Here is a 57671-nt window from a genome sequence, read left to right on the forward strand (position 1 = left end):
CGCGATCTTGTTCGATACGCAGCTTCTGTTCCTTCTGTGCGAGCAGCCAGCTTTCGAATTTCATTGTATCCACATAGTTGGCCACCCAATCCAACGGAAAACCGTTGGTGCGCGTGCTTTGACCGATCAGACTAAGCAATTGCTCTGCGTACATTGCGGTTTTTTGCTCGCCGAAGCCAGGGATTTGCTGCAGCTCTTCCTTGGTCTGAGGCAAGAAGACCGAAATCATCCGTAGAACGCGGTTCGTTGCAAGGATATAGGGAGCCTTCTTCTCACGACTGGACTGCTCGCGGCGCCATATACGCAAAGACTCGTACATCGCATCATTCGGATTTTCCTCACAGTAATACGTTAGCATTTGGGTCATTTTCGCTTTGCCAGTAAGCCCATTCGTCAGATCTAATTCTGTGTGAACTAATGGCCGGAAGCCGATCCGAATCTTCTCGCGTAAGCCTTGACGGAACGCAAATAGCATTTCATCCCAACTAATGCCTTGGAACCATTCATCCTGCTCCAGCTTACCATCGAAGTCAGGTTCACTCCAATATACGCTCCAAATCCCCTGCTCCTCCACAATAGAAACCTGTGCGGAAATCACTTGCCCATCCCCCGAATTCTTCTCCAACGTGTTCAAAAATACAATGTTCATTGCCATGCCTCCCGACGATTTTATGAAATGAGTGTGAGAAAAACGAAAAAGCACCTCTACCGCCCGCTAGGGCAGAAAAGGTGCTTCCCATTTCCAATATCCAAATCATACCATGTTTGTCAGTTAGGCGCAAGGCAGTTTTGCCCGCCACCTTTTATCGGTTATAATGGGTGCATACTAGAAAGAGAATGGAGTGTCCTCATGTCTGATTATGACTTTTTATACGATCATCAAGAAGAAACAACAACACGATTTGTGTGTTTTGTTGGTAATGCCTTGCACCGTTTTGACCTCGCTATTATGACAACTACCCGTTATTACGGGAAAAAGTTGGTCATTGATTTACAATCAGGACGCAGTGCTGTCATTGGACCGGACGATTTGGACGAAGAAGGCTACCTCGAGCATGTGTTTAAGATCAACGAAGAACAAGCTCAAGAGCTTACCGAATTTTTATCCCAAATTATTGGATCCATACATTTCACGGATATTTAAAGGATTGGCGGGGGACACTGGAAAAAGCATAACCTGAAAAGGAGGCTTATCCATGTCCAAAAAGTCATCACAGAATAACCACGTAGAAGGATTAGGCTTCCTCTCAGAGGACCGCCTCGCCGCGTACACGGACCTCAAGACCGTAGAATCCCAACGGAACGATATGATTCCAGAGGAATTCCCAGAAGGGGCATACGGCACAAGCATGATGTCTGAGTCACTTGGGAAGAGCACCCCCTGGCGAGAAGATCAACGTCCGACTAACCGATTCGCTTATGAGAATCGCGAATTGCACGAGGGTATCACAAGGGACTATCCAGGAGCAGATGATGCGAACGGCGAGTCTACTGAGGGCTTGTCCTAAATGAGAAACGCCACGAACACCCGTCATAGGGATGTTCGTGGCGTTTTTTTGTTCACTTGATTATTTGCCTAGCAATTCCAAGTGTCTGCCAATATGGTGACGAAGACCTTCTGCGAATGTATCTTCTTGCTGGGCTAACGTTTGGAAAAACTCATCAGCGAACGTGCGGCTTCCATCTTCATTTTTCGCTTGAAGGAGCAGACCATACGTAATGTGCAGCAATTGACGCGCATTGTTCTCTTCCATGTAATCAGGCAGCTGCGCATCTGCTACATCACTAAGCAGAGCAATTGCGCTAATATCTGTCGTTACGTGGTAGTATGCTGTCGCCTCGACGAAGTGATCAAGTGCGTATTGGTGCATCCGACGATAAAGTGTAGGATTCACTTTCGCTACAACACGTACCGCTTCCAGCCAGTTTGTGCCCGCTGTTTTGATGTGGAACAGACCATTCGTGTATTGTCCGATCAACGGGAACACACTGAATTTATCACTGCCGGAATGGATGCTTAACTTGTATTCAAAATGAACAGCAATTGCAGCATGACTAGCTAGCTCACGCTCAAATTGTGCGATATCGCCAATGTAGTCGATCCCTTTTTGAAATTCGCCGCAGAAACGTGGTGCCATGCTAAAGATGGTAACACCGCGATCACGCAACTCATTCGCAACCAAATAATGGGCCTCAGGTGATGTTGGCGTCGCTGTTTCATCAATGGAAATCTCGAAATCAACCGCACGATCAAGTGTAACGATATACTTGCGGTAGATCGCTTCCATGAAATTAATCGCAGCATCATAGATTAGAACATCTTTTTTCAAGGCTTCAGCTGTGTAAGCAAGTGTGGCGCCTGGAACATTAGCGGCTGTTTGCAGGTAGCGCTCTTCATAGCGGTTGCGCAAACTAGCAGGTAATTGTTCGTATTTCGCTGCAATTTCTGCTTCAGACAACGATTCAATGGTATTGTCGATGTTTTCGGAGCAATCCAATGTCAACATCGTAAATCCAAGACGCAACGCGTACTCGATGTCTGCTTCTTTCTTCAAGTGGTCGCCGTCAGCGCCGTACCCATCTGTGTATCCTTCTTGCAGGACGGCATAAGCCGCTGCATCCAGAACATCCTCATAGGTGCGACCAGTTAGAGCAAGCTCACGAATGCTTTGTTGCGCAAGAACCGGACGAATATCTTTACCGCGGATCGTTTGGATATGACCAGGACTTGCGATACCAAGACGGTCACCTAAGCCCATCGTTGCTACTTGTGTACCGAAGGCTTGTGGCGCTGTGTAAGGTAAAAACTGATTGATTACCAGTCGGTTTGCATGTGTTAATGGCGCTACTTTTCCGCCTTCTACGACTTCACCTTGCAATTGGTCGAACAAATCTCCGGAGCCTACGACGATTAGCTGCTTGCCCTCTGTTGTGCGTACCATCAACAATGTTGTATCTCCCACTTGCGTTAAGGAAGACGCATAAACTTTAATTACTTCGGATGAGAACTCGTTTACTTTTCCTGCGCGTACTGCCTCTATAAGTGCGTTCATGTTTAATTTCCTCCTAATTTTGCAAGCGTTTGCTAATCATGCTATAGCTTCATTTTATCGCAAGTAAGGAGCGTTTTCTCTTCATCTATTCCTATTTTTAGCGAAAACTATTCATATTTTTCACTAGTTCTATGCTATACTTCAGTTACCTCATTTCACAATAAGGAGCATACTCATATGTCACGTACCGTCACCTTCGGCAATGAAGATGAAGGCCCCTTTTATATTCAGCATATTCATCGTTCCGGTCCCTTCGAGAGAACTCAGCACATGCATGAAATGTATGAACTGTATTATTTATACGAAGGAGAACGTATGTATTTTATCCGGGATAGGTCGTATCTCATTCTTCCGGGAGATTTGGTTCTCATCAATCGTCGTGAACTCCATGCCACTTCCGATTCAGATCGATTAGGACATGCAAGAGTCGTCATTAACTTTAGTGACAGCCTTTTGGAAAATAGAAAAGAGGAAGCCCCCTTTTTGCTCGATGCCTTCACACATGCTACGCCTGTACTGCGGTTAGATCTGCCTACCCGGCGTCTCGTAGAAGACATTCTCGGGAAATTGCTTTATGAAGCGAAGGAGCCACATATTGGGCAATCCTTTGCCATTACGCACTATCTGATTGAACTCCTTCTATTCACGGCACGTTTCGTTCGCGTACATCCAGTTACTTCACCCGAACATGTTTCGCCCTTACATCGAAAAATATCCACTATCGTCCGCCATATCAATGAGCATTCTGCTGAATCTGTGCGATTGGAGGAGCTAGCTGAACAGTTTGAAATCAGCCCTGCTTATTTAAGCCGGATGTTCAAAGAAATCACCGGATTCTCACTTGTTGAATATGTAAATCTCGTGCGCGTACAGGAAGCTCAGAGACTTCTAGCCACTACGAGGCTAAAAGTTATCGTGATTGCTGAGCAAGTAGGTTTCGGCTCCCTCGTGCAATTTGGGCGTGTATTCCGCCAAATGACAAAAATGACGCCGCTGCGATATCGGCAGTCGGCTATAGTAAGTAGGTAGGCGCTTTTGCGATGCGTAACTCGATTTTTTCGAGTTACGATCATCAGAGGAACACGGTCTCCTGAGCGGAAGTGGAGTTGTGACCTCACCTTCGATCCAATCACAGAAAAAGCCCGCACCATGCGGGCTTCACTTCCAAACTAATCCAAACGTTTCACTCGTATCAGCCTACTTTGATAATCCCCGCGCAAAGTCACAGGAATACCTAAGTTCATCAGTGTTGAGCCGTGACGGATGACAGGTTCTCCTCCATCCAATCTCACCTCATAGGAGGCATGAGACACAAGGTTTTGCAAAGGTAAATGCCGAACTTCCGTGCCAAAATGCTGCGATTGCAAGAAAGTAAATACAACACTTTCACTTCGATCCGCGCTATTGTACTGACAAGCAGCTATATTCGAATCTCGCAGCGAGGACAGGCGGTACAAGTCACCTTTTAAAATAATAGGCCTGATCTCTTTGTACAGTTCAACATAGCTCTTCGCTTCCTCTAATTCTGCGTGCGACCATTTGCTAATGTTCGCCCCAATGCCCAAGCCGCCCATCATGGCACTATGGAATCGGTAGGATAGAGGGAGACTCCTCCCGTTAAAGCCATGCGGCGACTCCGTTACCCAACACATCATGACAGACGGACTGTAGGCGAAAGAGAATCCCTCCTGAATTGCTAAACGATCGCGCGCATCCGTGTTATCACTAATCCATGCTTGGTCCGCATAGCGCAGAATACCTAAATCAATTCTCGCGCCGCCGCCCGCGCATGTCTCAAATTCCACATCGGGGAAGCGCTCCCTCAATTCCGCCCAAATGGCATATAAATGATCAACATGCTTGATCCAAATGCCTGCATGACCATCGTGCCCCGAGGCAATCGTGCCTGGCTCTGTCACAGTTCGGTTCATATCCCACTTGATAAATCGGATATCATAAGTAGTAAGCAAGGTCGTCATGAAGTCGAGAACGAATTGCTTCACTTCAGGCAGCCCCAAATTTAGCAGCAGCTGATTGCGCAGCTGTGTACCTTCGCGTGTCGGAAATTGATATACCCATTCCGGATGCGCTCGGAACAAGTCACTGTCCGGATTGACGGACTCCGGCTCGACCCATAACCCGAATTCCATACCCAGTTCCTTTACGTGGTCGATCAACTCCTCAAGACCATTGGGGAATTTCTGCGCATTGACATACCAGTCACCTAACCCCGCTCGATCGCTTTGGCGCTGGCCGAACCAGCCGTCGTCAACAACGAAACGCTCCACGCCCAAACGAGCAGCCTGGCCAGCAAGTTCCTTTTGCCCTTCCACGGTTACCGCGAATTCCGTTGCTTCCCATGAGTTGTACAGCACTTTGCGCAGCTTGCTAGTCGGCAGCACGCAATCTTTTTGGTACCGGTGTAAATGACGGCTCATCTGACCGAATCCACCAGATGTGAAGCCGCCGACAAAAACAGGAGAAACATATACTTCCCCCGGAGCGAGCATCAAGGGGCTATCAAAATCGTTCACGCCTCCGACAATTCGCACATGCCCGAAAGACGTTTTCTCTGCAACGATTTTCCAATTGCCGCTCCAGCCAAGAGCTCCGAACCACACGTGCCCCGATGTCTCGTCCGCTTTGCCATTATCAATGGCATACCATGGATTGGCGTGTGGACCCGTGAAGCCTCTGCGCGACTCCAGTACTTTTTTACCTTCGGATAAGACTGTTGATCTTAATTGATATTCACCTGCCCAGCGACCTGTCACATGCGTCATGCGGTAATCCGGCAGAGCCTGTACCGTCCAAACAGCTGCCATGATCTGCTCAATGCGAATGGACTCATTCACCCCATTTTTCACCTGTACGTATCGTTCAATGAGATCATACACGGGCAACGCCTTGTAATGAACATCAACTTCTAACGAATAGTAAGCATCCACCATCCGCAATACGATTTCAGTTTCGCTTACTAATCGATGTCCCTCATACTTCAGCTTCAAGTCCCGAACACCGTCTGCGAACGAAACTTTCAACGCCGGTTCCGCATAATGGCATCCACCCCAGCCTCCGTACTCCTCTGTCTCCTTATCGATTTCTGCATCGAAGGAGCTATGTAACCTGCTCACCAGTAAATACCCGCACTCCGAAGCCTCAATGTGTTCTCCCCAATACAAGTGCTGAATAGTACCTTTCTCATTGATCCCAAACACATACGATGATCCATCCGTGCGAATTTCAAAGATGTTTTCTTTGTCCAAATAGGTTATAGGCACCTCAATTGCCTCCTTGTTACTATCCTTTGATCGCGCCAGCGGCAATCCCTTTGATGATGAATCTCTGCATGAACAAGAAAAAGATGATAATCGGAATCATGCCCATAACCGCATAAGCAAAAGCCAGATTTAAGTCGCTGCTATATTGACCGAAGAAAAAGTACTGCTGTAGCGGGATCGTTCGGTAGTTTTTATCCTGCAGATAGAGGAGTGGAAGTAAAAAATCGTTCCAAATGTACAACGCATTAAGTACGAGAACCGTAGCTGTAACCGGCTTGAGCAACGGCATTACAACTCGGATAAATATACCCGGTGTCGAACAGCCATCAATTCTAGCTGCTTCCTCAATCTCACGCGAAATTCCTTTCACGAAACCTGTGTAAAACAGTACGCCCATCTGCACACCGAAACCGCCGTAGATCAGCGCTAGCCCCCAATGTGAATTAACAAGATGAAATGATTTTCCAATTTGATACAACGGCAGCATAATGACTTGAAAAGGGACCATCATACCCGATAGAAATAGGATGAACATGAAGTTATAAAATGGCTTATTTCTGCGCGCAATGGCATATCCCGCAAGTGCAGAAGCGAAGATAATTAACGCCACAGAGATGACGGTTACAATCAGACTATTCATAAATGCTGCGGGATACTTGGATGTGCTCCACGCATGCGTGTAATTCGCAAAATTCAAGCTTGTCGGCAACGCATAAAAGGAATCGAAAGTTTGCTTCGCAGTCTTGAGCGACATCAGTAGTGCAACATACATCGGAAACACAAACAGAATAGCCATAATAGCCACGGCAGCGAATGTGCTATATCGTGTGATTTTCATTACATTTCCACTTCCCGTCTTCTGAAAATGGATAATTGTACAATGGTCACGATGACCAGAATGACGAAGAATATCATGGATAAGGCCATGCCGTACCCTGCTTTAAAGGAGTTAAAAGCTGTTTTGTAGATGAACGTTGTAATCACCTCTGTTGCAAAGCCTGGTCCTCCTTGGGTGGTTACCCAAACGAGATCAAACACTTTGAGTGAACCCGTCAATACCAGCAGCAGATTGATCGTAATCGATGGTGCAAGCAAGGGTAATGTCACATGCCAGAACGCTCGACCCGCTCCTGCTCCATCCATTTTGGCACTCTCCACGAGCTCGCTTGGAATGCCCTGTAAACCGGCGATATAGATAATCATTGGGGCGCCCACGCCTTGCCACAAAGCCACTAGAATTAATCCAAATAAAGCATGATCAGGATTGCCAAGCGGACTTGTCACATCCAAACCGAACACGCTTAACAATTTGGGAAATCCCGTGCTGAAATTGTATTTCCAAATAAATCCAGATAATACAATAGACAGAATGCTCGGCAGGAAGAAAATCGTCCGAAACACATTCTTCAATTTCAAGTAAGAATCCAGCAGTAATGCCAGCAGAAGCGATAATACATTCACAAGCACCATGAGAATAAATGCGTATTTAAACGTATTTCCAAGCGCGGCCCATACGTCCGAGTCATGAAAAGCATGCACGTAGTTTTCCCAGCCAATATACGTCAGCTTGCGTGAAACACCATCCCAACTGGTGAAGGAATATCGCGTTCCAATCACAAATGGAAGAAGGACGGCTAACGTAAATAAAAGAATACCCGGAATAAGGAACAGAACATACCAGAACTCACCACGGATCATTCGTTTCATGTTTCCCATAAGTTATTCCCTTCCTGATGAATAACGGCACAGGCAGTCGCCTATGCCGTTATAACTCTGTCGTTATTTGTGGTTTTTGGCAACCCAGTCATCTAAATCCTTAATGATTTGTTCCGGCGTTGCTTTCTTGAAAAACACCTTCTGAACGTATTGCATGAATTGAGAATTCCAATCAATTGTCGTAGTGATAAAGGATTGTGAATCATACGTAAGTCCTTTATCAAAATACGGCTTAAGATCATTAACCGCTGGAGCAATGTCCGTTGACGCGCCTTTGACAAAGCTGAGTGAATTAATATTTTTCACCCAAGCATCTCCACCTTCTTTGCTAGCCATGAAAGCAAGGAATTTCAAAGCAGCTTCTTTATTCGCTGATTTGCTGTTCACCGCAAGAGAAGCATCCGGATTAAACTCAAGCTTATTCAAGCTCTCGTCATTGCTGAATGGATACGGAAAGTAGCCCATGCCTGTTTTGTACAAATCTGGATTCTTCTTCTGAATATCCGCTAATGGCCAAGTACCCATGTACATCATCCCTACATCGCCTTTGGAGAAGAGGTCAACAACGCCGTTGTAATCGACACCAAGCTGATCCTTGTTACCTAGGTCAAACAAATCTTGCGCATGTGCGATAACCGTTTTGGAGGCGGGGTTGTCTGCAAACTTCGCCGTGCCCTTTTCCACTTTGGTGAAAAAGTCCGCTTGTTTCTCTACCAGCACCGTGTTACTTGGCAGATCTCGGCTTAACCACATGGCTAACGTCCAGTTGTCTTTCCAGCCGAGGGCGAAAGGTGTTTTGCCCGCTTCTTTTATTTTTTTGGCAGCAGCAATCATCGCATCGTACGTTCTAGGAACCTGGAGGCCGAGGTCACTGAATATTTTCTTATTATAAAAAACAGCAATTGGTGTAGCATTAACTGGCATGATATAGTTCTTGCCGTCGGTTGCTTGTACTTTCAATACGCTAGGATCGAAGTTTGACATGAAATCCTTCCCCGTCAAATCTTCAAGATACCCGCCATCATGCAGTAGCTTCGTATTGCTGCCCGCATTTAACGTAAACACGTCCACAATATCGCCGCTAGCAATTTTCGTTTTCAAAAGCGTGTAGTAATCATCATATTTAACAGGCTGTACCTCGACTTTGATGTTGGGGTTTTGCTTTTCGAACTGCTCAACGATTTTGGCTACTCCGTCCGTAACATCACTTTTGAAATGCATGAAGGAAATCGTAACAGGCTTATCTACTTTGGCTGTTGCGGTAGCAGCAGGCTTCGTCTCACTGCTGGCAGCCGGCGCAGTCGTACTTGTTGATGTGCTCTCACTGCCGCATGCTGACAATAATAGCGCCACCATCGTTGCCGAAACACCTGCACTTACTAACTTGTTCATATCTTTTACCCCTCTTCCTCGTTATCGGTATAGAACAATCGTCTCTCGTTCTGAATCCTATCTTACGCGTGGAAAGAAGGAATCGTAATAAAATAAATTGTCGTTCTGATGTTCAAAATTTTGGTGTGAAGGATTTCGCCCCATGCCTCTCTCGGTATTCCGATGGAGTTTGTCCCGTGAATTTTTTGAACACTTGGCTGAAATAACGCTGATTTTCATAGCCCACAAGCTCGGAAATTTCACTGATTTTGGATTCAGACATATTCAGCAGCTCGCACGACTTTTCCATCCGTTTGCGTGTCACATACTCGATGAAATTTTCAGAGGTCACCGATTTAAACTGCTTGCTTAAGTAACTCGGATCCAGATGAAAGCGTGTTGCGATATCAATTAGACTGATGTCTTCAAAGTAATGCGCATCCAAATAGGCAGCGATCTCGTGAATAGAATGAACAGATGGCGTCATTCCCTTGCTCGCATGATATTCCTCGATAGCCTCAGTGAACTGGCTCAGGAAGTCGCTAAACTGACTATGATTTACGATACCTGATATCGAACGCGCATCGAAGAGCTGCGGATACGATAGCACCATTTCTGCCATTTCAGCAGCGGCGACCTCAGTTAGCTTTTTAAGTGCCCGCTGACCCTCACGGATGGTCAATCCGCTTAATTTCTCCGCCTTCAAAAGGACATTCCGCAGCAGCTCGCGACTCTCGCTCCCATTCCCTGCAGCAAACGCTTGCTGTAGACTCTTTAATTCAAACACCGTTAACAACTCCGACACAGATGGCGTCGATGCAACGGGTAATTCTGGCGAGCTCAGAGAGAAACTAGTCGCATGCAGTACATTGCTTCTCAACTGCTCATTAGCTATGTCAAAGGCGTCCGGCAATCGTTCCAAATGATGAAATACACTGCTCAAACCTGCAACCACGTCAAGCTTCAGCATCTGGTTAATCACATTGTGGAAGGTTACAAGTAAATCTCGAATTTGCGACTCCTTGTAAGCAGACTCAGGTACGTACAAACAGAGACTCATCCTGTCATCTGATTTGTAGATGTACGACGGAGCAGCATCCTGACCAGCTGAGGTGAGCACTTCGGACAATATATTTTCAATGCTGTACATTAACAAATCCGCATTGCCATGAAATTTCATCGTGGAAATGTCTTGGAATTGACGAAACATACAGAGCACTAGTCTAAAACTGCCTCTAGCGCAGGTTATCGAAAGTTCCTCCGCTTGGGACTGAATATCCACCACATTCGTGATGCGACGACTGGTCACATGCTGAAAGAACACCTCTCTGCGGAGTTGCCACATGTCTTGCGTGAATTTCTTTTGCTGCTGCAGTGTCAAATGGTTATGACTTGCCTCCATAGCCTTCACCAAAGCGCTCTTCAATTCCGTTAAGGAGATCGGCTTCAGCACGTACTCACAAGCCTGAAACGTTACTGCAGCTTTCATATACTCATACTGGGAGTACCCGCTAATGACGATCACCTTAATCTCCGAATAGTTCGTGTACAAGGCTTCGAGAAACTGTTGGCCGTTCATGACCGGCATGTTCATATCTGTCACAATAATATGTGGCTTGCTGATCCGCATAAGCTCCAATGCTTCTTCTCCATGCCGCGCTTCCGCGATAACTTCCAAGTCCAGAGAGAGTTCACTAATCATTTTACAAACGGACTTCCTGCCTAGCGATTCATCATCCACGACCATTACTTTGTACAAAGCTGTCACCCCCATTAGAATTGTAAGGAATACGTATACGAATCGTCGTTCCGATGCCCAGTTCACTCTCGATGTCCAAGCCAAATGGTGATCCATACACCAGTCTTAATCGTTCATGAACGTTCTTAAGCCCGATGGATACCCCATAGAAGACGTCGGACGATTTGTTGTCAAAAGACGACCGAAGAGCAACGAGTTTATCCGTTTCAATGCCCGGTCCATTATCTTGAACTGCCAGTACTACGGAATCCGCTTCCCGCAGCACACGTACACCAATCCGAAGGGACTGCTCCACCTCCCGCTTACTGAACGCATGCACAATCACATTCTCGAGAATCGGCTGCATGACGAAGCGAATAATAGCACAGTCCATCAGATCAGGGGCGACGTCGAACTCGATCTGCAGCGTTTCCTCGAACCGAAGCTGCTGGATGTACAAGTAATTATTCACATGTGCAAGCTCCTGACCAATGGTCGATGCTGCATTACCTTCGTAGAAGCTGTACCGAAACATGTCACCTAAAGCACGACACATCTCGTGAATTTCATAATCGCCGATAAGTACAGCCTTCCCACCGATCGTCTGCAGCGTATTGTACAAAAAATGCGGATTGATCTGCATCTGTAGGGCAAGAATTTGTGCTTCTTTATTGAGCAGCTGCATTTCGTATTTGGATTCAATCAGCTCGCGGATTTTATCCGTCATGAAATTAAAATTGCTCGTTAGTTCCGAAATATCGTCACGATAATTGGTATTCTGCTGTAGACTGACATGAAAGTTGCCTTTGCGTACAGTCTTCATTGCTTTTCCGAGTAACTTAATAGGTCTAGTAATATAATGTTGAGCAAGAATAGAAAGCAAGGAAATGCTCAGCATCACGATAATAAACGCGCCAATCGTCGTAAGCAGTATGTTCCTGCGGTTCTGTTCCAGTTCAGGGTTCGGATACACAATCGATAGCGCAATATTGCCATAATTGAGACGTGAGGTACCGACGAGCAAATCATTCTTCTTCATGAATGCGATATGCTTAGGATTATTTTGCGTGTTGAATTCCGGCTTTTCGTATTTGGGTATGCTATCTGCATATTGACCATTTGTCTGATAAAAAGGTTCCCCGCTTGCGTTCTGTAAGACGATGACGTTCGGCGTGTGATTGTTTTCTTCAATCATTTTTGCTAATTCTTTACTTTGTATATAAAAAACAAGCGTACCGAACTTCGTTCTATAGAACGGATCATAAATAGGAATCGAGTACACAAAGAAATCCTGTTGCAACGTGATGTCTTTATACGTAAACATAAGTGCTTGCTGAAATGGCAAATCGAGCATCTCCTTGTAATGAGGAATGCTCTGATCTATTTTGACAGACTCATAGCTGGCTGCTCTTGACCATGAGTCTTCCAGTTTATTTTCTTTCCCGAAAATCATGATCTTAATGATGTCTTTATTTTTATTTTGAATGAGCAAATCATAATTTTTGATGGATTCTCTGAGCAAGATGATGTCCGCATCATTATAGTTGGCCCCATGCTCCATGAGATTTAGAATCCGTTCGAAACCATATATTTGTAAGGCCGACGAAGAAATATTATTAAAATATTGATCTAAATACCCCGATAAATAGGCTGCATTCTGGTCCGAGCTTCGAAACATCGCGTTTTCCAAAGAACGGGTACTCGATTTATAGAAAATCATGGAGAGTACAAGCATGGGGATTAAGGAAATCAGAACACTGCTCCATACAATTTTGGTGCGGATGCTCCGATTAATAAATAGCCACCTGATCATGCGATCCCAACTTCCCCTGTTGTTCAACTTAAAATGCACTCGATTATACCACATTGTAACATCAATCCTGCTTCTTACAATTCAACTTATTGTAATCTTCATGTTCAAATTTTTGAAAAAGTTAAACAGGTACCACATGCCTAAACACATCTTGGACGTGTTTAGGTTGGGTACCTGTTATTGTTATTAAAACCTCATGTTACTTTTTATTTTTGTCCAAAATAGCTGTAGCTTCTTTACGGAAAGATGTTGCCCCTTCTTGCACGGTCATTTTCTTGTACATGATTTTCTCCGCAGTATCTTTAAGCAGCTTCTCGATCTCGATGGAACCGACTGGATTCGGAGGATCCATCGGTGCGCTATTTTTCTCAGCCCATGCGACATAGTCGAATACTTTGATCTCATTTGGGCTCAATAACGGTTTTAAAGCTTCTTTCACTTTGGAAGCTACAGGTACACCGCGCTCGCCTTTAATAATTTTATTCGCTTCAATATCATTGATCCAGAAATCGATGAATTTCGCTGCTTCTTCTTGCTGTTTGGAGCTGCTTGCGATGGACCAATACATACTCGGTTTGAGGAATAACCCTTTGTTTGCATCTGGACCTGGCATTGGCTGCAGGACAAGCTCACGTTTGGACGCCGTAGCTAGACCAATAAACTGATTAGACCATCCATTGGAGGAAATGGAATTACCCAATGTCAACTCGTCATCTTCAGGTGTACCTTTCTTCTGCGCAGCTTTATCTAGCGCCAGCACGCTGCCAGCGTCATAATATTTCTGAGAGCGGTTAAAATAATCAACAAACAGCTTATCGTCGGTATAACCAAGGGCTGTACCTTCTGCGTTGTACATTTTTTGTCCAAGTGTACGCAGGTAATACGGGAAGAAAACGTCATCACGGAAGCCCCCCGTAATTTTGCCCGCAGCTTTCGCTTTGGCCGTAATCGCGTCCATATCACTCCATGTCCAGTTCTTTTCAGGAGGCGTAATATTCGCTTTTTTCAACATTTCGAAGTCCATGATGCTGGTTAAAGCATTAACCCCTAAGTTCATAGCGACGAGCTTCCCGCCGACTTGACCACCTGAAACTGCATTCGGGCTTACGTCGTCCACGTTAAGAATTTTATTCTTCGTAAAAGGTGTTAAATCTGCTAATTGGTTTCTTCCACCATATTGTGTCAAATAAGAGATATCCATCTGTATAATATCTGGGAGTTGATTCGCAGCTGCTTGAGGAGCAAGCTTCTTCCAGTAATCATCGAAAGCTGCATATTCAGCTTCGATTTTCACATTCGGATGTGATTTCTCATACATTTCGATTACTTTCAGCGTATAATCGTGGCGCGCTTGACCGCCCCACCAGGCCATACGAAGCTTTACAGGATCTTTACTTGCACTTACTGTTGCACTAGGAGTCGTTGTTGTTGTTGGCGCTGTTGTAGCTCCTCCACTTGGGTTACTAGAAGTACCCGAAGAACAAGCGGTTGCTGTAAAAATCATGGATAATGACATTAATGTAACTACTGCCTTTTTCATGGTTTTTCTCCCCTTTGTACGTACATTTCAAAACCGTAATCGCTTACATTTCTATTATCTGCTAAAAATTAACATCCCGTAATTAAAAAAACCGTCTTCTTTGTTCAATTTTCCGTTTACGCTGTGTGTGAACTCAGAAAACTTACTTCCTCTCTTACTTCCACTTCTATTTTTCCATCTATTGCAAAATAAAAAAGACAATACCCGATTTTACAGGCACTGTCTCTTATCAGAACTCTCATCCGATCTCTTATCCGATCAATCTGACTAATCCTTTATACGCAATTTCATCAAATTTGCTAATGACCTTCTCCCGGTCCATCGCCCACGCGCAATCTTCTAGCGCACAAGCAACAGGCGCATCCAAGCGAATCGTCGCCAAATCCAGCGAAAGATGCAGCATATCCAGCTCCGCTTCGATCTTCGCACGCACACCCTTCGGAAGAGCAGCTAAGTTCTCGAGGATTCCAGCAATATTCACATATTCGTTAAGCAGCTTCGTTGCTGTTTTCTCCCCAATGCCTTTAACCCCTGGATAATTATCCGCGGTATCCCCCGTTAATCCCTTCAAATCAATGATTTGAGCTGGCGTTAGGCTTTTCTCCTCCATCAGCGTTTCTAGCGTGTATACCATGTAGTTGGATTGCCCTTTTTTCATAATAATGACTTCCGTGTTCTCATTGACAAGCTGGAGCATATCATGATCACCCGTTAAGATTTGCACTTTCGTCTCCGGGCTGTATGTACGAGCCAATGTGCCGATACAATCATCCGCTTCAAAGCCAACAACGCCTACATTCGGAATATTAAAGCTGGCTGTCACTTCTTTGACCAGATCAAATTGGGGAATTAATTCTTCAGGAGCAGGGCCGCGATTCGCTTTATAGGCGTCAAATTTCTCCGTCCGGAAGGTCTTGCTTCCCATATCCCAGCAGCACACAACGTGTGTCGGTTTGAATGTGCCGATCGCATCAAGCAAATATTTCAGAAATCCGTAAACACCGTTAATCGGCACACCGTGATCCGTTCTCATGATATAACCACTTGATGATGTTGCATAATAACCGCGAAATAATAAGGCCATGCCGTCTACGAGCAGCACAGATTCAGATGAATTTTGTGACATTGATAATAGCTCCCATTCCTGTGAAAATATGAATTCGTTACGAGTAGTATAGCACGGGACATGTGCTCCCGACACGCAAAAACCCGCCATCAGTAAAAGTTACCAATGACGGGTTAGGTAGGCTATGCGTTTAACGGCTCGTATGCCACTTAATTTCTTGGATGAATTCCGTTAGGGATTCGTTCAAGCGGGAAGAGATTTCATCATCGAGAATCGCTTGTCCTTGTTCACCCCAAGTTACTTGCTTATCAAGCACGTACACACCTTGCAGAATGTTCTGTGCGCCTAGGACAGACAACACGGGTTTAAGTGCATAGTCAATGGCTAGCAAATGTGCATAAGTGCCTCCAACCGCTAATGGCAATACGATTTTACGCTCGAGGCCTTTCTGTGGCAACAGATCCAAGAAAGCTTTCAATACACCTGTATATGAAGCTTTGTAGACGGGGGTAGCTACGAAAACAGCGTCAGCCTCTGCTACTCGCTTACTCGCATTCACAATCGCCTCGCTATCAAACTTGGCATACAACAAATCTTCAGCAGGCAGGTCGCGAACCTTGATCCAGTCGACTTCCAGTCCAGCTAGTTGAAGCTCATTCTTCGCAACTTCGATAACGCCATGTAAGCGTGAGGTTGGGGTTGGACTTCCTGAAATGATGACTACTTTCGCCATGTGATTCACTCTCCATTTGCAATGTGTGGGTAAAAAAAGAGACTCGCCTCCATGTGTTCGATACATAGTGGGAGTCTCCTGCTGTTCGGTCGACTTTTTTAATTCATAGTAATTCACTTGGGATTATATTACCATGGCTTATGAGGGACGTCAATCCGTCGACTCAAAAGAAATTCCAGCCCGGCATCCATCTTAGAAAGAACGAATATTTCGATGGAATAATCATCCCCGATAGAATCGGGTAAAACAGTGCGAATAGCACGAAGACGGCGGCTAAGTAGCCGTAAACCCATCTTCTTTTGTGCAGAGAACCTTGTTCCAAGTAGTCTTTGATGTAATACGTTAAGATCAGGACTAGGAACGGCACCATGGCAAAATAGTGATAAATAAACGTAAGTCGCGGCACTAACATCCACGGTAAATACTGCGAGCAATAGGCTACAAGCAGCACGCGCAGCAACTTATCTTTGCGCTTGATCGCAATGTAGAAGGACATTAACACCGCTATGAAGCCAGGCCACCACACCAGTGGATTGCCGAATGAAACGATACTCGAAAGCATGCCCGGCGGCATAAGCTTCGCTTGGTAATACCAGATTGGACGCAGCATCATCGGCCACTCCCACCAAGGTGAGGAGAACGGATGTGTGGCAACCAAATCCTTATGGTATTTGTACATATGTACCTGATAGGTGACAACATCTTTCAATTGATGCCCAGGACCTGGAACCATCATGAAAGGGATATAGGATAAGGTGTAGACACCCAACGGCACGATAACAAACATGAGTACACACCAAAGTATCGTAAGCAGTGTGTTTCGTACGAAAAGCTTCTGTACCCGTTGGAGCTTCGTCGATTCCTCTCCGGATAGCAGATCTTCGTAAACCGCGGCGCTCTCATCTGCTTCCGATTCATCACGCCTATTTTCCCTTAATACTCGCTTAGCAAATTGGTACTCTCTGTACCGCTCGAAAAGCGAGATAAACAGCAGGACGGCTAAGCCGGCACCGCCATAAATCACGATCCATTTGGAAGCCGCACCGATGCCGAAGAATAGGCCGGATAGTCCCAACGGAATCAGGGTCGTCCAAAGCTTTTCACGGAAGAAGCTCAGTGTCGTATACCAATACATGAAATAGAACATCAGCATGATAAAGAATACACCGTACACATCAATCGTGGAAATTCTGGTTTGCGCAAAGTGCATGAAATCAAAGCTAAGTAAGAAAGCCGCAATAAAGGCATATTCAGAACGACCGAACATCCGCTTAGCGAACACATACATAATAGGAATCATGCCAACACCGAATAGCGTGCCGATAATACGCCATCCAAACGGATTTAAACCGAACACATAAATACCGATAGAAATGAATATTTTGCCTAGCGGCGGGTGCGTACTTTCATACGGTTCGATCTTGTGAAGATGCTCATACGCCGTTCTAGCATGATAGATCTCATCGAAATAGGTACCATTCATATAGGTAGGTGTATACGGTACAACACTCGCCTCATCAAATAAATGAGCTGTGCTACCCGCATCAGAGGCATCGACATCGACTTCCTTCACGCTAGCGATCGGTAACGGCGTCGTTCCTCCATCTCCGAAAATGCCAATTTCATGAAGATGCAGCTTAGCGCTTTCTTGCGTGTCGATCACAATTTTCACATAACGAGCTGCTTTATTGGCTTCAACCGTATGCCAGGTGAACACCTTCGTATGGTCCGATTTAACAGCCATCGCATCTTGCCACTGCTCACCATCATTCGAGAACCAATAGGAGTAGGCGCCTTCCCCAACCCCAGCAAAACTATTAATGCGTGTAATCTGATGCGGGGAGCCGAGATCAGCAATGACCGCTTCACCGCCACGTGTAGGCTGCCAGAACGTAGTGGGATCTTTGTGCCCTCCGAGATGGAACAGCGCAATAATCGTATAGACTACCACAAGTGCGCCTAGATATAAAACATCTTTACGCGAGAAGAAGCGTCCGCGCTTACTTCTTTCTATATGATCCTCTGTCGGATGGAATATCGCCTTCCATAGTGAGGTCTCTCTGATATGCGTTGCTTTCACTTCAGGGTCATCTTCCACTTGAAACATGTCTACCTTGTCGTTGGCCGGAGGTATTGTCTCCTCCACATGGCCATCTTGATCTGATTTCACGAAAAGCCTCCATCCCAATATACATGCATAGACAAACATCATAACATTGATCCACGAAACCGTCAGCATTAATGGGTTATATCGCGGAATGTGATAGTCTTGATGAAAGCTTCGCAAGAGGACATCGCCGATATTAATAAAATGCGTGATACTGAAGCCGATAAAAAGCCACAGAATTCGCCGATCCTTCATATAAATAAAGCTCGTTAAGGCTAGCAGTAAGCCATAGTGCAAATAACGCTCGTGCATTTTGGTCATACACATAAATATTGCCGTGATAAATAAGAAGGATATGTACAATACGGCTCCGCGCCGCTGCTTACCCAACCAGTAAAGCAGACAAACATATAGGATGGACAGCACCATCAAAACGAGCCCAATCCATTTATAAGACAAATGCCAAAAGCCGCTGTTAATGTCGACAAAATTTCCGCCAAGCAGTGCAAACAGATTAAACGCATTGAGCGAAGCATAGGGATAAGAAGCTAGCGTGCCCGAATACAATTCAATCATCCAGCCATAACCTCGGCCTATTGCAAAAGGAAGTGCAAGAACAGCCATTGTGGCTAGTCCTGTCAAAACACTCAATATCCAAACCATCGCGTTGCGTGCACGTATCACATCAATCAACAAAAAGATACCAAACAGCAGCGCTTGAGGTTTAAGCAAAAGAGCAAGTGCGATAAAGAAGGCCGCTTGAGGCAATTTGCCCCTCATTTGCATCAATAAAGTCGCCACAATAAATAACATGAAAAATGAATCTACCTGTCCCCACACCGCAGAATTTGCCCAAATGGCAGGGTTAAAAGCGAACAGAGCAGCAATCCAGAGCGCTTGCTTCCATGTACGTGCCCCTTCGTGTTTGCTGATTGCTAATCGAAACAGCAGATAAACCGTTCCAAGATCCGCAAGGATTGCGGGCAGTTTAAGGATGATTAAGGAGCCGCTACTTTCCCAAGGAATAGACAACATATGATGTAAAAAGCCTACCACATATAGGACATACATGTAGCCTGGAGGATAATCCAAGAAATAATCTTTGGCATTCGTATATAAGTCCTTTAACCCTACCGTATAGGCGCGATCTGCCCATGCCATGAACGTTCGCACGTCCGTATCATAGCCTACCCATGTAGGTGCCAAAGTAAGTCTAAGTATGAGGGCAATTAGAAGCATGAATCCTAATAAAACGAATGTAGAGGGAGCTACTCCCCTTTGCTTGAACCAGCTGACCATGCGACATCTCCTTAGCTATGAACTATTCTCATTATACCTGTCCTCACTCTTGCAGAAAAGGAAAAAAGCACCGACGCTAGGTCAGTGCTTGGGTTCAATCTTTTCGATGCGCTCACAAATGTCATGCAACCACGCATAGTCTCCTGTAATGGAAGCGCAGAGCGATAAATTTTCTAATTTTAATCGATTCCACACATAAGTCGCATTCGCTTCCATGCACAGCATTAATTCTTCTTGCTCGCCTCGAGTTAACTCTCGGGCTCTGCGTAGTGTCCATAATTCCGCCATACGTTGATGAACGGCTAACATCGCTCTTAGCCCCCTGCCCCGTGAAGTCGCTTTCATTAGCTAGTATGGACAAAGTAAGGTGACTCAAAACAGAAATTAATAATCGCACTTGAATGAATTATGAAAAGAGAAAGCAAGAGAGCTCGTCCGCTCTCTTGCTTATTGTGTTGCTTCAATAGGGTACAATCATTAAGGAATATGAACGACAGCAATTTTATCAATTGGGAAATAGAATACAACACCGTTATTATTAGCAATAACAACATTACCATTTTGGATACCAAGAAATCTTCCTTGATGATTCGGTGTAGTACCTGCATGAATTGTAATAACCGTACCAAGTCCAACATGAGCCAAAGTAGCATATACAGAGCAACTCATTGTGTTTTCCTCCCTTCAAACTTTATATGATATCGTATGCTAGTTTCAAACTTTTGATATAGACAGATGCAGAAATAGATGCGTATATTTTAAGAGTTTGGTATAGAAACGCAAAAAAAACCTTTCTATCTCTCAACTTTCATTGAGATAGAAAGGTTTCCGTTGTCTCCAATTATGCGGAGGATACTTCTTCTGAATCTGTTGCCGAATCCGTGCCTTCTAGGAAGAATTGCACGAGTTTTGCATGCTTTTTCAACGATTTCTCGTGAATGAGGTTGATTTTCCCATTATCCAAAGAACCGAATACGTAGATCAACTCTTCATTGTCATGTGACCAATCAAAGCCATCTAACAACTGCAAGGACTGTGTCCACTCTTCGTTATATTCACCATTCGGGAATAAGAAACGATTGGCATACAGGGCAATACTCTCCTGAATGACACGATTCGCTGAAGTATATTGCGCTAATCCTGGCTGCTCTGGCATCATTGGCAAGATGGTGTTGAAGAATTGATGCAAGATTTCCACATAAGTCGATGGATCATGTCGAATCTTACGTTGCAATTCATAGGAAGGCTGCATTCTACCTGAGAATAGCATCGTCGCCGTCGCATACAACCAGCTGAAGCATGTAAAGTTGCGGTTAAAGGAGGTCAAGTTACTGCGTCTCTCTACACCCGCTGCCTTCAAATACACGTTATGGTCTACAACTTGTTGGATAACCAGATTAAGCGGATCGATGGAATCGAAGGAATGTCCTAATTCCTTACTAACTAGCTGCACTTTGGAGTTGATATCGCCGAATAACTGTTGCTCTTCTTCCTCCGTTAAGCCGATATAGATTTGCACAGCAAGCTGTGTTTCCATCAGGTCTAGACGTCTACCCTCAAGTTGATTAATAGTGCCTTCTGTTTCCTCAACCTCTTGCTTAATCTCCGCATCGTCACTAAACTTCCGTTGTTTAATCTTCAGCAGAGCCAGCTTCTTCTCATAACGGCGTACTTCTTTTTGCATCTGATCGTTCACATAACCCAGTGCTAGAATACGATGCTGACCATCTAGAATGGATAGTTTCGAGCCATGACGCAAGAGGAACTCCTTCGCTCCTTTGGAGAGCTGGTTCACCTCGCGAAGCGATAGCGTGACAGGACCGAAGAACACATGGTCTAACTCACGTTCTTGCAAATAAGTAGAGATCTTCCGGCGCTGCATATTACTCAGCTTCCGTTGAACCATCGGATCAATCATCGTATAGTTCAGCAAGTCCTGAACGCGCAAGGCTACAGTCGCAAGACCGAACCTTTCGCAGAAAGGATGGATAGTCATTTTTAGGCGTAATCCTTCCATTAGCTCACGTCCTCCTTATTCCCAAAACTAGCTTTATAAGCGTCAGCGTCACTGATTAGGAATGCATTCTGCTCTTGATAGAAGCTTTTAATATGGTTGTAAGCTTTCATAATCCGCGTGCGTCTTGGTAGACGGTCTTTTTCTTCCCCAGCATAAATGCTGTTCCAATTCACATGCGGCAATATTTTCAAAGCATGTTCAAGCGCATAGCGATTAAAGCTGCCTGTTTTCGTTGCTTCTTCGTGCATGAACAGGGCTAACGCAATTTGGATGTTCTCAGACCAGACGATTTCACCCTTTGTTGGTGACGGCAGGTGAGTCAACAAACCGTTAAAATATCCGCCTGCTAGGGAGATCAGCTCCTGCAAATCTTTATCGGCATATTGATAATTGTTATTGCGGGCAGCTGATTTCATTCTACCTTCAAACAAGCCCACTAGAATCTCAATTAACAAGTGGTAGGAGAACAAATACTCCGGTGATTTCCCACGCTCGGAGAACATATCGACAGTCAACTTCTGCATAGCTGGTGCTTTTGCCGCAAGTTCAGTTGCCGCAACATGATAGAACCGGCGTTGATCGCGAAGTACAGCTAAGTTCCCACCGAGCTTACGAGGAAGCTTGTTAATATCTGAGAACAATTGACGTTCTTGACGCGCATTGATATCCAAGTATGTCATAGTCGAGATTGGGAACGCATATAAACGGCGCAGCTTTTCCGTAATCTCTTCCATTTTATCGTATTCACGACGATCCTTCGCACGCGCCATCTGACTTTGCAGTGTTTCCATAATGCGCTGGAAAGCTGCCAAACGATGTTGGCCGTCAACGACATACAATTTCTCGATTGGCTGTAGTCGAAGAGCCTGATTATCCTCATCATAATGCCCTGCGCCTCTTGCTGAGAAAATAATGCCAGGGAAATAGATAGGCTGGCGATCTTCTAAATATAGATTCACATAGTCAATTAACTTGGAGAGGTTCCGCGGAATAATCGCACGTTGTACTTCTAAATCCACCTCAAAAATAGAAAATAGTTTGCTAATAGGTAGTGTTGCTGCTATTGTCGCTTGACCGAACGTTTGGCCTAAAATCCCGGGAATTTCAACGTACGATGACGGCTTCTGTTCAGCTAACAACTCCGATAGTGAAGAAATGGCATCCATATGCTTACCCCTTTCAACGTATAAATTTTCTCATAACCTTACACCTAAATATGTCTCTCATTCTCCTATTTTTGCCAAAATATCTAACTTTCATTCTAAGGATTGAAGCCAAGCTCCTATACGCCTTGCTGCCTCAAGTAATCGAGCTTCATCTTGCACTAAAGCAATACGGACAAATCCTTCTCCTTCAGCGCCAAATGCATCACCAGGAATAACAACTACACCTGCTTGAAATAACATTTCCCGGGAAATTTGTCGAGACGTCCAACCCTTGGGAATTGGAGCCCAAATAAACATCGTTGCTTTCGGTGGTGGAATAATCCAACCCGCATTATTTAATGCCGAAATAAAACCATTTCGTCTCTTCTCATACACACTTGAGACAGTGTGATCGTTTTCCATATCTTCTTCTAATGCTGCAATACCAGCTGCCTGAATGGCCCCGAATACGCCGTAATCAATATTCGATTTGAGCGTCTTAAGCGCTTTGACCGCATCCCCATGCCCTGTTAGAAATGCAATGCGACAGCCAGCCATATTGAAGCTTTTAGATAAAGAATGGAATTCAATGGCAACCTCCTTAGCACCTTCAATTTCCAAAATACTCATAGGCTTATAGCCATCAAAAGCCATTTCGGAATAGGCAAGATCGTGTACAACAAGCAAATCCTGCTTCTTGGCATAAGCTATCAAATGCTCAAAAAAGGCACGATCTGCAACAGCAGACAACGGATTGCTGGGATAGTTAAGCAAGATGAATTTCGCCTTAGCAGCCACGTCATCTGGAATGTCCTCTAGTTGGGGTAAATAATCATTTGCTGCACGCAGCGGTAGTAAATAAGGTTCAACACCTGCAAGTACAAGACTTGCCGAATATATGGGATAACCTGGATCAGGGACAATGGCAATATCCCCAGGATCACAGAGTGAAAGCGCTAAGTGAGCGAGCCCATCTTGTGAGCCCATCAGGGTGAGGATCTCGGTTTCTGCATCAAGCTCTACCCCGAAGCGAAAGTTATACCATTTAGCAACAGCTTCTCGAAAGGCTAAACTTCCTTCCGATGTAGGATAACCGTAATGAGCAGGGTTGCGCACGGCCTCAGCCATCGCTTCCAAGATGCGATTAGAGGGAGGCAGGTCAGGACTTCCTATACCTAAATCTATGACGTCCACCCCTTGGTTCATAACCTCTCTCTTCCATTCTGCCACTTCCGAAAAAATAGCCGAGCCTAGCTGTTGCAGTCGCTTTGAACCTTTAAATGTCATGGATAGCTTCCTCATTATATGAAATGTGATGTTAGGTAATGATACCGACCTGATGAACGAGTCTTATCATATAGAGTAAAAATAAGATTAAAACTAAATACGAAATCCCAAACTTCCAACGCGTCTTAACAGGTACTTCATAATAACTCTCTTGCATCCCGAGTGGGGAGTATTCCACTTGAACCTGGAGACCTAGGTGCAAGCCATCCTCTTTGTTCATACGTTCTGCTTTAACCAATTGCACTCTCTTCACAATCGCTTGCACAGGCAAATAGGCGTGCCCTTCGAATCCAATCGCTGGCCATGACATATGTAAGGTTTGTCGGCCCGCACCTGGTCCTTGCAGCTCCGAATAGGTGATATAGTCCAAGTCACGCGTATGACTCTCACCTGGAATCATATAGCCTTGCTGCAGCAAATGATTGGCTGGAAATTCGAATCGTGTAGCCACGGTTACACGTTCTTCTTTATGGCGATACCGCACGTATTTCTTGTACAAATCCCAGGCAAACATCGCCCAAATGAGGAAGAAAATGATTTTACTCGAAAAATAACTATCGAGATAGATAATAAGGATGAGCCCGCCAACTAAACCAACCAACCATAACCAGCGTGTTACTGCTGTTGAGATTCGTCCGCCGTCTAAGGGATGTATGGGCAACAAGTTGATCAGATTTAAGTAAAAAGCAGCGTACGCTACGGAAACGATCACCGCTGAATCCAAATACACACCTACACCGAAAGCGGCAACGCCTCCGAGAGTCCCCAAAATTGGACCTCCAATGCCGATGAAGGCTTCTGTTGCTGCATCCCTTGGGTTTTTCTTCATCGTGATCAGTGCACCGAGGAATGGGATGAAGACGGGTGCAGAAACGGGTAACCCCTTCATCTTCGCTGCAAGCACATGACCTAACTCATGAATAAGAATCATAAGGACCAAGCCAATCGCAAATGGCAATGGCGCTAAATAAGCGTATGCCCAGATCGTGATAAACATGGAGATGACAGCGCCGCCAACTTTCCCAAACTTCAAAGCGGTAAGCAGCAGCTTGCCTTGCGATAGGAGGACAGCGATAAATCCGCCAATGGCTAGTGGTGACTTCTTACGTGCTGGTTTCTTGTTGTCTGCCACGTCCACATCACCCTTTCGCCCAAACGTCCTTAAATGCCTCTTCTTTAAAGCCAACTGTTACTTTATGGCCATCGGTTACAATCGGTCGTTTAATTAAGCGACCATTCGATGCAAGTAATTCTAGCATTTGTTCTTGTGACATGCCGGGCAGCTTGTCTTTCAAATTCATCTCTTTGTAGACTTCACCTGATGTATTGAAAAACTTCTTAATTTCTAAACCACTTCGCTTAAGTAATTCTGCAAGTTCTATTGCTGAAGGCGGCGTTTCAAATAAAGGGACCTGCTCTGTTATTTCAATATCATGTGCTTTCAGCCACTTTACAGTACTCCGGCACGTCCCGCATTTATCGTAACCATACACTTTCATTCCCACGTTGTAATAACTCCTTTATGCTGTATGTTGATGAAATAGAACTACTTAAAATTTTGGGCTAATTATCAAGGAAAGTCAAGTAATTGCAAAGAAAAACCATCCAAAAATTGGAATGGTTTCGGTTTTATTACCTTTTTTCTTCTAACCATTGCTCAAGTTCCGACAAATCGACCGGTAAAGGCGCGTTAAACTCCGTCCATTCCCGTTTTCCTGGGTGCACAAAGCCCAGTTTGTACGCATGCAACGCTTGACGATTTAAGCGTTCGTTAGCTTCTAGTTCCGCTGCAACCCCACCATACTGAGGCAATGTGTACATCTTATCCCCTAGCAACGGATGACCTAAGTGCCGCATATGCACACGTATTTGATGCGTACGCCCCGTTTCCAGCCAAATCCGGACAAGGGCCGCCTTCTCGAACTGTTTCACGACCTCATAGTGGGTTACCGCACGATAGCCGTCCGGCCTGACAATACGTACATGCGGCTGATCGTCATCACGATCAATAGGCTCATCTATCGTCCCTGTTGGCGCAGCAACCGTGCCCCAGACGAAGGCGAGATACTCTTTTTTCACGAGATGCTGAATCATTTGCTCGGAAATTTGTTGGTGCACATAAGGAGTTTTCGCTATAGCGAGCACGCCTGAGGTTTCTTGGTCCAGACGATGTACAGGACGGAAACGACACGTAATTCCTGCTTGCTGCCAATGGTAGACAACCCCATTCGCAATCGTATTTACATAATGGCCATGCGTCGGATGTACGATAATCCCCGCATCCTTCGCTAGGATGAGCAGATGCTCGTCTTCATGCAGAATGTGCAGCGGAAGTTCCTGAGGCAGAATATCCTCCGACTGCTCCTCCTCCATCCGAATTTCTACCCGGTCGCCAGCCTTTACTTTAATATTGATGTACTGCCTTTCCCCGTTTACCGTAATCCCACGCTCCGTTAGTTTGATGCGGGATAGCAGTTTACGTGAGACCATCAACCTTTTTTGCAGCACCGTTTTGAGAATGAAGCCTTCTTCCTCTGTCGGAACAATGTATACTAATGGTTCATAATAACTCATGATTTACGTTTAAACACCTCAGCGCTGCGTATATATTCCACATCTGCAATCCCCTCACGGAAGTTCGCTGTGCGGGCAATTGTGAAGAACAGGTCGGACAATCGGTTCAAATAACGGCGCACCTCGGGATTAATCTCCTGTGTGCGTGCCAATGTGACGACAAGACGCTCAGCTCTTCGACATACCGTACGGCAAACATGCAAAGTCGAAGATACAGTCCCGCCTCCTGGCAAAATAAAACGTGTGATGTCAGGCGTCTCCGCATCGTATTTATCAATCCAACCCTCTAACGCTTCCACCATTTCTGCTGTTACCTTGTAGGGACGCAAATCCTGCTTCAACAGCGCAAGATCTGAACCGCAATCAAACAATTCATGCTGAACTTGCAGTAAATCAGGCAACAAGTCTGGGTATTTGTCAGGATCCATGAAGCTCATCGCTTGACCTAGGAAGCTATTCAGCTCATCTGTTGTCCCATATGCTTCAACGCGATCATCATCCTTGTCCACACGACCACCAATCACACTTGTTTGTCCCGCATCTCCAGTACGCGTATATATTTTCATCTCAGAACCCCTCCTGCCTCGTAAAATGTGTTACGCCCATCATCTCATAGATTCGCGTCATATCCAAGTGAGCTCGTACGTGCTCAGCCAATCGATCAAACGCCGCTTCTCGGCGCTCTTTATAACGAAGTCCTTGTGAGACTGGGGCTAAGCCTTTATGTAAACGAATGTGATTTAACCAAGATCTGCGGAAATCATCGTTGTGTAAAATACCATGGATATAGGTTCCCCATACGCGTCCATCTAACGTAACTGCTCCGTCAGGATGTAAAATGGATTCGGTGGTTATGGAGGCAATAGCGTTGGTTTCAGCAATTTGGAATGGAGCTGCAAGATCTTGCAAGTAATGCGTCCGTCCCATATGGATCTCGTAGCCATCGATTGGAAGTTCCGAGCCTTGTTCTGCAAAAATCGTGCTAACGCCTTGTATCCGTACTGTTCGTTTATCCGGTGTGAACACCGTCTGTGTCGGCAACAGCCCTAAACCTTCAAGCTCAGCGTGCTCGGATTCATACTTGCCTGGATCCGAAAGAGTAACCCCTAGCATCTGATACCCCGCACAAATACCAACGATCCACCCCTCTTCCTTTTGAGCAAAAGAAATGAGTCTCTCTGCTAGGCCTGATTCCTTCAGATAGTGCAAGTCTTCCATTGTATTCTTACTCCCAGGAATCAGAACAACATCCGGCTCGCCCCATTCTGCTAACGAATCGATATATCGGAAATGAATGTCGGCTTCTTCTTGCAGCGGATCAAAATCCGTAAAGTTAGAAAGGCGAGGCAGGCGAATGACAGCGACGTCCAATTGATCCTTTTGTTTGCCAAGACGGCTCGGAGACCTCCTGGTTTGTGCACGTTTGGAATCAAGAGATGCCGAGTCCTCGTCTTCAATACCTAGCTGCTGTAAATACGGAATCACACCGAGTACTGGCTTCCCTGTACGCTCTTCCAACCAGTCCAAGCCTGGTTTCAACAAGCTGACATCCCCGCGAAATTTATTAATGATAAAACCTTTCACGCGGTTTCTTTCCTCTGGCGTCAAGATTTCAAGCGTACCTACAATGGAAGCGAAAACCCCGCCACGATCAATATCAGCAACCAACACGACAGGTGAATCTGCCCAACCTGCAAGTCGCATATTGACGATATCCCGATCTTTGAGATTGACCTCAGCTGGACTGCCTGCCCCTTCCAGAACGACAATGTCATGCCCACTGCGCAGGCGTACCAAGGCATCCTTCACAATAGCTTCCGCTCGTGGCAGGTAAGATTCTCTATATGTTCTAGCATCCAAATCTGCATAGGGCTTACCGTGAACAATCACTTGTGCGACCATGTCTTGCTTAGGCTTCAACAGAATTGGGTTCATGTCCGTCGTTGCAACAATCCGGCAAGCATCAGCTTGCACACCTTGCGCTCTGCCGATCTCTTTACCATCAAACGTGATATAGGAGTTGAGGGACATATTTTGCGATTTAAAAGGTGCGGTCAACCAGCCGTCCTGTACAAAAATACGGCATAAAGCTGCCGTAAGAATACTTTTGCCCACATCGGAAGCTGTGCCTTGAATCATGAGAACCGCTGACTGTGATTCACTCATCGCCTACACCCTTTTCCTAGATAAGTCACTTATCATGTTACGTAAGGCTTGGAGTAAGCGCTCGTTATCCTCCCGAAGTCGTATGGCTACGCGACAACAACGTTCATTTAACCCTTCGAATAACGAAGCATCCCGAATCAAAATCCCTTGATGGCCCATATGTTGTTGCGCTTGTTTGACCTGAATTCCCATCGAGTCAGGAAATGAAAATAGGAGGAAATTCACATCGCTCTGGGCGACTTCCAGACCTAATGCGGTTAGCTGCTCGATAAGCCAAGGCTTCTCGACGCACAGCCACTCTCGCGTGGATTGTTCAAAGGTCGTATCTTCAAGAACTTTTGAGCCAATTCGTTGCGCGAGATAATTCACGCTCCATTGTACCTGCTGCCCTCGCAGCTGCTGAATGAGGTCAGGGTGGGCCACCATAAAACCTAAACGAATGCCTGGAATGGAATAAAACTTCGTCATCGAACGGATCACGATTAGATCGTGGCTTGTTGAAGCAAGCTTTAGCTGCGAATGCTCCGACTCCTGAGGAACAAAATCCATAAAAGCCTCATCGAGAATAAGCTTGCGTTGACTCTGGAGCAGATTGGTTAACACGCTCTGAGGAATTAGTTTACCTGTCGGATTGTTGGGATGCCCTAGGAAAAACAAATCAGCTGTTGGCAGCGCTGCTTCGACATCCTGCCATTGTAGTTCGAACTGATGCTGAGGGAGTAAAGGGATGTTAGTTACCTGACCACCCGTTTTGTGAACGGCCTCTTCGTATTCACTGAAGGATGGCCTTGCAAGTCCCGTCCTCTTTGGCTTCACTACACGAATAATCAAATCAATCAGCTCTGCAGCACCATTGCCAACTAAAATACTATCGGGATCAATCCCGTATTTCCGTGATAAGCACAGGCGGAGCTCACGAACAGCCGGATCTGGATATTTGACAATATCTTGCCAGCTCGCTGTCAGAATCTCTTTGACCACGTCAGGAGGCCCAAGTGGATTCATGTTCGAGCTGTAATCTAGAAACTGCTCCTTAGGACGATTGAAAGCTTCCTCCGCTGTCCACAGATCGCCTCCGTGACCGTAACGCTCTAACATCATCGTCATTCCTTTCAAGAAAAGATTAGAGCCCGCCTATCACACCAATATCACACCAATAAGGATGATGACAGCAAGTAAAAGTATGCTCTCCAGCAGCTCATTTAGAGCACCGTACGTATCTCCGGTAAGACCGCCAAGCTTGCTGCTGGTATAAGCTGCCATCCCACTTCCTACGAGCGTAGTCATGACCATAAAGCTCAGGATAATGCTCCAATTGGGTAACGTTGTTAGGCTGCTGCTGAAGCTCAGAAGCGTAGTACTTAATAGAGCTACTAAAAGGGATACCGTGACATGCTTAATAGTAACGCCTCGGAATAGACTGCCTAGTCCCGAATTTGGCCGTGCGTAAGGCCACATGCGAATGGCTGCCACCATGAACCAACGACTCCATATCGGTACGATGGCCAGTAGGATAAGGAGACTTCCTCGTTCCGCTGCACCGTTGGCATCCAGCATGGTATAGAGCAAGGAAAATTTTAGTAATAGGTGCAGGACACACACGATAACGCCCATCGCACCAACGCGGCTATCCTTCATGATCTCGAGCATTTGCTCGCGCGGGCGATGACTGAGGATCCCATCAGCGGTATCCATTAGACCATCTAAATGCAGTCCGCCTGTGAGCACGACCCAGAGTGTAAGGAGCAAGACCGCTGCTGGCATGGTTGGCAACACGTGGGATAGTAGATTGCCGGCGAACAGAAGAATAAGTCCGATTACGAAACCAACAAGGGGATAGAAGATCGAGCTGCGCTGAAACACGCGCTCGTTATAATCAATCTGCACCGGAATCGGCAGACGTGTTAGGAATTGAAAGGCGGCTAGACAAGCTCGCAGCCAGTCTATCCAAGCATGAGTACGACGCATAGGAGTCCTCCCATCACTACAAAACTGACGCCGTATAGCATGCTCACGGCGTGTACAATATCCCGCTGCGTACGCGGGCGCAGCGGCCAGCCCAGGCGGGCGCGCTCACTCGCCGCGCCCCCATAGCTGTTCAGCCCGCCAAGCTCGATCCCGAGTGCCCCGGCTACCGCCGACTCGGGGATCCCGCTATTCGGGCTGGGGTGTAGATGCGCGAAGCGGCGAATCGCCGCCGCCGCGCGCGGTGCTGAGAGGCCCGGCTTCGCCAGGGCCACGAGGACAAGCAAGATCCCGGTGAGCCGCGCCGGGATCCAGTTCATGGCGTCGTCCCAGCGGGCCGACGCGGTACCGAAATGACGGTATCTGTCATTTCGGTAGCCGACCATCGAATCCAGCGTATTCGATGCACGGTACAGCATCGCCAGCGGCGCACCGCCGATGAGCGCATAGAACAAGGGCGCGATGACCGCGTCCACGATGTTCTCCGCGACCGTCTCCACGACGGCTCGCGTGAGCTCCTCCTCGTGGAGCGCATCGGTATCCCGGCCAACGATGTAGCCGGTGTACTTGCGAGCATCCGCGAGATTGCCTTCGCGCAGCGGATGGTAGACGAGATACGCGGCGTCTTTTAGTCCCTTGATCGCCACCGTCGTGGAGATGAGCCAGGTTGACACCGCATAGCCTAGCCAGGGATGAATATCGTTTGCAAAATGCACGAGTACAAGCACAACAAGAAAGCTCAGTGCGATTGTAGAAAGTGTGAGTAGGGCGCCTTTCATTCGCAATAATCTGACTTGCTTCCCTACTAGCGCATTCATTATCTCTTCTTTGGGATGCAGCCTATCCTCAACCCAGCGAATCCAACGTCCAATGAGAATAACGGGATGCGTGGGCCATTTCGGATCGCCAATCATCCAATCCAATGCTATTGCAGCTGCCGTCATCCAGACGATTTCCTGCCATGTATAAATCCACATAAGGGTTTCACCATTCCAACCTTTGCATTTGCATCCAACAACTTATTCAATTACGTAAGCTCTGCTCTTAAGTTCGATCGGGATACCGACTGTAACTAAAAATACCTGCTGACACACTTCAGCCACGCGCTGATTCATCCGTCCGGCCAAATCTCTAAACTGACGGCCTAGCGGGTATTCAGGCACAATACCATCGCCTACTTCATTCGTAACTAGGATGAGTTGTCCACTGTAGGAGGACACGGCTTCCACGAGTTCGTCAATTTGCTTCGTAACAAGTTGCACTGCATCACTCATGCCTTCATAGTGGAGGAGCCAGTTCGTCAGCCATAGTGTCAGACAGTCCACTAAGACCACTGCCCCTTCACTCTCGCTGCTCTCGTGCAGCAGTTCAAGACAAGCCCCCAGCGCATACGGCTCCTCCCGGGTTTCCCAAGGGTATCCCGATTGAAGCCTCATCTGCTGGTGCAACTCCACCCGCTCCCTCATTTCCTCATCGTAGATGTGGGAAGTCGCGATGTACACCCCCTGCTTGCTGCGTTGCATCGCCAGCTTCTCTGCAAAAGAGCTTTTGCCGCTGCGCGCGCCACCCGTTACCAGAACCGCCATCGTGCCCGCCTCCTTCTCTCTGCTATGACCATTACCCTCTCGAAACGCCTGCGCTCTCAAAGGTCGCCATTTCCTGCATGATCTTGCCTGCGGCATCGATCAAGTGGAATGCGAGTACAGCGCCCGTGCCTTCGCCCAGCCGCATATCCATCTGCAGCATCGCTGCGAGGCCAACCGACTCGAGCACCTTCGTATGCCCTTGCTCCTGTGATAAGTGCGAGGCGAGCATGTAGGACGCGCTTAGCGGGGCTAATCGGCTCGCCACGAGCGCCGCTGTCGACGAGATGAAGCCGTCGACGACAACCGGGCAGCGATGCTTCGCTGCACCGAGGATCACCCCAACAAGTCCGGCGATCTCTAATCCGCCGACCTTGCTCAACACCTCAAGTGCATAATCTCCACTTGAACCTGCACTCGCACTTGCACCCGCACTCACACCTGCACCCGCACTCACACCTGCACCCGCACTCACACCTGCACCCGCACTCACACCTCGCCCAGTCAACCCATTCACATGCAACGCCCTATTCACAACCGACTGCTTGTGCAGCCATGTTGCATCATCGATGCCCGTTCCACGGCCAACAGCAAGACCGGCATCGACACCCGTCAACGCACACAAGATCGCGGCACTCGCCGTCGTATTACCAATCCCCATTTCTCCTGTAGCGAAAAGACGATACCCTTTTGCCACTAATTCATCCACAATTTCACTGCCTGCTACGATCGCTTCAATCGTCTCTTCCAGCGTAAGAGCTGCTTCTAACGCCATATTGCGCGTGCCTTTACGAACCTTGCGCGACACGAGATTCGGATGCTCCAAATCCGCATTGACTCCCATATCCACACAAATCACTTCGGCTCCAGCATGTCTTGCTAATACATTAACTGCAGCTCCGCCATATAAGAAATTAAGTACCATTTGCGGTGTCACTGCCGCTGGAAATGCACTAATGCCTTCCTCACAAACACCATGATCACCGGCCATGACGATAACCGCTTTTTTTTCAAAAGTCGGCATTACTTCACCCGTTATCCCTGCAACTTGGCGTGCAATATCCTCAAGCTTTCCTAAGCTTCCTTGGGGCTTCGTCAATTGGTTCAAATGCTCATTGGCTTGATAAGCACACTCTTGATCAACGGGTTTGATCGCATGAATTAATTGTTGTATTCGGTTCATCATCTTTCTCCTTCGGTCCTTCATTATTTACCAGGCTGTAATAAAATCTGTGGCACTTCACTCACTGGGTGTTTGAGAACAATAGGTTCTGTTCCATACACGTCAGCAATTTGTTCACTCGTAATGATATCTGCTGGCGTTCCAATGGCGGTTACCCGCCCCTCGTGCACGATCATTAATCGTGTACAATACTGCGCTGCCAAGTTCAAATCATGCAACACGGCTACAACCGTAAGCGCCGATTCTTCCTGCCAGCTTCGAATATAATCCATCATTTGGATCTGATAACCGATATCAAGAAAGGTGGTAGGTTCATCCAACATGAGTAAGCTTGGTTGCTGTGCCATGACTTTGGCGAGTGCAACACGCTGTCTTTCTCCTCCACTCAACCGCTCAATCGTTCGATCAACGAGCGGTTCTAACTCCAGCTTTTTAATAATTGCATCAATAAGTCCATTCGATTCTGTTCGATCTTCGCCAAGCCAATTTTGAAAAGGATAACGCCCCATCTCAACAACTTCACGCACCGTAAAGCCAACGGGCGGCAATGCATCCTGCTGAAGCACAGCAAGCCACTTGGCCAGGTCTTTTCGTGAATAGGAGGATACCTTCTTTCCTTGTAAAAGCACACTCCCATTAATGACAGGATCCATGCCAGATAGCAGTCGCAACAATGTTGATTTACCGCTCCCATTTGGGCCTATGATTCCAAAAAACTCTCCCTGCCCAACCTCAAAGCTCATATTCTCTAGCACTTGCTGCTCGCGAAAGCTCTGAAAAAGCTGCTCCACTTTAATCATCGTCATCAACCTCTTAACGTTTTCTTGTCTTTATGGAGCAGATAGGCGAAAAATGGTGCACCCAGAAACGCCGTGATCACACCCAAAGGAATTTCTGTAGGACTAAGGAGAGTTCGAGCCAACGTGTCTGCCCACAACACATAAATCCCTCCGCAAATCGCAGATAAAGGAATGATTAGTCGATAATCCGGACCTACCAACAGTCGCACCAAGTGCGGCACGATTAGTCCAACAAAGCCGATCACCCCTGCCACAGACACGGCTGCGGCCGTAATTAAGGTCGATACGATCAGCACGATTAATTTGGTACGCTCCACATGAACACCGAGATGAGCAGCTTGACGCTCCCCCAGTGCAAGCAGATTTAAGGATCTCGCATAGCCTAACAGAATTACGACACCTATTACGAGATAAGGTGAAATCATATACGTATATGACCAACCGCGCATTGCTAGACTGCCCATGAGCCAGAAAATAATTTCATTAATGGTTTGATTCGAAATCGATACCAGGAACGACACGATCGCGCCTAGAAAGGCTTGCATTACGACGCCGGATAAAATCAACGTTTCCATCTTCAGCTTTCCTTCAATCAGTGCCAGTTTCAAGACTAAGAACAGCGAAATTAGGCCTGTCGCAAAAGCCACAACTGGTATCGACCATTGCCCGAACCAAGCGAATTGCAACCCGAAATAAATTAGAAAAGCAGCACCTACGGAGGCGCCTGAAGATACACCTAGTGAGTAGGGATCAGCTAGTGGATTACGAAGAACCCCTTGGAAACCAGCTCCCGCAATGGAGAGTACAGCCCCAACAAGAATACCCAGTATCACACGAGGAATTCGCACTTTATTTATGATTTGTTCCGAGGATTGCGGCCAAGTCACCTCAATATGACTGCCTAGCCAAGGCATATGCTTACCTAATATCCCCACAATATGTGAAAGCGGAAGTTGAGCCGAGCCAATGGATAAACTCACCACAATAGAAAGAAGAAGGAGTATTAATCCTACTCCTCCCCCAAGCATCAATTTTCTTTTCATTATTTCACCAATTCAGGATAGATTCCTTTCGCCATTTCCAGCAACCCATCCGTCAATCTCGGACCTGGGCGACTTACGGAGTTCTGGTCGAGACCTATCACACGTTTATTTTTCACTGCATCAATGGCATCCCAGCCACCGCGTGTACGAATAATTTCTTCTAACGGCTTCTTACTTTTGATGTCGACGATTCCATTTGCGAATAAGATCACGTTCGGGTTCTGTTGAATGATTTTCTCTTCACTGATTTCATACCATCCTGCTTTATCCGCAGCAACGTTAATCCCCCCAGACAGGGTGATCAATTCGTCCATGAACACACCGCTTCCCACAGTCCAGCCAGGTGCAAACTCCATGTACACTTTTTTCTTATTCTCTTGTTTCACATCTTTCACAGCATCGACAACTTTTTGACGGTCTGCTTTCATTTTGTTGACAACTTTCTCCGCTTGCTCTTGATGATCCGTAATTTGTCCGAATGTTAGAATATTGCTCATGGCATCATCTAATGTTTTGGGATCCACTTTAAAGACGTTAATGTTCGCTGCACGTAAATCATCAACTACTTTAGCAGTCATGGAGACACCAGAGAAAACAATGTTCGCATTCGAAGCAATGACCGCTTCCATATTTGGTTTCGTGATGCTGCCCAATTTAGGCTTAGCTTTAGCCTCTGCAGGATAATCATCAAAATCCGATACACCGACAATATTCGCTTCTAGTCCAATCGCAAACAGTGATTCTGTCTCTGATGGCGAAACAGATACGATTCGTTCTGGCGCTTTGTCGAACGTAAACTCTTTTCCTGTCGCATCTTTCACTTTCAACGGATACGTCGTTTTCTTCGCTGCCACAGGCGCTGATGATGCTGTCGTTGTTGGTGCTTTGGTACCCGAACCGCCAAGCTTCGATGGATCGGTTATTTCCGTTTCCTTTTTCGCACATGCTGCCAATGAGATCGCTGTCGCAACCGCTAATGAAAGAATAAGACCTTTTTTAAACTTGTTTTGTGTCATCACATAAACCCTCTTTTCTTTATTTTCCATCCTCAATCCAAACAAAAAATCCCCTTGTTCACGAGGAACAAGGGGACGATAAATCGCGGTATTGGGCAACGAACACGTATACGTTGCTTCCTGATTTAACGCGATCCTTTTCCTCGAAGGATGTTGTATCGGCACTATAGGCAGGTATCCTGACTCTTCCGTCTTTCGCAAGACTGAATTACAGTGGCGGGACCGTGCCGGATTTGAACCGGCTTCCCCTAAACTAATAACCATCCGTGTGGAAGCTTACTAGTACCTATAGTTGCAAATTATTTGGATACGATCAAGCTATGGTCGATTATAGACGCTCGCTTACTTTTGTGCAATAATCTTCATCACTTTCAAGGCCTCGTCCATTTTGGGAGCATTCTGTGGAATGAACGCATATAAACCTTTGCCCTCATAACCTTGCTCTTTCATCCATTTGTTGCCTGCGAGCGGAATACCATATAAGTGCTTTTCCGCTGCTTTGCCTTCTTCTTTGATTTCGATAACACCATCCGGGTAATCCGAAGGATTAATTGTATTATCCAAAGAGACGAATCCTGCTTGATTACTCAAGCCCTTGAACTGTTCTTCTCCCAAGATGAAGATGCCGTTACCACCAGCAGCCAGCTCAACAATCATCTTTTCCATTGAAAAAATAGGAGATGTATTCAGCTTTACGGTAGGAAGCTCCCCAACCTTATCTTTCAAAGATAGTTCCAACTTCTCCGCCGCTTCACTTGGAAACCCGTTAGGTCCCATCATAAATACCGATACATCTGCTTTTGGTCCACCACAAGCGGTAAGTAAGAGCATCATTCCTAACATGACACCGAGTAACCATTTTGCCTTCATGTATGTAATTCCCTCCGTTAAGTACTCTCTCTATTTTGTCGATAGTCGCCAGAAAAGTCGGTTTTCACCGACTTTTCTTTCCAGATGTCATATATTCATTTATTTTGTGATCCAGCATTGTGCTTAATTCAACAACCGCATCAGATGTCATTTCTCGACCTTCCATGACCATCTGTTCCATTTTTCGTCGCAACGTATTGATCTCTTCTTCAAGTACAGTTAGGGAATGTTGCTTCTTGGCATTTCTGGTCAGCCATCGCTGTCCGAACTCTTGCTCTCGAATTTGAAATTGCTTCTGAAAGTTAGTAAGCTGATACTCCATAAAAGCCACGCTCATCCCTCCTTACTCTTAGAATACCAGTTTTCGTCTCCTATGAACATATGAATTTATTAAGAATATTATAATTTCCGCAAGAAATTACCGATTCTCTCTAATGCTTCATTCAGTTGGGAAACACTATAGGCATAAGAGCACCGTAGAAAGCCTTCTCCACCTAATCCAAATACATCGCCAGGTACTGCAGCAACCTTAGACTCATACAACAGACGTTGTGCAAATTCATCGGAAGTTAACCCTGTTGCGACAATACTTGGGAATGCATAGAAAGCGCCCTGGGGTTCATGACATTCGAGTCCAACTTCACGGAAGCCTTTGACAACCAATCGTCTCCGTTGATTATAGGATTCAATCATCCGATCTTTCTCTTCCAATCCATTGGTTAACGCTTCATGGGCAGCTACTTGCCCCATGACTGGAGCACACATGACGGTATACTGATGAATCTTGGTCATCGCCGAGATAAGCTCTCTATGTCCGCACGCATATCCCATCCGCCAGCCTGTCATGGCAAAAGCCTTCGAGAACCCGCTAACGAGAATCGTCCGATCCTGCATCCCTGGAACTGCTGCGAAGCTCACATGCTTCTGGCCGTAAGTCAATTCCGCATAAATTTCATCGGAGATGACAATTAGATCATGCTCTTCAACAACTTTCGCAATCGGCAGCCAGTCTTCATATGTCATGATACCGCCAGTTGGATTACTAGGATAGCAGAGAATTAATACTTTAGATTTTGGCGTAATCGCATCGCGAAGCGCCTTCTCCGTCAGTTTGAACTGATCCTTTGCAAATGTTTCGATACCTACTGGCACACCGCCACTAATGGCAGTGATCGGCGAATATGAAATATAACAAGGCTCCGGAATCAGAATCTCATCCCCAGGTGTAATCAATGAGCGAAGCGCTAGATCAATAGCTTCACTGCCCCCGACGGTTACGAGCACTTCATTGGATGGCTCATATTTTACTTTAAAAGACGTATACAAATAGTTCGCAATTGCTTCGCGGAGCTCAGGAATACCAGAGTTTGGCGTATATTTGGTTCTACCACGCTCCAAGGAGTGCACAGCTGCTTCACGAACGTGCCATGGTGTTGAAAAGTCAGGTTCACCCACACCTAGTGAGATAATATCCTCTTTACTATTGCTAACGAGATCAAAAAACTTCCGAATGCCAGACGGTTTCATCTCTCGTACCGCAGGGGCGAGGTAGTCCTTCATTGATTTTTTGCTTGATTGAATCGTAGTCTCATCCTTGATCATAGCGCTACCTCTCCCTTACGGCGATACAAGCATTCGGTGATCATCTTCCTGATCTTCGAAAATAATGCCGTCTTGTTTGTATTTTTTCAAAATAAAATTCGTTTTCGTAGAAAGTACGCGGTCAATTGGCGACAATTTATTAGAAACAAAAGAAGCCACCTGCTTAAGCGAGCTGCCCTCGATTTCAACGAGCAGATCATATGCACCAGACATAAGATAAACCGATTTGACTTCTGGATATAAATAGATCCGTTCCGCAATCGCATCAAACCCGCGTCCGCGCTCCGGCGTAATTTGCACTTCAATTAGGGCGGTAACCTTTTCGTCATCTACTTTGCTCCAGTTCACGACTGTCGCGTATTTGACGATGACCTTATCCGCTTCCATCTCGCTTATCGCTCGCGCAACATCGGCCTCCGCCGTTCCTAACATGGTGGCGATCAGATCCGCGCTCCTGCGGGCGTCTTCCTTTAGTAAATCGAGAATTTTAAGCTTCAAAGTATCCATGGTTAAACCTACCTTTCTGAGATATGTTTCATTCATCCATTCATCTTACAATGAATCGATGTCCTAATTCAATTACTGAACGCGGAGAATGGCAGAATATTTATATATATTTGAAAATTCCACTTCGATTGACAAAATAAAAAGCCATTGGATGACCTCCACATGGCTCCTATCTTCCAATATTTAACTCCTATCAAGCTAAAAGAGATCCATACTTAAATACCGTTCGCCCGTATCTGGCGCAATACAGAGCACTCGTTTACCTGCCCCTAACTTCCTTGCCACCTGTATCCCTGTCCATACCGAGGCTCCAGCTGAAGGACCCACCAGAATGCCTTCCTTACTCGCCAAGTCCCTCATTGTTTGGATGGCATCCTCATCCGACACTTGCACAATGTCATCATACACGCTGGTATTCAAAATGGCTGGAACAAATCCTGGGCTTGTACCCACCAGCTTATGCGGTCCTGGGCTGCCGCCAGAAAGCACGGGTGACCCCTTTGGCTCTACGACATAAATCTGAATATTCGGCAGCTGTTCCCGAAGTACCTCACCTGTTCCTGTAATCGTGCCGCCCGTTCCTGAAGTGGCGACAAAGGCATCTAATCGCCCATCCATTTGCTGCAAGATCTCAGGTGCTGTCGTAACGCGATGAATACTCGGATTCGCTGGATTCTCAAACTGCTGGGGGATGAAGCTGCCAGGAATTTGATCCCTCAGCTCAACAGCCTTAGCAATTGCCCCTGGCATCCGCAAAGCAGCTGGCGTGAGAACAACTTCAGCGCCGTAGGCTTTCAGGATATTTATCCGTTCCTTGCTCATATTATCCGGCATAATCAAAATCGCCTTATATCCCTTAGCCGCCGCGTTCATCGCAAGTCCAATTCCCGTATTTCCGCTTGTTGGCTCTATGATCGTCGCTCCTGGCACGAGATGACCTGACTTTTCAGCCTGCTCAATCAGATTCCAAGCAGCGCGATCCTTCACGCTTCCGCTCGGATTGAAGTATTCCAACTTCACGTACAGCTCCGCGGCTTCCGGCTCGACTAAACGTCTAACTCTCACTGCGGGGGTATCTCCGATCAGCTCTGTGATGCTATTCACCATTTTTGGCGGCATTGGTGCCCCCTCCTCCACGTTTAATCATGCTACTCACATTTTCATGTGGAAACCTAGTCCCTGTCAAGACTTGGTTGCCCGCAGCTGGTTTCTGATGAATACCCAGGAGAAGAACGTCGAGCTTCCGATTGTCAGCATCAGTACGTTAATAACAAGTGGATCCTTACTCCAAGAAATGACACATATGAAGAGCAGAACTCCCAATACGCGCCCCACATTCAGTGACAGCTCACGCAAAACAATGTATTCTTCCCTTTGCTTCGCACTCTGATCATCCGATCCAATCAAATCAAAGACAACAGAAACCATAGGAATAGAGTACATTGGAAAAAAGAGTGCTGACCCTATCCCAAACATTAGCAAGGTACTGAAAGTTATGGTCCAGAAGAACGGCAAAATGACGAGAACGACCATGACCGAGCCAATCAACATACTCATTTTGCGAAAAGAAGGTCGAATGAAACGCCCTGCTGCCCAGAAGCTAACTAGCGCTACGGATGAAGTAATTAGAGCGAAATTCCCTAAGCTGGCTTCACTTGAGGTCGATATGTACACGAGCAAACCAATCATAAAGCCAAAGACACCCTCACGGACTCCTTGAAAAAGCAAAGCCAGACTTACCCGCTTCCACGGTGTTTTCGCTTGTCTAAGTATCCGTAATGGCAGCAGCCATTCGTAAGTACCACTCAATTTTCTTTTTTTCAGAAAAAAACTAATGACTACGCCTAACAGAAATATACCAAGCGATATAGAAAAGATAAGCCGATATCCCGTTCCATCACCTAGATTGACAATGAGTAACCCTGAAATCCATGGAGCAATGATACCCGCACCTGCGCCCAAAAGGCCGACCCAACCATTGAATCGATCCCGGTTATCTGGATCTGTCACTTCGAAGTAAACGACATTGAAGGCTATCCAGAACAGGCCTACCGATATCCCTTGCACCATGCCTAGCCATACAAAATAGTGGACACTGCTGGTCCCCATCCAAAGCACCAGCATGTAGAAGCATGCTGATATGGATACACCCACACGTAAGCAGTTCATTTTATTATGTTCTTTCACCCATTTTCCAGCTAACCAAAAGGTAATGGCCATCGTCAAATGCGTCGTTAAAGTAAACCAGCCGATTAAGGTAAAATCGTTTTTGGCTTTCCAAAGATACACCCCGACGAATGTGCCTGATAGTGCGTTGGCTCCGCCAAATAACGCGTGAACAACGAGCAAAAGGATCGCTTGAGCATCCAGCTTCCCTTTGCTTTTCACATTCGTTTGATTCGTTTGCATAAGCCTCCTCCTCACTTTGATGCATGTAAGCTCTTGTTAAGCTTCCCCTTTGAAGTGAAAATATGAGGCGAATACGCGCAAAAAAACCGAATCCAAAAGGATTCGGTTCGTATCTGTGGCTGTTATTCCGATTTGATCCGTTCTACCATCAGTAATCGGTCCGTATCAGAGAGTACTTTTTCCACTCTGAAGCAAGAAGGACATACATAGACATCCGTCGTAAACGGACCTGTCAGGAAGGCACTTCCTAGCGTCTTAGGAATCGTTGGCGTAAAGGAAGCTCCGCTCGTCACTTCGGTTCCTGCAAGAAGCAAGAACTCATGACAACTCGAGCACTCTGGCGCTTCTTCCTGCTCATCCGTTAATTGTTGAACTTTTTCGCCATACTTATCTAGCGGTTCATCGGAATCATCCCAAGCCAATGATAAATCCTCATCGGACTCAGCGTATTCTTGTTCATTAAAACGCAGCTTCTGACCTGTTTGTTTCACCTTCAGATCAATGCTCCGGTAATCATTCAATTCATTAAAACAGTGCGGACACTCGTCTTCAGGTCCAATCTCGGGATCCCATACGATCTCTGTTTGGCACCACGGACATACAACTTCTTCATTACTACTCATTGCGAAATCCTCCAGCTAATTGCTTTATGCATATTTCCATACATAATAAACCCCTGCCGCTACAAACACAAGCGCAATAGCAAACAAGGTTCCCCACAGGTATTTCATTCTTCAAGCCTCCAAGACTATGTATGATACTAAGTTACACATGCTCCAACCACATAGGATAAGGACACAGATAACGTTAAGGACAAGAAACCAACCGCACGATTGTCCTTCTTTATTTCCTCATCAATTTTAAAATAAGGCGTTAAGAACTCAAAAATAAAGTAAGCAACCAACAAAAGCACGAACCCAAAGCCAGCCCATATCAGAGAATTAATCATGGTGTCATTGTTTAGAATGGCAAAGCGGAACAAGTTACAAATCCCAAAAATTTTCCCACCAGTTGCCATAGCAACCGATAAATTGCCTTTTTTAATCTCAGCCCAATCGTCATACTTTGTAACCATTTCAAAGATGGTAAGGAAAACAACAAGCGCGACCACTGCTACAGCAAAAAAAGCAAGCGTTGCTAAATACGGGTTACTTAACAAGACATCCACCTCTTCGTTCATATCATCTCCTGCCTTCCTTTACACAGTAGAGAGACTTTAACGATTAAAGATCCCTTAATCCCTATATATGGTAGTAGAGACTGAGTATGACTCAGTCTCTCGCAGGTACATCTATTATAACATTAGGATTGTTTTTTTTCAGCAAGCTTTGCACGCATTGCTGCCAGCTCATCATCAATTCCGCTGCTGCTTGCACCTAGCTGATCCAATTCATCATCTAAACTGCGGTTTTTAGCGCGAATCTCTCCGCTTGCTTGTGCTTCAGCTTCCATTTGAAGAACTTTCTCGCTCATGCGATCGAAACCTTTTGCTGCATTGTCTGTACCAAAACCAGACATCGCTTGGTTGATTTGTTTTTGCGCTTTTGCTGTTTCAGCACGAGCAATTAACAAATCCTTTTTGTTTTTCATTTTCGTGAACTCGTCTTTCATCTCCGTCAATTGAGCACGAAGTTGATCCGCGTTCGTTTTGGCAAGATCATATTGACGTTTCAACTCATCATAACGACCTTGGTGTTCTTTCTTATCTTCCAGTGCGCGGCGGGCCAAATCTTCATTCCCTGCTTCAAGGGCTTTCATAGCCTGCTCTGTACGTTTCGTTACCATTTCTTCAGACTCTTCAACTTGCAGCTTGAATTTCTTCTCGATCGCAATTTGCTTCGCTACTGCAGTTTCTGCTTCCAAGATATCTTCTTCCATATCACGTAAAAACTGATTTAACATTTTAACCGGATCTTCTGCCTTATCCAACAAATCATTGACTGAAGCCATAGTCATATCACGAAGTCTTTTGAAAATTCCCATTCTAAAATTCCTCCTAAAGTTTAATACTCTTCTATACCTATTTCATACGCATTATCAAAGAATGAGTTTCAAAAAGGATACAAATTTATAAAGTTATTTCATTTCAACAACGGTAACCCCAGCTCCACCTTCATTGTAATTGCCCATGCGATAGCTTTTCACGTGCCTGTGCCGACGCAAATATTCTTGCATCCCGGTTCGAAGCACCCCTGTGCCTTTCCCGTGAATTAAATACACTTGGCCGAAATTACTCAAGAAAGATTCATCTAAGAAGCGGTCTGCCTCAATCAAAGCCTCTTCCATATTCATGCCGCGCATATCCAATTCCATTTTGACATTATCATCGCGAGTCCGCTTCAACGTCGTGGCGACTTTTTGCGGTTGCTTCGATTGTGGCGCATTTCCGGTTTTCTCAAGGTTGGATAACTGAACTTTCATTTTCATAATACCTAATTGAACATTAGCTTCGGTTGTTCCCACAAGCTCAACAACGTGCCCTTTTTGTCCTAATGAAATAACCCGGACTTCATCCCCTGCCTCAATGCGCTCAGGACGCTTCTTCAAAGCACGCACTTGCTTGCTTCGAAGTTCCGGTGTCGCTTGATCCAGTCGCCGCTTGGCCTCAACGAGCTTGTGGTCCTTGACGCCTCCGGCCTCTTCCAGGGCCATGCGACGCAAGTCCGCAATAACCTCATCGGCCTCGCGGCGGGCTTTGACAACAGCTTCGCGAGCATCGCGCTCTGCTTTCTCTAGCAGCTTATCACGCTGCTCATCAAATTTGAGCTGCTGAGCTTCCAGCGATTTACGCATTGCTTCTGCTTCTCTGCGCAGCTCTTCAGCAGCATATCGCTCGGATTCCGCGATCAGCCGATTCTCCTCGAGCGAAGCGATCATAGATTCTACCCGCTGATCTTCCTCACCGACTTGTGTGCGAGCATGTTCAATAATACGGCGGGACAATCCAAGTCGCTCCGCAATCGCGAACGCATTACTACGACCCGGCACGCCAACTAACAAACGATACGTCGGGCTTAAGGTTTGGATATCAAACTCCATACTCGCATTAATCGTGCCTTGCTTTTGATAAGCATATGCCTTCAGCTCCGAATAGTGCGTCGTTGCAATAATACGGCAACCGATTTGATGGATATAGTCCAAGATCGAAATAGCTAAGGCAGAACCTTCAGCAGGATCCGTACCTGCCCCTAGCTCATCAAGCAATACTAAGCTTTTCGGCGTCATATCGCGCAAAATACTGATAATATTCGTCATGTGACTTGAAAATGTACTTAGGTTCTGTTCAATACTTTGCTCATCACCAATATCCGCATAAATGGCATCGAAAACACACAGTTGCGTGCCTTCCTCGGCAGGGACAAACAGTCCTGACATCGCCATCAGACTCAGAAGACCTACTGTTTTAAGGGAAACCGTCTTACCTCCCGTATTCGGGCCTGTAACAATAATTTGCGAGAAGTCATTGCCTAGCTCCAAATCTAGAGGTACTACAACGTCTGCTGCAATAAGCGGATGTCTGCCTTTTTTGATTTTAATAAAGCCGCGGTCATTCAATCTTGGCATAGTTGCCTTGAGCTCTCTGGCTAAGCCAGCTTTGGCAAACGTAAAATCAAGCTCAGCCAGCTGATCAACATCCATGACAAGCACTTCTACTTGTTCGGCTACTAGCTCAGTCAACGCACGTAAAATCTTCTCGATCTCCGCTTCTTCTTTGAACTTGAGCTCACGAATTTTGTTATTTAACTGCACAATGGCATCTGGTTCAATGTAGAGCGTTGCCCCTGAGGCCGATTGATCATGAATCATACCGCCAAAGCTAGAACGATACTCCGACTTCACCGGAATGACAAAACGGTCATTTCGAATCGTAATAAGTACATCCTGTAGCATCTTCTGGACAGAGGAATTACGAATCATCTGTTCCAGACGCTCGCGCACTCTCCCTTCGCCCGTTCGAAGCTCACTTCGAACACGCCCAAGTTCAGGGCTTGCACCATCTACAACAACCGCATTCTCATCAATACAGCTATTGATTTTATCTTCTAATTGTTTGTTTTCAGTCAACAATTCCACTTGTGATTTGAGCATCGGAATCGCATATTCCTCATGAGCAGCTAAAACAAACCGCTTCAATCTACGTGTTCCAAACATCGTAGTCGAAATTTCAAGAAGCTCAGTTGGATTCAGCATACCGCCGATTCTAGCTCTGTGCAGAGGCGCGCGAATGTCCCGGATTCCGCCAAAAGGAGCATTTCCTTTGAGCCGCTCAACATTAACAGCTTCGTCCGTTGCTTGCAAGCGAAGCTTAACGAGTTCAAAATCCCCTTTAGGCTCCAGCTTCTCTGCGGCATCTTTACCGAGCGAAGTAGACGCATGATGAGCTACTTTATATAAAATCTTCTGATATTCTAATGTTTTTATTATTTTCGGATTCAATGTTCCAACCTCTTTTCTCTAACCTATATTATAAACCAAATGGAACCTGATTAGCTACGGAGACAATGATTATATGGAAGATACTGCCCCCATAAATAACACAAAATTGGATACACTAAGCCCACGCATCTAATCCTCTGCCAAAAGGAATTGCAAATCCGTTTGACCATGACAAAAAGAAGGAGGTTCACGACATGCATCTTCTTGGACATCTGGTAAGGTTTATTGTTTCAGCTTTGGTTTTAATGTTTGTAAGCTGGTTAGTTCCAGGATTTAAAGTCGGTGGTTTTTGGAGTGCTTTTTTCTTAGCGCTAGTCATCGCTATCGCAGCTTGGATCATTGAGGGAATCTTCGGCAAACAAATCACCCCATTCGGCAGAGGAATCGTAGGTTTTATAGTGAGCGCATTAGTCATTTGGGCTGCTCAGTTCATCGTGAATGATGTTTCTACGAGTATGATAGGTGCCATTCTTGCTGCTTTAGTCATTGGGATCATCGACTTATTCATTCCAGTGAAAACCCCTTTCGAACAAGGGATCACGGGTAGAGAAGATCGTCGATAAACTTATCAGCTTCCATAGCTGATAGCTAAGGTAAGGCCCAAAAAAAAAGGTCGGCCTGCAGCGTTCTCACTCGCCGGGCCGATCTTTTATTTTTGTGGTTTCACTAGTTTGTCACTGTAATTTGGAAATAGGTCGTGTACAATAATGAGGAAATCATTATGTATACGGAGGGGTACGCATGAAAAAACTTACCATTCTATTGATGGGACTAGCAGTCGTCATTGCCATCACAGCATGTGGAAACAAAGACTCCAAAACAACAGAAGCTACTACTACACCAGCGGCATCTGCACAAACTAACGCAACGCCAGCTGCGTCTGCCTCAGCTACATCCGGTGGTCAACAAGTCGTATTAAAAGCTACCAATTTCCAATTCGACAAGACTGAATACCGCGTCAAAAAAGGCGAGTCCGTCACAATAACACTCGACAACTCCCAAGGTATCCATGGAGCAGCCATTAAAGAGTTCAACATTAATCTCAACAATGGTAATAAATCTGTTACTTTTACACCAGATAAAACCGGTTCATTCCCAATCAATTGCTCCATCATGTGCGGATCTGGCCATGCAGCAATGAAAACAACACTGATCGTTGAATAATTTATTATTCTTATCGGATAAGCCTTATCACGAAATTCGTGATGGGGCTTTTTCTATATTCAGTCTACTTGAAAATATCGTAAGAAATAAGGATACAAGTAAACAGAAAAGCAAGCATGCATCCATTTTGCGAACATGTCCGCATTTGCTAATCTAACATTTCTAGAATTCTTAAATAAAAACTTGTCGAATACACTAGTACCCTTATTTGGTTTGGCACGATCCGTTACTAGCCTATGTTGCTCGCTTTCGACTTCTATGGAATCTTCAATTGGTTTAACCAGCTTTTGTTTCCCCATACGTGCATATTGTTTGTGCAAGGCTAATTTAAGTTTTTCGAGTATCAACTTAGCCGTACGGTAGTTCACTCTCAACAAGCTTGCAAACACTGGAATTGAATAGGTCATCTCGTCTTGGATTAAAATTCGGATCGCTTTAAACCAAATTAATAACGGTAGCTTAGATTTATGCATTATGGTACCGGCGGTTATCGAAATCTGTGTCCGACACTCCTTGCATTCCAGTAGATTGCGTGTCTTTATTTTATAAAATGAATCGTGATCACATCTTGGACAAAAGAAACCGTTGGCCCATCGACTTTTGATTATGAAACTTTCACAATCTTCTTCAGATTGAAAAGCATTATTTAGTGAGCCTATAAGTTGTATATCCATTATCAGACTCACCTCCATTACCGAACATTTGTTTCTATAATCTAATTATATCGAACATTTATTTCTAAGTAAAGAAAAATTTGTTTGTTCTGAAGCGATGTCCTTCGGAGTTTTGTATTTTCTGAGATACCTACAAAAACTTTCGTTAGGCTTACGTCGGGATGTAGATATTATTTGGCTCGCCGAGGTCCGTTTCTGACTGGAGAATCAGTTCTTGGTGCAAAGCAAGATGACCCTTATTCAAATAATGGAGAGCTTGAAGAGATCCCTACACAGGTAGTAATGGAGACTGGCTTTAAATGTCTTTTTTTCGAGAAGATGTAGGCGCAGGTCATTGATGGGAATGTCGAAACTTGGAGTTGTAGATACTTCAGAAAAATTGTTTTTGCGATATACTCCCTCGTCCCATACATACGGCGGAATAAAAGCTTGAAAACAAAAAGAAACTACCGCTTTTTCAATAAAAGCAGTAGTTTCTTATAGGGATATTCCTTGTTTCCACAGGTCGTGGAGTTTCCCGGCAACTTGCGGCAGCTCAGTAATCAAATAAGGTGCGATGGATGAGTTTGCTAAAAGCTTCTGAGGACCATCGGAAGGAATAATCGTCATGACATTAACTGCAATAACGATGATAAGCAGTGCTTCAGCCAACCCTAGTAATGCGCCGCTCCAACGGTTAATTGCGTTGAGTCCAGGCGTTTTAGCTAGAATATTCAATGCTCGTCCAATGATCACCAGCGCGAGTTTAACACTGAAAAATAGAAGTGCAAAGGCAATAGCATTTAGGATGTAGACATCTAAATTGAGGCCTTTAACGATGAATTCATATTTTTCATAATTTTGATATGTTGGCAGTGATATTGCACTTTTAAGTAGAGGCGCTAAATCTTTATAAAAATAAAAGGCAACAAGGTAAGCAAGGATCATACCTGAAATGGAGACAATCTGAGCGATAAATCCTCTAAAATAGCCAATTAGGAGTCCCAAGATAACAACCGACATCAAGACATAATCTAGTGTGTTCAGTGTCACTTCGGTCTACCCAACCGGGCTATCCGCTTCTACAAGCTCAATCCACTCGTTGTATTCGATTTGTAATTTAGCATATTCCTCACGCAATTTCCTGTACTCTTCTTTAATAGCTACCAGTTCTTCTTGCTGTGCTTCGTCATTCATATTCATCTGGAGAAGATCTTCTTTCTCCTGTTGAACTTGGGCCAAGATACGCTCTATCTCTTCTTCAAACTGCTGTGTACGTGTATTTCGCTCGGTCTGCATCTGTGCAAGCAACTCTTCTATTTTGCCTTGATAATGTTGAATGATTGCCGCCTTTTGCTCCTCAAGCTGTTGTTGGAATGTTGTTTGTTGTTCTTGGAAATGACCTTCTAGATCCCCTTTTTCCACCTCAAAGCGTCGAAGCTTCTCCTCTTCTTCTTCCTGATAAAGCAACGCCAGTGAGTCTATATCTTCTTGATATGTACTAGCTGCAACTTCGAGCTCAGCTTGATGTTTCTGCTTAATGGCATGAATTTCGGCGTGATGGCCGCGTACAATAGCCGCAATTTCATTATGATGCTTCTTTGCATTAGTAGCTGATTCAGCGTCGTGAAGCTCAGAGAGCGATTTCAACTCTAATTTGATGGAAGCCACTTCATTTTGGTGACTTTCTGTCAAGGTCGCAATCTCGAAATGGTGCTCATCTGTTTGATTGGCAATTTCATTTTGAAGTTTATCTGCGATTGCTGTTAACTCTGTTTGGTACTCTTCAGAAATCGTTTCAATCTCACTTAAATGACTGTCTGAGATCGCTATTAATTCAGCTTGATGTTCTTCCGTCAAAAGAGAGATTGCGGCTTGATGTTCTTCTTTTAAGATCGCAATGGCTACTTGTTGTTCCTCGGCCATGAGATCTATCGCAAGCTGTTGTTCCTCAGTCATACGGGTTATCGCACCTTGATGCTCTTGTTTTAACTTCGCTAGTTGGGATTGATGTTCAAGAGCCATGGACGCTTGTGCGTCTTGGTGCGCCTTGGTAAGAGATTCAATTTGCGCTTGGTAGTGCTGATGGATACCGTCGATACCAGAAGCGCTTTGCTTGGACTGTAATGCCAGTGCTTCTTGATGTTGAAGTTCTATGATTTCTTTATCCTCAAGATGTGACTGGATAAGTAGTTGTTTCTCTTCTTGCAGCTGGTTTTGAAGTGTTTCATTCTCTTGGCGATGTTTGTCGACAATAGCAGACAAATCTGCCTTATGCTGTTCAGCCAGCTTCGTGAGTTGTTGTGATTTCTGTTGCTGAACTTGTGCGAGTTGTTGCTTACTTTGTTGATGATGTTGCTTTTCTTGATCTAACTGCTGGTTTAACTGCAGACCTTGGTTCTTCTCATGGTCAAGCTTCTGGTTTAATTCTATGCTAAGATTTTTCTCATTTTCAAGTAGTTGGTTTAGCTCTAAACTGCGGTTTTTCGCTTGCTCAAGCTGCTGGATGAGTTCTAGACTTTGGCTGTTCTCTTGTTCAAGTTGCTTGCTTAGCTGCAGGCTATGGCTCTTCTCTTGCTCGAGTTGCTGCTTGAATTGGTCAATTTGTTTGTTCACTTGATCTTGTTGTTGTTTGGCTTTATCGATCTGGTGTTTAGCTTGATCGATTTGTAGCTTGCTTTGAACTTGCTGTTGCTTCACTTGTTCAAGCTGTTGCTTGGTTTGATCTAAATGTTGCTTCCCCAGTTCGTACTTTTGTTTCATTTGCAGCATCTGCTGATTCGCTTGTTCTTGATCCTGTTTTACTTTGAGTATTTCTTGCTTCTGTTGTTTTTCTTGCTCTGTCATTTGTTGCAACTGCCCGTTCTGCTCGGTTAGCAGCGTTTGTTTCTTGTCGTCCGCTTCTTTTAGTTCTTGATATCTTGATGTAAGCTTTTCGTAGGCGATTTTGGTCGCTTCCTGTTCTCTCTGCATCTTGCTGAGCTCTTCCATGATTTCATTCATTCGGAAGCATTCATCTGCCATGTTGACTGCCGCTAAAACAGCGATTCGCTGCGAATCCAAACGAGGATATCCTTTGGCAATACGAAACATTTGATCATTCACATATTCAGCCACACGCTTCATGTGATTCGTGCTAGTATCGGCTTTGAGTTTATATTGGTGTCCATATATATCAACAGTAATTCGTGTTTTATCTTCAATAGTCAATTTAAAATCCTCCCTTAAGATGAAAGGCTGGCCCTATCGAGAATAATTTCGATAAGACCAGCCTATATTCCTGCAACCTATAAGGAAAGTTACACTATTTTCTTAACTCTGCCTCAAATTGTTGTTCCAGTGTTGACACAACTTTGGCATGCAGTTCAGTTACCTCTTCATCAAGCAATGTTCTGTCCGCATGACGGTACACAAGTGCGATTGCTACACTCTTACGATTAGCACCTAGGCGCTCTCCTGTATAGATATCAAACACTTGAATTGACTCCAGCAATTCCCCTGCAACTTCGGAAATCGCTCGCTCCATAAGTCCAACTGGAACGCTTGTATTCACCACAACAGCAATATCACGCCCGATTGACGGATAACGAGGTAACAGCTTATAAACAATCTCCTCGCCAGCCGCTTCCAAGATAGGTGCTAGCTCAACTTCAAGCACATACGTGTCGTCCAGATCACGCTGCTGTTGCGCAGTCGGGTGGAGTTGGCCTACACGACCAATAACTTTTGGACCTTCAGCAGATGCAAGTAAGATCTCAGCTGTACGACCTGGGTGGAAGCCTTCTGGTGCTGCTGATGTATATGTCAGACCCTTAATTCCAAGATACTCAACTAAACGATCAAAAATCCCTTTGATGTCATAGAAATCAACCGCTTCTGACTTCTGAGCCCAGTGAGCTTGGCGGCGTTTACCTGTCAGTACGATGGACAGTAACAGCTTTTCTTGCGGCAGAGCCGTAAGTGCTGCTTCCTCCGTAATGAACGCTTTGCCAATTTCGAAAATAGCGACATCATCCATTGTACGATTGCGATTATAGCTAACAACATCGAGTAAATGAGGTACTAAGCTAGTGCGCAGCTGACTGCGATCCTCGCTCATTGGCATCGCGAGTGAAATTGGCTTCGCCGTCGGGTATAGACCAGGAATCGCATCTACTTGCGCTTGTGGATTCACTTCAGCACTTGAACCGCCTTGTGAACGCGGGTTGGTGAAGGAATACGTAATGACTTCATTCAATCCGCTTTGCGTCAAGATATTCCGTGTAATCCGGCGGATGGATTGCTCTTTGGATAGTGACCCTGGCGTTGTAACGCCGGTCATCAAGGTTGTCGGGATGTTATCGTAGCCGAAGAGACGTGCTACTTCTTCGATCAAATCGACATCACGTGTAATGTCTCCGCGGCGGCTCGGCACATGTACGAGCAGCTTGCCTTCGCCAGCTTGCTCGAATGTGAAATGCAAGCGCGAAAGGATTTGCCCCATCTCGGTCAAAGATAGCTCTGTGCCGAGATAGTTGTTCACGCGGTCAGCCCCGAGCTCAATGCTGACCGACTTGTGTGTTCCGCTAGCGGCTTCTACGATGCCGTCAGCGACTTTACCGCCTGCGTATTGCGCGATCAGCGCAGCAGCACGGTTCAATGCCGGAATCACCGATTCCGGGTTCACTTCTTTCTCGAAGCGAAGGCTCGCTTCTGAGCGAAGACCTAACTGGCGCGATGTGCGGCGCACGGAGCTGCCAGCGAACTTTGCGGATTCCAGAAGGATCCGCGAAGTTCCATCGGTCACTTCGGAGTTGGCTCCGCCCATAACTCCGGCAATCGCCACAGGCTTCGTGCCGTCCGTCACGAGAAGCATGTGTGGCTCTAACGTACGTTCCACATCGTCAAGTGTAATGAGCTTCTCTCCTGCGTCAGCGAGTCGTACATCGATGTGGCCGTTGTTTAGCTTCTCAGCGTCGAACGCGTGAAGCGGCTGGCCGTACTCTAACATCACGAAGTTCGTGATGTCGACGATGTTGTTGATGGGGCGAATGCCCGCAGCCATCAAACGGTTCTGGATCCACAGCGGAGAAGTGCCCACGCGCACGCCTTCGATGAGGCGAGCCGCGTAGTGCGTGCACTGCTCCGTCGCTGTGATCTTCACGCTGATGCGGTCCGCAGCTTTCACGCCGGCAGTGCCTGCCGCTTGAAGCGCAGCTTCCGCATCAGGCAGCTTAACTTCGTGGCCAAGAATCGCCGCGATTTCGTAAGCAGCTCCGAGCATGCTCAAGCAATCGGAGCGGTTCGGCGTCAAGTCGAGATCCATGACTTTATCGCTAATTGCCAGTACATCCAGAATGGATTGGCCAATCTCAGTGTCCTCAGGCAACACCAAGATACCTTCTTGAATTTCTTTTGGAAGCAATTTGTCGTTAAGTCCTAGCTCTTTCGCGGAACAGATCATACCTTGAGATTCCACGCCGCGCAGCTTAGCGCGTTTGATTTCCAGTCCGCCCGGAAGGACTGCACCGATCATCGCGACAGGAACTTTTTGTCCAGCGTCAATGTTTTTGGCACCACACACGATTTGCAAGTCTTCGCCTTGCCCTGCATCGATCACACATACGCTTAGTTTATCCGCATCTGGGTGCTTCTCGCGGGATTTAACAAAACCAACAACTACGTTCGAAACCCCTTTGTTACGATCCTCAACGATATCTACTTCAATCCCGCTACGGGTTAATTTTTCAGCTAATTCCTCGGCTGTGAAGCCTGTTACGTCAACATATTCCGATAACCATTGATAAGAAACTTTCATGCTTTTACCCTCCTTTTCCTAATGCTTACACATGTAAAAATTGCTTTAAGAAACGCAAATCATTCGTATAGAAATGACGAATATCTTCAATGCCATATTTCAACATAGCAATACGTTCAACACCCATACCGAATGCGAAGCCTGTATATTCTTTCGGATCATAGCCACCCATTTCAAGAACTCGCGGATGAACCATGCCCGCTCCGAGAATTTCCAACCAACCTGTTTGCTTACATGTACGACAACCTTCGCCGCCACACATCGCGCAGCTCACATCAACTTCAACACTCGGCTCTGTGAACGGGAAGAAGCTTGGACGCATGCGAATTTTCGTCGATGGGCCATACATTTCTTGTACGAATTGAAGCAATGTCCCTTTGAGATCACTCATGCGTACATTGCGGTCGATGACCAGCCCTTCGATTTGTTGAAACATGTGAGAGTGAGTCGCATCGTCATCATCGCGGCGGTAAACTTTGCCTGGGCAAATGATTTTGATCGGAACTTCGCCTTTACGCTTCTCCATTGTTCTTACTTGAACAGGGGAAGTCTGCGTACGCATTAAAATCTCATCTGTCACATAGAACGAATCCTGCATATCACGAGCCGGGTGATCCTTTGGCAAGTTCAACGCTTCGAAATTGTAATAATCTTGTTCGACTTCCGGACCTTCGGCCACGGTGTAGCCCATCCCGATGAAAATGTCTTCAATTTCTTGAATCACTTTGCTCAAAGGATGCACAGCACCTTGCTGTGAAGGACGTCCCGGTAAAGTAACGTCGATCATTTCAGCGCGAAGTCTGTTTTCTGTCTCTTGCTTCGTGTATGCGGCTTGTTTCTCTTCAATAACAGACTCAATTGCTGCCCGAACATCATTGGCTACTTGGCCAATGACCGGTCTTTCTTCTGCACTTAACGCGCCCATGCCGCGAAGAACTTCCGTTAACGGTCCTTTTTTGCCCAAATATTTAACTCTTAAATCGTTCAGCTCCTGCTGACTTCCAACGCCGCTTAGCTCCTGCAGCGCTTCCTGCTTCAAAGCCTCTAACCGCTCTTTCATTGAAATCCCTCCTGATTTAGGCCTCTGAATCACCCTTTATGAAAACACAAAAAAGACTTTCCGCTCCCTCGCAAGGGACGAAAAGCCGTGGTACCACCCTAATTAGATTCGTCTATGTCCAGTTGACAAATAAACGAGTCTCACTTCATTCCAGATAACGGACGATGTGTCCGGTTCCCTCTAATGAGAAGCTGATTAGCGCTTCTGTTCAAAGGACTGCTCGGGAGCGAACTTCCACAGCCTGATTCTCGGGGCCAGCTCTCAATCATCGGCTTTCCCTCCCTGTCAAGAAGCACTGCGTACTCTTCTCCGTCAAAGCATTTCCACGTATATGTACCAGTTATTATATGCAAGATACAGAGGATATGCAAGTACATCCAACCTTTGTTTCTGAAAGTTTTCAGAAATATCCTGTTGACTTCATGCAACGACAGGTTTATATTTTACTTAAACAATTTAAATATTACTTGTTTTAATTATTATATTGTTTAATTATTAGACAATTCGAACAATTTGCAAGGGAGGTTATGACTTGGAAAATGATTTGAATGACTTCACCAATCGCTTTCGGACAACATTTGAATTAGCTCATCGCAAAATCTCACAAAGAGTCCTTGCGGAGTTGAATTCAGAGTTAACGGCTCCCCAATTATTCATGTTAGCGATGATCTCTAAAGAACAAACACCAAAACAATCTCAGCTTGCTGAAAAATTGGGGGTTAAACCAAGTGCGATCACGGTGATGATTGATCGACTTGTTCAGAGCGGGCATGTGATACGTAAACATCATGAGACGGATCGTCGGATCGTCCTGGTAGAAAACACAGCTGAAGGAGCTGCTGTTCTTGCTAAGGCTACCGAAGTCCAGAAGAAAGTAATTGCTAGTGGATTATCTCAGCTCCCTTCAGATGAGCTTCGCATTTTCGTAAGTGCTTTCGAAAAATTCACTACATCTTATTAATTCATCATTTTATTCATCAAAGGAGTGATACACATGGACAATATTCAAAAAGCAGCGCCGAACGAGCTCTCGGATTCAGCTGCACCTGAGCTCAAAAACCGAGGGCTCCTGCTCACTGGTTTGATCATCGCCATGCTCTTCGGAGCCTTGGACGGTACGATCGTAGGAACTGCAATGCCGCGTATCGTTGGAGAATTCGGTGGACTAGGGTTGATGACCTGGTTAACAACAGCTTACATGTTAACATCAACCGTCGTCGTGCCTATCGCGGGTAAACTGGCAGACTTAATTGGCCGCCGCGTCATTTATGTTACAGGACTTATTATCTTTATCGTTGCATCTGCGCTTTGTGGTATGTCACAGAACATGACTGAACTTATTTTGTTCCGTGGTTTGCAAGGTCTTGGCGGTGGTATCATGATGCCAATGGCAATGATTATTATCGGGGATTTGTTTACAGGTAAACAACGTGCCAAATGGCAAGGGGTTTTCGGAGCGATCTTCGGTTTATCCTCTGTTATTGGGCCGCAAGTTGGCGGATGGATCGTAGATGCTTGGGACTGGCGTTGGGTGTTCTACATTAACCTGCCCGTTGGTATCCTTGCTGTTATTTTGATCGCAATTGCGTTACCGAAACATAAATCAGTAGGAAAAGTTAAATTCGATATTCCGGGTATTGTTACCATGATCGTCGGGGTTGTGAGCTTACTTCTTGCTCTTACGTTTGGCGGTAGTGAATACGCTTGGGGTTCTTGGCAAATCATTGGTCTCTTTGTACTTGCTGTAGCGTCCTTAACTGCCTTCATCTTTATTGAGAGTAAAGCGGCAGAACCGATTCTTCCCGTACGTTTATTTAAAAATAGAACCTTCTCCACGATTAACGGTGTAGGCTTCCTTATGGCTGTCGGTATGTTCGGCGCAATTATGTTCGTTCCTTTATTCATGCAAGGTATTGTCGGTATTAGTGCTTCGGCATCCGGAACGGTCATGACACCACTGATGATTACGATGATTATTGCCAGCGTCGTTTCTGGTCAATTCATTGCCAAAATCGGTGTTCGCAAACAAATGCTCATTGGTATGATCGTGATGGCCGTAGGCTTCTTGTTCCTTGGCACGATGGGTATTTCAACAACCAAGTTGATCGCGTCCAGCTACATGGTTCTCCTTGGTCTAGGCATGGGGCTTGTTATGCCAATTCTTACACTTGCTCTGCAAGAAAGCTTCCCCAAATCGGAGCTAGGTGTTGTAACATCATCCAGCCAATTCTTCCGTCAAATCGGTGGTACTTTCGGGATGACGATTCTCGGTGCCATCATGAATCATAAATCAACAGTTTTGCTTGAAAGAGATTTGGAACCAGTCGTGAAGCAGCTGCCCGCGGAAGCAAGTGAGCTAGCTAATTCGATGACCGATATGATTCATACGAATCCGCAAGCCCTATATTCATCGCTTTTGGTGCCAGAATCCTTAGCTAAAATGCCAAAAGAATTCGTGGAGCATATGGTGCCAATGCTTAAAAATGCGCTAGTGACTTCCCTTCATTCCGTGTTCACATATGGCTTAGTGTTTGTACTTCTAGGTGCAATTCTTACGCTCTTCGTTGGTAATATTAAGCTTTCCGATCGTAAAAAGAAAAACGAAGACGACGGTGACGAAGAGAAACAAGTTTCCCCTCATCTCGCTTAAATAATGAAAAAGCTCCCTTCCTTGTA

General features: G+C 45.7%; 52 protein-coding genes and 1 riboswitch (1 of these 53 only partly in view). Of the genes, 7 read left to right on the plus strand and 45 right to left on the minus strand.

From position 1 onward, the window contains the following. Nucleotides 1-649, minus strand: partial view of an HRDC domain-containing protein gene (locus J2736_RS28425; protein WP_310501956.1) — the 5' portion only. 365 nt of this gene lie to the left of the window's left edge; the window shows 649 of its 1014 coding nt (coding positions 1-649); it begins with the start codon at nt 647-649; its stop codon lies beyond the left edge, outside the window. A gap of 201 nt (nt 650-850) precedes the next feature. Here J2736_RS28425 and J2736_RS28430 point away from each other — a divergent pair, with 201 nt between their 5' ends. Both J2736_RS28430 and J2736_RS28435 read left to right on the plus strand, forming a co-directional pair. Beyond that, nucleotides 851-1144 (plus strand): DUF3055 domain-containing protein, encoded by a 294-nt coding sequence (locus tag J2736_RS28430; protein WP_310501957.1) that lies wholly within the window; start codon nt 851-853, stop codon nt 1142-1144. Between the two features lie 52 nt (nt 1145-1196). Next, a complete protein-coding gene (locus J2736_RS28435) occupies nt 1197-1508 on the plus strand; it encodes a hypothetical protein (RefSeq protein ID WP_310501958.1) in 312 nt (103 codons plus the stop codon). Between the two features lie 60 nt (nt 1509-1568). On the opposite strand, the gene J2736_RS28440 is transcribed toward J2736_RS28435, so the two are convergent. Next, entirely contained in the window at nt 1569-3053 is a 1485-nt protein-coding gene (locus tag J2736_RS28440) for a tagaturonate epimerase family protein (RefSeq protein WP_310501959.1), read from the minus strand. 177 nt (nt 3054-3230) lie between these two features. On the opposite strand from J2736_RS28440, the gene J2736_RS28445 reads away from it, so the two are divergent. Then, a complete protein-coding gene (locus J2736_RS28445) occupies nt 3231-4082 on the plus strand; it encodes an AraC family transcriptional regulator (protein WP_310501960.1) in 852 nt (283 codons plus the stop codon). Between the two features lie 140 nt (nt 4083-4222). On the opposite strand, the gene J2736_RS28450 is transcribed toward J2736_RS28445, so the two are convergent. From J2736_RS28450 to J2736_RS28635, 38 genes are all read right to left on the minus strand, one after another. Further along, complete coding sequence (locus tag J2736_RS28450) at nt 4223-6334, minus strand: alpha-galactosidase (RefSeq protein WP_310501961.1); 2112 nt, start codon at nt 6332-6334, stop codon at nt 4223-4225. 19 nt (nt 6335-6353) lie between these two features. Beyond that, entirely contained in the window at nt 6354-7172 is an 819-nt protein-coding gene (locus J2736_RS28455; RefSeq protein ID WP_310501962.1) for a carbohydrate ABC transporter permease, read from the minus strand. Further along, nucleotides 7172-8050, minus strand: coding sequence for a carbohydrate ABC transporter permease (locus J2736_RS28460; RefSeq protein ID WP_310501963.1), 879 nt, complete (start codon nt 8048-8050; stop codon nt 7172-7174). The genes J2736_RS28455 and J2736_RS28460 overlap by 1 nt, the downstream gene beginning before the upstream one ends. A gap of 63 nt (nt 8051-8113) precedes the next feature. Further along, nucleotides 8114-9442: an ABC transporter substrate-binding protein gene (locus J2736_RS28465; protein ID WP_310501964.1), complete on the minus strand. Its 1329-nt coding sequence runs from the start codon at nt 9440-9442 to the stop codon at nt 8114-8116. A 112-nt stretch (nt 9443-9554) separates the two neighbouring features. Then, on the minus strand, nt 9555-11180 hold the full coding sequence (locus J2736_RS28470) for a response regulator transcription factor (protein WP_310501965.1): 1626 nt from the start codon (nt 11178-11180) through the stop codon (nt 9555-9557). Then, the gene (locus J2736_RS28475; RefSeq protein WP_310501966.1) at nt 11155-12972 is read right to left on the minus strand and encodes a sensor histidine kinase; all 1818 of its coding nucleotides are present in this window, start codon (nt 12970-12972) and stop codon (nt 11155-11157) included. Before J2736_RS28475 ends, J2736_RS28470 begins: the two co-directional genes overlap by 26 nt. A gap of 199 nt (nt 12973-13171) precedes the next feature. Further along, on the minus strand, nt 13172-14512 hold the full coding sequence (locus J2736_RS28480; protein WP_310501967.1) for an ABC transporter substrate-binding protein: 1341 nt from the start codon (nt 14510-14512) through the stop codon (nt 13172-13174). 250 nt (nt 14513-14762) lie between these two features. Then, on the minus strand, nt 14763-15638 hold the full coding sequence (locus J2736_RS28485; protein ID WP_310501968.1) for a 5'-3' exonuclease: 876 nt from the start codon (nt 15636-15638) through the stop codon (nt 14763-14765). Nucleotides 15639-15768: 130 nt separating this feature from the next. Beyond that, a complete protein-coding gene (gene ssuE, locus J2736_RS28490) occupies nt 15769-16311 on the minus strand; it encodes an NADPH-dependent FMN reductase (RefSeq protein ID WP_310501969.1) in 543 nt (180 codons plus the stop codon). Nucleotides 16312-16474: 163 nt separating this feature from the next. Continuing rightward, nucleotides 16475-19717 carry a glycosyltransferase family 39 protein gene (locus J2736_RS28495; RefSeq protein WP_310501970.1) on the minus strand — a complete coding sequence of 1081 codons (3243 nt, stop codon included), beginning with the start codon at nt 19715-19717 and terminating at the stop codon, nt 16475-16477. A gap of 81 nt (nt 19718-19798) precedes the next feature. Beyond that, nucleotides 19799-20026: a DUF7667 family protein gene (locus J2736_RS28500; RefSeq protein WP_310501971.1), complete on the minus strand. Its 228-nt coding sequence runs from the start codon at nt 20024-20026 to the stop codon at nt 19799-19801. 168 nt (nt 20027-20194) lie between these two features. Continuing rightward, nucleotides 20195-20386 (minus strand): hypothetical protein, encoded by a 192-nt coding sequence (locus tag J2736_RS28505; RefSeq protein WP_310501972.1) that lies wholly within the window; start codon nt 20384-20386, stop codon nt 20195-20197. Nucleotides 20387-20558: 172 nt separating this feature from the next. Continuing rightward, nucleotides 20559-21734, minus strand: a complete 1176-nt coding sequence (locus tag J2736_RS28510; RefSeq protein WP_310501973.1) for a DNA sulfur modification protein DndB — start codon at nt 21732-21734, stop codon at nt 20559-20561. Then, on the minus strand, nt 21734-22900 hold the full coding sequence (locus tag J2736_RS28515) for a DNA sulfur modification protein DndB (RefSeq protein ID WP_310501974.1): 1167 nt from the start codon (nt 22898-22900) through the stop codon (nt 21734-21736). The genes J2736_RS28510 and J2736_RS28515 overlap by 1 nt, the downstream gene beginning before the upstream one ends. A 90-nt stretch (nt 22901-22990) precedes the next feature. Then, nucleotides 22991-24166, minus strand: coding sequence for an aminotransferase class I/II-fold pyridoxal phosphate-dependent enzyme (locus J2736_RS28520; RefSeq protein ID WP_310501975.1), 1176 nt, complete (start codon nt 24164-24166; stop codon nt 22991-22993). 31 nt (nt 24167-24197) lie between these two features. Continuing rightward, nucleotides 24198-25304, minus strand: coding sequence for a site-2 protease family protein (locus tag J2736_RS28525; protein ID WP_397341815.1), 1107 nt, complete (start codon nt 25302-25304; stop codon nt 24198-24200). 1 nt (nt 25305) lies between these two features. After that, nucleotides 25306-25665: an arsenate reductase family protein gene (locus tag J2736_RS28530; RefSeq protein ID WP_310502021.1), complete on the minus strand. Its 360-nt coding sequence runs from the start codon at nt 25663-25665 to the stop codon at nt 25306-25308. Nucleotides 25666-25798: 133 nt separating this feature from the next. Then, nucleotides 25799-26740 carry an RluA family pseudouridine synthase gene (locus J2736_RS28535; RefSeq protein ID WP_310501977.1) on the minus strand — a complete coding sequence of 314 codons (942 nt, stop codon included), beginning with the start codon at nt 26738-26740 and terminating at the stop codon, nt 25799-25801. Continuing rightward, entirely contained in the window at nt 26737-27306 is a 570-nt protein-coding gene (locus J2736_RS28540) for a cob(I)yrinic acid a,c-diamide adenosyltransferase (protein WP_310501978.1), read from the minus strand. The genes J2736_RS28535 and J2736_RS28540 overlap by 4 nt, the downstream gene beginning before the upstream one ends. 1 nt (nt 27307) lies before the next feature. Next, nucleotides 27308-28906: a cobyric acid synthase gene (locus tag J2736_RS28545; protein WP_310501979.1), complete on the minus strand. Its 1599-nt coding sequence runs from the start codon at nt 28904-28906 to the stop codon at nt 27308-27310. Nucleotides 28907-28909: 3 nt separating this feature from the next. Next, complete coding sequence (gene cobD / locus J2736_RS28550) at nt 28910-30013, minus strand: threonine-phosphate decarboxylase CobD (RefSeq protein ID WP_310501980.1); 1104 nt, start codon at nt 30011-30013, stop codon at nt 28910-28912. A 30-nt stretch (nt 30014-30043) separates the two neighbouring features. Further along, nucleotides 30044-30874 (minus strand): adenosylcobinamide-GDP ribazoletransferase, encoded by an 831-nt coding sequence (gene cobS / locus J2736_RS28555; RefSeq protein ID WP_310501981.1) that lies wholly within the window; start codon nt 30872-30874, stop codon nt 30044-30046. After that, entirely contained in the window at nt 30850-31848 is a 999-nt protein-coding gene (gene cbiB / locus J2736_RS28560) for an adenosylcobinamide-phosphate synthase CbiB (protein ID WP_310501982.1), read from the minus strand. Before cbiB ends, cobS begins: the two co-directional genes overlap by 25 nt. A 42-nt stretch (nt 31849-31890) precedes the next feature. Beyond that, the gene (gene cobU, locus J2736_RS28565) at nt 31891-32457 is read right to left on the minus strand and encodes a bifunctional adenosylcobinamide kinase/adenosylcobinamide-phosphate guanylyltransferase (RefSeq protein WP_310501983.1); all 567 of its coding nucleotides are present in this window, start codon (nt 32455-32457) and stop codon (nt 31891-31893) included. A 31-nt stretch (nt 32458-32488) separates the two neighbouring features. Further along, nucleotides 32489-33640, minus strand: coding sequence for a nicotinate-nucleotide--dimethylbenzimidazole phosphoribosyltransferase (locus tag J2736_RS28570; protein ID WP_310501984.1), 1152 nt, complete (start codon nt 33638-33640; stop codon nt 32489-32491). A 20-nt stretch (nt 33641-33660) separates the two neighbouring features. Then, complete coding sequence (locus J2736_RS28575; protein ID WP_310501985.1) at nt 33661-34437, minus strand: ABC transporter ATP-binding protein; 777 nt, start codon at nt 34435-34437, stop codon at nt 33661-33663. Nucleotides 34438-34442: 5 nt separating this feature from the next. Further along, on the minus strand, nt 34443-35480 hold the full coding sequence (locus tag J2736_RS28580) for a FecCD family ABC transporter permease (protein WP_310501986.1): 1038 nt from the start codon (nt 35478-35480) through the stop codon (nt 34443-34445). After that, the gene (locus tag J2736_RS28585) at nt 35480-36496 is read right to left on the minus strand and encodes an ABC transporter substrate-binding protein (protein ID WP_310501987.1); all 1017 of its coding nucleotides are present in this window, start codon (nt 36494-36496) and stop codon (nt 35480-35482) included. Before J2736_RS28585 ends, J2736_RS28580 begins: the two co-directional genes overlap by 1 nt. Before the next feature lie 152 nt (nt 36497-36648). After that, nucleotides 36649-36801: riboswitch (cobalamin riboswitch) on the minus strand. 37 nt (nt 36802-36838) lie between these two features. After that, nucleotides 36839-37366 (minus strand): hypothetical protein, encoded by a 528-nt coding sequence (locus tag J2736_RS28590; protein WP_310501988.1) that lies wholly within the window; start codon nt 37364-37366, stop codon nt 36839-36841. Nucleotides 37367-37430: 64 nt separating this feature from the next. Next, the gene (locus tag J2736_RS28595) at nt 37431-37688 is read right to left on the minus strand and encodes an aspartyl-phosphate phosphatase Spo0E family protein (protein WP_310502022.1); all 258 of its coding nucleotides are present in this window, start codon (nt 37686-37688) and stop codon (nt 37431-37433) included. Between the two features lie 77 nt (nt 37689-37765). Beyond that, nucleotides 37766-38968, minus strand: a complete 1203-nt coding sequence (locus tag J2736_RS28600; protein ID WP_310501989.1) for an aminotransferase class I/II-fold pyridoxal phosphate-dependent enzyme — start codon at nt 38966-38968, stop codon at nt 37766-37768. A gap of 15 nt (nt 38969-38983) precedes the next feature. Beyond that, nucleotides 38984-39475, minus strand: coding sequence for an Lrp/AsnC family transcriptional regulator (locus tag J2736_RS28605; protein WP_171630068.1), 492 nt, complete (start codon nt 39473-39475; stop codon nt 38984-38986). A gap of 198 nt (nt 39476-39673) precedes the next feature. After that, entirely contained in the window at nt 39674-40594 is a 921-nt protein-coding gene (gene cysK, locus J2736_RS28610) for a cysteine synthase A (protein WP_310501990.1), read from the minus strand. Between the two features lie 63 nt (nt 40595-40657). Then, a complete protein-coding gene (locus tag J2736_RS28615) occupies nt 40658-41884 on the minus strand; it encodes an MFS transporter (RefSeq protein ID WP_310501991.1) in 1227 nt (408 codons plus the stop codon). A 122-nt stretch (nt 41885-42006) separates the two neighbouring features. Beyond that, on the minus strand, nt 42007-42507 hold the full coding sequence (locus J2736_RS28620) for a hypothetical protein (protein WP_056609397.1): 501 nt from the start codon (nt 42505-42507) through the stop codon (nt 42007-42009). 137 nt (nt 42508-42644) lie between these two features. Next, nucleotides 42645-43064, minus strand: a complete 420-nt coding sequence (locus J2736_RS28625) for a DUF350 domain-containing protein (protein WP_310501992.1) — start codon at nt 43062-43064, stop codon at nt 42645-42647. Nucleotides 43065-43186: 122 nt separating this feature from the next. Further along, the gene (locus tag J2736_RS28630; protein WP_310501993.1) at nt 43187-43867 is read right to left on the minus strand and encodes a PspA/IM30 family protein; all 681 of its coding nucleotides are present in this window, start codon (nt 43865-43867) and stop codon (nt 43187-43189) included. Nucleotides 43868-43960: 93 nt separating this feature from the next. After that, complete coding sequence (locus tag J2736_RS28635; RefSeq protein WP_310501994.1) at nt 43961-46321, minus strand: endonuclease MutS2; 2361 nt, start codon at nt 46319-46321, stop codon at nt 43961-43963. Between the two features lie 194 nt (nt 46322-46515). On the opposite strand from J2736_RS28635, the gene J2736_RS28640 reads away from it, so the two are divergent. Continuing rightward, nucleotides 46516-46884: a phage holin family protein gene (locus J2736_RS28640; RefSeq protein WP_310501995.1), complete on the plus strand. Its 369-nt coding sequence runs from the start codon at nt 46516-46518 to the stop codon at nt 46882-46884. A gap of 178 nt (nt 46885-47062) precedes the next feature. After that, complete coding sequence (locus tag J2736_RS28645; protein ID WP_310501996.1) at nt 47063-47485, plus strand: cupredoxin domain-containing protein; 423 nt, start codon at nt 47063-47065, stop codon at nt 47483-47485. A gap of 59 nt (nt 47486-47544) precedes the next feature. On the opposite strand, the gene J2736_RS28650 is transcribed toward J2736_RS28645, so the two are convergent. From J2736_RS28650 to pheS, 5 genes are all read right to left on the minus strand, one after another. Further along, nucleotides 47545-48159, minus strand: coding sequence for an IS1595 family transposase (locus J2736_RS28650; protein ID WP_310501997.1), 615 nt, complete (start codon nt 48157-48159; stop codon nt 47545-47547). Between the two features lie 477 nt (nt 48160-48636). Further along, nucleotides 48637-49191 (minus strand): CvpA family protein, encoded by a 555-nt coding sequence (locus J2736_RS28655; protein ID WP_310501998.1) that lies wholly within the window; start codon nt 49189-49191, stop codon nt 48637-48639. A 6-nt stretch (nt 49192-49197) separates the two neighbouring features. Continuing rightward, the gene (gene zapA / locus J2736_RS28660; RefSeq protein ID WP_310501999.1) at nt 49198-51348 is read right to left on the minus strand and encodes a cell division protein ZapA; all 2151 of its coding nucleotides are present in this window, start codon (nt 51346-51348) and stop codon (nt 49198-49200) included. 94 nt (nt 51349-51442) lie between these two features. After that, nucleotides 51443-53935, minus strand: a complete 2493-nt coding sequence (gene pheT, locus J2736_RS28665) for a phenylalanine--tRNA ligase subunit beta (RefSeq protein ID WP_310502000.1) — start codon at nt 53933-53935, stop codon at nt 51443-51445. 25 nt (nt 53936-53960) lie between these two features. After that, nucleotides 53961-54995 carry a phenylalanine--tRNA ligase subunit alpha gene (gene pheS, locus J2736_RS28670; RefSeq protein ID WP_310502001.1) on the minus strand — a complete coding sequence of 345 codons (1035 nt, stop codon included), beginning with the start codon at nt 54993-54995 and terminating at the stop codon, nt 53961-53963. Between the two features lie 532 nt (nt 54996-55527). Between pheS and J2736_RS28675 the strand changes: the two genes are divergently transcribed. After that, nucleotides 55528-55956: a MarR family winged helix-turn-helix transcriptional regulator gene (locus J2736_RS28675; RefSeq protein WP_310502002.1), complete on the plus strand. Its 429-nt coding sequence runs from the start codon at nt 55528-55530 to the stop codon at nt 55954-55956. Between the two features lie 33 nt (nt 55957-55989). Then, nucleotides 55990-57645: an MDR family MFS transporter gene (locus J2736_RS28680; RefSeq protein WP_310502003.1), complete on the plus strand. Its 1656-nt coding sequence runs from the start codon at nt 55990-55992 to the stop codon at nt 57643-57645. Nucleotides 57646-57671 lie beyond the last annotated feature (26 nt).

The sequence above is a fragment of the Paenibacillus qinlingensis genome (assembly GCF_031455095.1).
Taxonomy (GTDB): Bacteria; Bacillota; Bacilli; order Paenibacillales; family NBRC-103111; genus Paenibacillus_E; species Paenibacillus_E qinlingensis_A.

What these genes read in the sequence shown, in the direction of transcription:
- J2736_RS28475 (WP_310501966.1), bottom strand. Translation starts at nt 12,972, where the DNA reads ATGATCAGGTGGCTATTTATTAATCGGAGCATCCGCACCAAAATTGTA.
- J2736_RS28540 (WP_310501978.1), bottom strand. Translation starts at nt 27,306, where the DNA reads ATGAAAATATATACGCGTACTGGAGATGCGGGACAAACAAGTGTGATT.
- J2736_RS28640 (WP_310501995.1), top strand. Translation starts at nt 46,516, where the DNA reads ATGCATCTTCTTGGACATCTGGTAAGGTTTATTGTTTCAGCTTTGGTT.
- J2736_RS28595 (WP_310502022.1), bottom strand. Translation starts at nt 37,688, where the DNA reads ATGGAGTATCAGCTTACTAACTTTCAGAAGCAATTTCAAATTCGAGAG.
- pheS (WP_310502001.1), bottom strand. Translation starts at nt 54,995, where the DNA reads ATGAAAGAGCGGTTAGAGGCTTTGAAGCAGGAAGCGCTGCAGGAGCTA.
- cobU (WP_310501983.1), bottom strand. Translation starts at nt 32,457, where the DNA reads ATGGCGGTTCTGGTAACGGGTGGCGCGCGCAGCGGCAAAAGCTCTTTT.
- J2736_RS28440 (WP_310501959.1), bottom strand. Translation starts at nt 3,053, where the DNA reads ATGAACGCACTTATAGAGGCAGTACGCGCAGGAAAAGTAAACGAGTTC.
- J2736_RS28535 (WP_310501977.1), bottom strand. Translation starts at nt 26,740, where the DNA reads ATGAGTTATTATGAACCATTAGTATACATTGTTCCGACAGAGGAAGAA.
- J2736_RS28645 (WP_310501996.1), top strand. Translation starts at nt 47,063, where the DNA reads ATGAAAAAACTTACCATTCTATTGATGGGACTAGCAGTCGTCATTGCC.
- J2736_RS28500 (WP_310501971.1), bottom strand. Translation starts at nt 20,026, where the DNA reads ATGTTAGCCGTTCATCAACGTATGGCGGAATTATGGACACTACGCAGA.
- J2736_RS28530 (WP_310502021.1), bottom strand. Translation starts at nt 25,665, where the DNA reads ATGAAAGTGTATGGTTACGATAAATGCGGGACGTGCCGGAGTACTGTA.
- J2736_RS28495 (WP_310501970.1), bottom strand. Translation starts at nt 19,717, where the DNA reads ATGGTCAGCTGGTTCAAGCAAAGGGGAGTAGCTCCCTCTACATTCGTT.
- J2736_RS28515 (WP_310501974.1), bottom strand. Translation starts at nt 22,900, where the DNA reads ATGGATGCCATTTCTTCACTATCGGAGTTGTTAGCTGAACAGAAGCCG.
- pheT (WP_310502000.1), bottom strand. Translation starts at nt 53,935, where the DNA reads ATGAAAGTTTCTTATCAATGGTTATCGGAATATGTTGACGTAACAGGC.
- ssuE (WP_310501969.1), bottom strand. Translation starts at nt 16,311, where the DNA reads ATGGCGAAAGTAGTCATCATTTCAGGAAGTCCAACCCCAACCTCACGC.
- J2736_RS28620 (WP_056609397.1), bottom strand. Translation starts at nt 42,507, where the DNA reads ATGAGTAGTAATGAAGAAGTTGTATGTCCGTGGTGCCAAACAGAGATC.
- J2736_RS28520 (WP_310501975.1), bottom strand. Translation starts at nt 24,166, where the DNA reads ATGACATTTAAAGGTTCAAAGCGACTGCAACAGCTAGGCTCGGCTATT.
- cobS (WP_310501981.1), bottom strand. Translation starts at nt 30,874, where the DNA reads ATGCGTCGTACTCATGCTTGGATAGACTGGCTGCGAGCTTGTCTAGCC.
- J2736_RS28590 (WP_310501988.1), bottom strand. Translation starts at nt 37,366, where the DNA reads ATGAAGGCAAAATGGTTACTCGGTGTCATGTTAGGAATGATGCTCTTA.
- J2736_RS28585 (WP_310501987.1), bottom strand. Translation starts at nt 36,496, where the DNA reads ATGACACAAAACAAGTTTAAAAAAGGTCTTATTCTTTCATTAGCGGTT.
- J2736_RS28455 (WP_310501962.1), bottom strand. Translation starts at nt 7,172, where the DNA reads ATGAAAATCACACGATATAGCACATTCGCTGCCGTGGCTATTATGGCT.
- J2736_RS28600 (WP_310501989.1), bottom strand. Translation starts at nt 38,968, where the DNA reads ATGATCAAGGATGAGACTACGATTCAATCAAGCAAAAAATCAATGAAG.
- J2736_RS28485 (WP_310501968.1), bottom strand. Translation starts at nt 15,638, where the DNA reads ATGTCACAAAATTCATCTGAATCTGTGCTGCTCGTAGACGGCATGGCC.
- J2736_RS28510 (WP_310501973.1), bottom strand. Translation starts at nt 21,734, where the DNA reads ATGGAAGGATTACGCCTAAAAATGACTATCCATCCTTTCTGCGAAAGG.
- J2736_RS28580 (WP_310501986.1), bottom strand. Translation starts at nt 35,480, where the DNA reads ATGAAAAGAAAATTGATGCTTGGGGGAGGAGTAGGATTAATACTCCTT.
- cobD (WP_310501980.1), bottom strand. Translation starts at nt 30,013, where the DNA reads ATGACGATGATGTTAGAGCGTTACGGTCACGGAGGCGATCTGTGGACA.
- J2736_RS28435 (WP_310501958.1), top strand. Translation starts at nt 1,197, where the DNA reads ATGTCCAAAAAGTCATCACAGAATAACCACGTAGAAGGATTAGGCTTC.
- J2736_RS28680 (WP_310502003.1), top strand. Translation starts at nt 55,990, where the DNA reads ATGGACAATATTCAAAAAGCAGCGCCGAACGAGCTCTCGGATTCAGCT.
- J2736_RS28505 (WP_310501972.1), bottom strand. Translation starts at nt 20,386, where the DNA reads ATGAGTTGCTCTGTATATGCTACTTTGGCTCATGTTGGACTTGGTACG.
- J2736_RS28570 (WP_310501984.1), bottom strand. Translation starts at nt 33,640, where the DNA reads ATGATGAACCGAATACAACAATTAATTCATGCGATCAAACCCGTTGAT.
- J2736_RS28465 (WP_310501964.1), bottom strand. Translation starts at nt 9,442, where the DNA reads ATGAACAAGTTAGTAAGTGCAGGTGTTTCGGCAACGATGGTGGCGCTA.
- J2736_RS28615 (WP_310501991.1), bottom strand. Translation starts at nt 41,884, where the DNA reads ATGCAAACGAATCAAACGAATGTGAAAAGCAAAGGGAAGCTGGATGCT.
- J2736_RS28445 (WP_310501960.1), top strand. Translation starts at nt 3,231, where the DNA reads ATGTCACGTACCGTCACCTTCGGCAATGAAGATGAAGGCCCCTTTTAT.
- J2736_RS28575 (WP_310501985.1), bottom strand. Translation starts at nt 34,437, where the DNA reads ATGATTAAAGTGGAGCAGCTTTTTCAGAGCTTTCGCGAGCAGCAAGTG.
- cysK (WP_310501990.1), bottom strand. Translation starts at nt 40,594, where the DNA reads ATGCCGCCAAAAATGGTGAATAGCATCACAGAGCTGATCGGAGATACC.
- J2736_RS28460 (WP_310501963.1), bottom strand. Translation starts at nt 8,050, where the DNA reads ATGGGAAACATGAAACGAATGATCCGTGGTGAGTTCTGGTATGTTCTG.
- J2736_RS28605 (WP_171630068.1), bottom strand. Translation starts at nt 39,475, where the DNA reads ATGGATACTTTGAAGCTTAAAATTCTCGATTTACTAAAGGAAGACGCC.
- J2736_RS28625 (WP_310501992.1), bottom strand. Translation starts at nt 43,064, where the DNA reads ATGAACGAAGAGGTGGATGTCTTGTTAAGTAACCCGTATTTAGCAACG.
- J2736_RS28430 (WP_310501957.1), top strand. Translation starts at nt 851, where the DNA reads ATGTCTGATTATGACTTTTTATACGATCATCAAGAAGAAACAACAACA.
- J2736_RS28650 (WP_310501997.1), bottom strand. Translation starts at nt 48,159, where the DNA reads ATGGATATACAACTTATAGGCTCACTAAATAATGCTTTTCAATCTGAA.
- J2736_RS28480 (WP_310501967.1), bottom strand. Translation starts at nt 14,512, where the DNA reads ATGAAAAAGGCAGTAGTTACATTAATGTCATTATCCATGATTTTTACA.
- cbiB (WP_310501982.1), bottom strand. Translation starts at nt 31,848, where the DNA reads ATGTGGATTTATACATGGCAGGAAATCGTCTGGATGACGGCAGCTGCA.
- J2736_RS28630 (WP_310501993.1), bottom strand. Translation starts at nt 43,867, where the DNA reads ATGGGAATTTTCAAAAGACTTCGTGATATGACTATGGCTTCAGTCAAT.
- J2736_RS28545 (WP_310501979.1), bottom strand. Translation starts at nt 28,906, where the DNA reads ATGAGTGAATCACAGTCAGCGGTTCTCATGATTCAAGGCACAGCTTCC.